The organism is Sulfitobacter marinus (assembly GCF_900116285.1).
GTDB lineage: Bacteria > Pseudomonadota > Alphaproteobacteria > Rhodobacterales > Rhodobacteraceae > Sulfitobacter > Sulfitobacter marinus.
This window is the reverse complement of record NZ_FPAJ01000003.1, coordinates 1-55,961: the sequence shown is the minus strand read 5'-3', so window position 1 is coordinate 55,961 and position 55,961 is coordinate 1. Positions and strand designations below refer to the sequence as shown.

Below are 55,961 nucleotides of genomic sequence, written 5' to 3'. Positions count from 1 at the left end.
GCATGTACCAAGGCAGTGTGCAGCTGAGTGTAGCTTTCGGTCAAGGTTTGCGGCTCTAACTCAGCCTGAAGCCACGCGGGCGCATCTGCGCCGACTGTCACATAAGCATCCTTGGGCGTCGCGATATCTGTCGGGCCGACAAAAACGCGGGCATCCACTTGGGTAAAACCGTCGAGATCAAGGCCGCCGGCATCTGCGGATTTCAGCAATAGCATTTGCCAGTTCTGGCACAGATCATCGGGGGGCGTGTAGATGCGCGCGCTTGCATCATCTGCTTGGGCGCGCCCATCGGGGGTCAGGCTGTGCAGGCTGATGCGCCCTTGTTTTTCGGACGCGATCCAGTTGTCCTTGCGCAGCCGGTGCAGTGCGACGCGCGCGGCCTCGGGCCGGACATCCATCGCCGCCATGATTGTGGATAACACAGGCCCGTCGATCACATCGCCCTCGCGCCGCGCAAGATCGCCGAACAGGCTGATCATCAGGGACCAGACCCGCTGCCCGCCAAGTTTTTTCAGCGCAGAGGCCGCGTGGGCGAAATCATCAGTAAGCATTCATCGTCAGCAGTTCATATTCGGCCACAGCGGCATCATCCTGATTGGCCAGGGTCACGTGCCAGCGTACCTCACCATATTCGTCATTGCGAGGGGTCTTTGCCTTGACGCTAAGCCGGACCTTGATGCTGTCGCCCGCCTGAACAGGGGCCATAAAGCGCAGGTTGTCCAACCCGGTGTTCGCCAAGACCGGACCGGGATCGGGCTGCACGAACAGGCCCGCCGCAAAGCTTAGCAATAGATAGCCATGGGCCACGCGACCCGGAAAGAACGGGTTCGCCTTGGCGGCGTCCTCGTCCATGTGGGCATAAAACGTGTCACCGGTGAAATGCGCAAAGGTTTCAATATCTTCCAGCGTGATCGTGCGGCTGGCGGAATTGAACGTCTCGCCCAGATCAAGATCGCCAAAGACTCGCGTGAACGGGTGATCGCGGTCGGATATCTCGGTGGCACCCGGCACCCATTGCTTGCCAATGGCGGTCAGAATGTCGGGGCTGCCCTGAATGGCGGTGCGCTGCAAGTAATGCATGACGCCACGGATGCCGCCCAATTCTTCGCCACCGCCCGCGCGGCCCGGCCCGCCGTGCACCATATGGGGCAAGGGGGCACCATGGCCTGTCGCCTCGGCCATGGAGGTGCGGTTGTTGAAGTAAAGCCGCCCGTGGAACGCACCCGCACCCATCACCATCTGCCGCGCGATGTCACCGTCGTTGGTGATGACAGAGGCGACCAAGGACCCTTTGCCCTTGTTCAGCAGCTCAATCGAATGGGCGGTGTCGCGGTAGGGCATAATGGTCGAGACAGGGCCAAACGCCTCGGTATCGTGGACGCGGATCGCCGCGTCAGGATCGGCGCAATGAAACAGCATCGGCGGGACAAACGCCCCTTTTTCACGGTCGGCCCCCTCGACGGCAAAGGTATCCGGGTCACCAAACACGCGCTCGGCCTCTGCCCCGATCAAAGCGGCCCTTTTCAGCACATCACGGCGCTGAGATTGTGAGACTAACGCGCCCATTTTCGTGGTTTCCAACCGTGGATCACCGATGGTGACTTTGGCCAGCCGTGCAGAGATCGCGGCGATTGTCGCATCGACATGCGCTTGCGGCACCATGATCCGGCGAATGGCCGTACATTTCTGCCCCGCCTTTGCGGTAATCTCGCGCTGGACCTCTTTCACGAACAGATCAAACTCGGGCGTTCCGGGCACCGCATCAGACCCTAACACGGATGCATTCAGGCTATCTTGCTCGGATGCGAACCTGACAGATCGTTCCAGCAATGCGGGATTACTGCGCAATTTATTCGCTGTTTGGGCCGACCCGGTAAAGCTGACAACATCCTGACACTCCAGATGATCCAGCATATCGCCCAAACCGCCCGTCACCAGCTGGATCGCGCCATCGGGCAGGATACCGGACTGGATCATCAGCCGAAAACACGCCTCGGTCACATAGCAGGTCGCGGTCGCTGGTTTCACGATGGCGGGAACGCCGGCCAGCAGGGTCGGGGCGAGCTTTTCCAGCATCCCCCAGACCGGAAAGTTGAACGCGTTGATATGGACGGCGACGCCTTGCAGCGGCGTACAGATATGCCGACCCATAAACTGACCCGCACGGCCCAATTGTTCGGGTGGACCATCCAGAAACACCTGATCATCAGGCGTCTCGCGGCGGCCCTTGGCGGCGTAAACCTGCATCGTGCCGATACCGCCATCCACATCGATCATGTGATCCGATTGGGTGCCACCAGTGTCGAAACTCAGGTCATATAGGCTCTGTTTATGGTCTTTTAGGTAGCCAGCCAGCGCCTTGAGCATCTTAGCACGGTCGTGAAACGTCAGTTTGCGCAGCGCTGGGCCGCCAACATCGTGGGCGTAGGCCAGCATCGCCTGAATATCCAGCGCATCATTACCTGCCTGCGCGATCACCTCACCGGTAATGGCGCTCGCGATGCTGCGTGAACCGGCCCCGGGATTGATCCACTGACCAGCGGCAAAGCTTTGAATATCGCGCATGATAGGCTCCTTAGTGATGATCGTAATCGATGGAGAGTTTGTCGCTGACCGGATAACTTTGGCAGCTCAACCGATAGCCGCGTTCCACCTCGTAATCCTCCAACGCGTGGTTCGACAGCATCTCAACCTCGCCCTCGATCACCTTGCACATGCAGGTCGAACAGACGCCCGCCTTGCAGGCAAACGGCGCATCAAGGTTGTTCTCCAACGCGGCCTCAAGCACGGATTGGCCTTTGCTCATGGTGAAACTGTGGGCGGCACCGTCGATGGTCACGGTCACTTGGGTAAGCGCCTGATCTTCGCTGCGCTTGGCCATTTCCTGCTTGGCCAGGCGCCCTTGCTGGCTTTCACTGAACAGCTCGAATTTGATTTGATCAGGCTCTAAACCGTGCGATTTCAACGCTTCTGCGATGGCCAGCATCATCGGTTCGGGCCCGCAGATAAATGCGGTATCTATGTTTTTGATGTCGATCCAGGTCTTGAACAAGGCATCGCATTTGGCTTGATCGATGCGGCCAGTGAAAAGGTCAATATCCTGACCGGATTCCAGCATGTGAATGACGCTAAGCCGCCCCATAAAGCGGTTTTTGAGGTCTTCAAGCTCTTCGCGAAACATGATCGTGTTCACAGCGCGGTTCGCATAGACCAGCGTAAAGGTCGATTGCGGCTCGCGGATCAGCACGGTTTTCAGGATCGACAACACCGGCGTGATCCCCGACCCGCCTGCAAAGCCAAGGTAGTTTTTGGCCTTATTAGGCTCTAATTTCGTGAAGAACTTACCCTGTGGCGGCATCGCGTGGAGTGTGTCGCCAACCTTGAGAGTTTCATTGGCAAAGGTCGAAAATGCGCCGCCATTGACGCGTTTGATCCCGACCTGCAACACGCCATCATCTAATCCCGCACAGATGGAGTAGTTGCGGCGCAGTTCGGTGTCGCCGAAATCCTGCTTGAATGTCAGATATTGACCTTGCGTAAAATCAAATGCGCCGGGGTCTTCGGGCCGAAGTGTCAGCACCACGGCATCGCGGATCGTGTGGTGAATATCAGTCACTAATAAAGGGAGAAATTGGTTCATAGGTCAGATGCACTTGAAATAATCAAAGGGTTCCAGACAGTCGGTGCAGCGCCATTGCGCCTTGCAGGGGGTCGATCCGAACTGGCTGATCCTTTCCACATGCGTGGATTTGCAGCGGGGGCAATGTTGCGGACCGCCTGCGGGTTGGGGCGGGGCAATCCCGTAACCTTCAAGCTTGGCGCGGCCGCTGTCCGTCATCCAATCCGACGTCCAAGCGGGCGAAAGTTGCCGCTTTAGAGCCAATTTTTCGATCCCATGCCCACGCAGGGCAGTTTCGATATCAAGGTTGATGATCGTCGTGGCGGGGCAGCCGGAATAGGTGGGCGTTACCGTCACCTCGAGCGTATCATCCTGCCATTGGACATCGCGGATAATCCCCAGATCGGTCAGGGATATAACAGGGATTTCGGGGTCTGGCACAGTGTCTAGCCAACCCCAAACAGTCTCTAACGTGGGCCTTTCGACTACCATGTGGCATCCGGATAGGCGCGTTGCAGCCATTGCATTTGCGCCAGCATATGTCCCAGATGTTCGGAGTGACGCTTGCCTGATTTCCCGCCCTGATGCCCGAAATCATCCTGCGGTTTCGTCAGCGTGGCGGCGGCGAAAACGTCGTCCAGCAGGGCGTCATAGGCCGGGCGCAAAGACGCAGGATCTGGGGCAATACCCGCATCAACCATCGCGGCATCCACATCGTCTAAGGTGAACATTTCCCCGACATATGGCCACAATTTGTCCAATGCGGCCTGCATCCGGTTATGGCTTTCCTCGGTCCCGTCGCCCAGACCGATCACCGTTTCGGTGGCGCGTTCCAGATGATAGGTTACCTCTTTCGCGGATTTTTCAGCGATGGCGGCGATCTGTGTATTGCTGCTGTCCATCAGTGCGTTCAGTTGTGACAGATGCCACGCGTCAAACAGGAACTGTCGCATCATGGTCTGGCCGAAATCACCGTTGGGCTGTTCGACCAGCAACAGATTGCGGAAACCCCAAACGTCGCGGTGAAAGGCCAGCTTGTCGGCATCACGACCTGCGCCTTCGACTTCCCCGGCCAGGTCCAGCCACAGGGTAGTTTGCCCGATCAGATCAAGTGCCGTATTGGCCAGCGCGATATCTTCCTCAAGCACGGGCGCGTGGCCACACCATTCCGACACGCGGTGGCCCAGCACCAAGGTGTTGTCGCCCATCCGGCACAGGAATTCAAAGAGGTTGTCGCTCACATTGCACCCACTTCTTCGGGGATGTCGAAAAACGTCGGGTGGCGATACACTTTGTCGTTGGCAGGCTCGTAGAGCGATCCTTTTTCCTCGGGCGAGGAGGCGGCGATGTCAGAGGCTTGAACGACCCAAATGCTGACGCCTTCGTTGCGGCGGGTATAGACATCGCGGGCGTTCTTGATCGCCATTTCGGCATCAGGTGCGTGCAATGATCCGACATGGCGGTGGCTTAGCCCGTGCTGACCGCGGATGAAAATCTCGAACAGGGGCCATTCTTGTGTGGGGTTGGTCATGTCAAATTACTCCGCTGCCAGTTTCGCTGCGCGCTTTTTCGCTGCGTGCGCCATCAATCCGTCACGGACCCACGCGCCGTCATCCCACGCCTTGTTGCGCGCGGCCAAACGTTCTTTGTTGCACGGGCCATTGCCGCGCAGCACATCGAAAAATTCATCCCAATCGGGCTGGGTGAAGTCGTAATGCCCGCGTTCCTCGTTCCATTTCAGATCGGGGTCGGGGACGGTCAGGCCCAGATATTCGGCCTGCGGGACGCATTCATCGACGAATTTCTGGCGCAGCTCGTCATTGCTGTTCATCTTGATCTTCCACGCCATGGATTGCGCCGAATGGACCGAATTTTCGTCAGACGGGCCGAACATCATCAGTGCGGGGCCCCAGAAACGATTCAACGCGTCCTGCGCCATCTTTTTCTGCGCTTTTGTGCCCTTGGCCATTTTCATCATGATGTCGTAGCCTTGGCGCTGGTGGAAAGATTCCTCTTTGCAGATACGGACCATCGCGCGGGCATAGGGACCATAGGAGGTGCGCTGTAATGGCACCTGATTCATGATCGCGGCACCATCGACCAGCCAGCCCACAGCGCCCATATCTGCCCATGTTAGGGTCGGATAATTGAAGATCGACGAGTATTTCATCTTGCCCGACAACAAGTCGCGGGTCAGCTGATCACGGGTGACGCCAAGGGTCTCGGCGGCACAATAAAGATACAAACCATGGCCTGCCTCGTCCTGCACCTTGGCCAGCAGGATAGCCTTGCGTTCCAGCGTGGGCGCGCGGGTGATCCAGTTGCCCTCGGGCAGTTGGCCGACGATTTCGGAATGGGCATGTTGGCCGATCTGCCGGATCAGGTTCTTGCGATACCCGTCCGGCATCCAGTCTTTCGGCTCTATCTTGCCGCCTGCGTTAATCCGTTCCTGAAAGGCGCGTTCTTGCGGTTCCATTTCGTCGAGGGATTTGACGCCTTCGCCGGTGGATTTGATCATCTGTGCATACATCGTTCAGATCCTTTCAGGTGGGATTAGCAGTTAGCTTGCGCGTTCCAGAATGATGGCGACCCCTTGGCCCACACCAACGCACATGGTGCACAGGGCATAGCGACCGCCCGTGCGTTTCAGTTGAAGCGCGGCGGTCATGACCAACCGTGCGCCGGACATGCCCAGCGGGTGACCGATGGCAATCGCGCCGCCATTTGCGTTCACATGCGGCGCGTCGTCGGCAACCCCAAGGGCGCGCAGCGTGGCGATGCCCTGGCTGGCGAATGCCTCGTTCAGTTCGATCACATCCATCTGATCAATGGTCAGACCGGCGCGGGCCAGAACCTTTTGGCTGGCGGGCACCGGGCCGATACCCATGATGCGCGGTTCGACACCGGCGGCAGAAATGCCAATGACGCGGGCAATCGGCGTCAGGCCGTGCTGGTTGGCAGCAGCCTCGGACGCCATCAGCATCGCAGCTGCACCGTCGTTTACGCCCGACGCATTGCCGGCAGTAACCGTCAGATCAGGGCCATTGATCGGGCGTAGTTTGGTCAGCGCCTCCATCGATGTGCCGGGTCGGGGGTGTTCGTCGCGGTCAAAGATAACCGGATCGCCCTTGCGCTGCGGGATCGACACGGGTGCGATTTCATCGGCGAAAACGCCAGCCTTGTCGGCGGCATCCCAACGATCCTGACTGCGCTTGGCAAATGCGTCCTGATCGGCGCGGCTGACGTCATAGTCGGTCGCCACGTTGTCACCGGTTTCCGGCATCGATTCGACGCCGTATTGCGCCTTCATCTTGGGGTTCACAAACCGCCAGCCGATGGTGGTGTCATAGACGGCATTACTGCGCGAAAACGCGGTTTCGGCCTTGGGCATGACGAATGGCGCGCGTGTCATGCTTTCAACGCCGCCAGCAATCGCCAGATCCATATCACCCGCCTTGATCGCGCGGGCGGCGGCACCGACAGCATCCATGCCCGAGGCGCATAAACGGTTGATTGTGGCACCCGGTACATCCACCGGCAGCCCGGCAAGCAATGCGGCCATACGCGCAACGTTACGGTTATCTTCGCCCGCTTGGTTGGCACAGCCAAAGATCACATCGTCCACCTTTGACCAATCTAGGCCAGGGTGGCGCGCCATCAGCGCAGCGATCGGCACAGCGGCCAGATCATCGGCCCGAACCGATGACAAAGCCCCGCCAAAACGGCTGATGGGTGTGCGCTGTGCGTCACAAATGAAAGCGTCCATGAAAGTCTCCCTTGATTAATGAGCCTAGGGATAGTCGCGATTCGCTGCAACTTAAATGTTACTTAAAGAGTAATTATTGTGATAATATGTAACATGATTAGGGTGCCATTAAACAGCAATATACACGCGGTGTCGGAGGGGTGAGACCACGCGTTCAGGACCGCTGTATGCGGCGTAACTATATGAAAGAAGACAGGATTGAAGCGGCAGCTTAGGGCAGCGGCTTACATCTCCACGCCGTTTTGCGCTTTGATACCATCGCGGAACGGATGTTTGACCAGGTTCATTTCGGTGACCAGATCGGCAGCTTCGATCAGCTCTGGCTTGGCATTGCGGCCGGTCAGGCAAACATGGGTCATCGCCGGTTTCTGGTGCAGCAGGAAATCCACCACCTCGTCGATGTCCAGATAATCATAGCGCAGGGCGATGTTGATCTCGTCCAGCAGAACGAATTGAATTTCGGGGTCGAGGATCTGTTCCTTGGCGATCTTCCAGCCGTTTTGCGCGGCGGCGATGTCACGTTCGCGGTCTTGGGTTTCCCAGGTAAAGCCTTCGCCGGACACGAAGAACCGGCATTCATCGGCAAAACGTTCCGTCAGGAACTTGCGTTCGCCAGTGACCCAATTGCCCTTGATGAACTGCACCACAGCGCAGGGCATACCATGGGCAATGCAGCGCATAATCATACCAAAGCCCGAGGATGATTTACCCTTGCCTGCACCGGTGTGCACGATGATCAGACCCTTTTCGTCGGTCTTGGTCTGCATCATCTTATCACGCGCAGCCTTAATCTTGCGCATCTTTTCGGTGTGGCGGGCGTTGATGTCCTTGGTCATTGGGGTTCCTCGTTCTTGACAAGTCTCATCGATTAGGACCATCTGCCCTTATGCTGGTTCCTGTGTAAACAGGTGAAAAGGGAATGTGTATCCGGTTTTGTACCGGTAAACGCAGCCGCCCCCGCGACCGTGAACGGATTGAGGAGGATCAACGCCACTGGCCAGAGGCTGGGAAGGCAGATCCACCGTGGGCCACCGCCCGACAACCGTGAGCCGGGAGACCTGCCAGCAAGAGATGCCAAGACCGGACGGGGTGTTCCGGTGTCGGGGTTTGTTCCGTGTGCCGGTTCGCCTCGTCATCAGACCCGCGTTCCATTTACCAGATGGGACCGAGGACCATGAAAGATACTGAACAAAACGCCACCGGCGGCGGGCAACCAACACAGCTTTTGGTTTGCGTGAAATGTCGTCGTGGCCAAGAAACGCCCGAAGACGACCGGCGGCCAGGCCAAGCGCTCTATGACCGGATCGTCGCACTTGATCTGCCCGATGGGGTGCAGGTGGCCCCAGTTGAATGCCTGCAAAACTGCGACCACGGGTGCACCGTTGCGCTGCGCGGGGACAGTGACAAATGGACCTATGTTTTCGCCAATGTAGACGAGGGCGACCACCCCGAGATGATCTTGGACGGGGCCGCGCGTTATCATGCGACCCGCGATGGTCTGATCCCTTGGCGCGAACGCCCCGAACACTTCAAACGCAATTGCGTTGCCCGTATTCCCCCTCTTTCTCAACCGCTGGAGTCCTGAGATGACTGATTTCGCAAAATTGCCTGTAACTGTGATCACCGGCTTTCTGGGGTCCGGTAAAACGACGCTGATCCGCAACCTGATGCAGAACCCCGGCGGCAAACGTCTGGCGATTATCGTGAACGAGTTTGGCGATGTGGGGGTTGATGGTGAAATCCTGAAAAGCTGTGCCATCCCCGACTGCCCTGCGGAAAATATTCTGGAGCTGGCGAATGGCTGCATTTGCTGCACGGTTGCCGATGATTTCATTCCCACGATCGAGGCTTTGATGGCGCTTGATCCGCGCCCCGATCACATCTTGATTGAAACCTCTGGTCTGGCGCTGCCCAAGCCGCTGCTCAAGGCGTTTGACTGGCCCGATATCCGGTCAAAAATTACTGTGGATGGCGTTATTGCGCTGGCCGATGCCGAAGCCGTCGCAGCAGGTCGTTTCGCGCCCAATGTTGCAGCCGTTGATGCGCAGCGTCTGGCGGATGAAAGCATTGATCACGAAACGCCATTGTCCGAAGTTTTCGAGGATCAGATTTCCTGCGCCGACATCATTTTGCTGACCAAGCCTGACCTTGCTGGCCCCGAGGGCGTTGCCAAAGCCAAAGCATTGATCAACGCAGAAACGCCGCGCCCCTTGCCCATTATCGAAGTGGCCGAAGGTGTGGTTGATCCACGGATCATTCTGGGGCTTGAGGCCGCCGCCGAAGACGACATGGACGCCCGGCCCAGCCATCACGACGGCCATGATGATCACGAACATGACGATTTTGAATCAATTGTCGTGGATATTCCTGAACAGACTGACCCTGCCGCCTTGGTCACCGCCATCGAAGGGTTGGCACGTGACCACAACATTCTGCGGATCAAAGGCTATGCCGCTGTGACCGGCAAGCCGATGCGCCTTTTGGTGCAAGCCGTTGGTGCGCGTGTGCGGCATCAATATGACCGGCCATGGGGCGCTGATGAGGTCCGCCAAGGGCGTCTGGTCGTGATTGCAGAGCATGATGATATCGCCCCCAATGTGATCCGCGCCGCCTTGGGCGCTGTGCAAAGCCAGGCCGCCGAGTAACCTGATATGCATGTCATATTTCGGGAAAGCCATGGGTTGGAGGAGACCGACACACCAACAGATCTGGGGCAGGACGCCGCAGATTTGGTGGTGCTTTCGCTATCTGATTCCGATCTGGGGGCCTTTGCCGAAGCATGGCATCGGGGCGGCGGGGCCGAGGGGCGTCTGCCGTCTTTGCGATTGGCAAATATCGCTGCATTAAAACATCCGCTGTCCGTCGATACCTATGTGGAAAACACATTGTCCGGTGCGCGTGGCATCTTGATCCGGCTGATTGGCGGCGTGCCCTATTGGCCCTATGGGCTGCAACAAATCCGCGCGCTGGCCCAATCGCGCGGTATCGCGCTGGCGGTTTTGCCTGCCGATGGCCGCCCCGATAGCCGTCTTGATGATATGTCGACATTGCCCGTCTCGACCCTGCGCAGGTTATCGCATCTGTGCACGACGGGCGGGGTGGTGGCGGCGCAGGCCGCGCTGGCACAACTGGCGCTGGCGGCGGGGCTATATGCCGGACCGGTGCAAGGGGCCAAAGGGTTGCCATCAGTAGGTGCATGGACGCCTGAAACCGGGCCGGCCTGTCCCGTCGTTGCAATGGGGCAATCGCCTGCTTTGGCAGGGCGGTCGCGGATCGTGATCGTGTTCTACCGCTCGTATCTGGTGGCCGCTGATCTTGCACCGATCACCGCGCTGTTCGACGCGTTTCGCCAGCGCGGGTGCGACGTGATCGCGTTGTTTGCCCCCTCGCTCAAGGCACCTGATGCGGCGGGTTGGCTGCGCAGGCAAATCGCGCAACTGGCCCCCAGTGCCATCGTCAACGCCACCGCATTTTCTGGCAAGGGTGACGATGGCAGCTCGCCCCTTGATGCCGCTGGTGTGCCGGTGTTTCAGGTGGCCTTGGCCACATCCACCCGCGACGCGTGGCGTGAGGCCGAGCGCGGTTTGTCACCCGCCGACCTTGCGATGCATGTTGTTCTTCCCGAGGTCGACGGCCGTATTCTGGCCGGCGTTGCGTCGTTCAAACAACCGGGATTGCGTGATGATCATCTGCAATTCTCCCGCTATGCCCATCAACCCGACCCCAGTCGGATCACTGCGATTGTCGGGCGCGTTATGGGCTGGCTTGATCTGGCGGCCAAAACCCCACAGGCGCGGCATGTGGCGTTGGTGTTATCGACCTATCCGGGCAAGGATTGGAACATGGGCCATGCGGTTGGTCTGGATGCGCCGCAATCGGCCACCGCTATTCTTGAGGACCTAACCGCCGCCGGATATCAGACCGGATCGCCCGATGATCTACCGCTGCAAGACGCCCTGCTGGCCCGCAGCGCCCGCTGGCCGCTCAGCGCATACAAAGTCGCGTTGGCGCATTTGCCGCAGCAAATGATTGATGATCTTGAGGAAACTTGGGGAAGCCCCGATGCCGACCCTGATGTCGAGGACGGCGCATTTTGCTTTGCCGCCGTTCAGCGCGGGCATGTCTTAACGGCGCTGCAACCCGAACGCGGCGGCACTCAGGGGCGCGAGGATAGCTATCATGATTTGTCACGGGTGCCGCGCCATGCCTATGTCGCCTTTTATCTGTGGCTTCAGCAGGAATGCGATGCGCTGATCCATATCGGTGCCCATGGCACGCTGGAATGGCTGCCGGGTAAATCTGTGGCGTTGTCTGACGCCTGTTGGCCCGAAGCGCTGACCGGAACGCTACCAGTGATCTATCCGTTTATCGTCAATGATCCGGGCGAGGCGGCGCAGGCAAAGCGGCGCATTGGGGCTGTGACGCTGGGCCATATCCCGCCGCCGATGCAAGTCAGCGAAACACCGGATCGTCTGGCTCGGCTCGAAGCGTTGCTGGATGAGTTTTCGAACGCGGACGGGCTGGACCCGCGCCGCCGTGACCGGCTTCAGGGGGATATTCGCGCCGAGGCAAAGGCGCAGGGTGTCGAAGCCGATCTGGGCTTGGATGACGCATCGTGCAGCGCCGAGGCGATTGGCCGGATCGACCGCTTTGTCTGTGATATCAAGGAAAGCCAGTTCGGCGTTGGTCTGCATATCTGGGGTCGACCACCTGCTAGTGATACGGCGTTTGCGACCGAAAGCTCGGTTAAGGGGGAACGCCGCGCGCTTTTGGACGCGCTGGACGGGCGGCGCATTGCCCCCGGCCCGTCAGGATCGCCCTATCGCGGGCGGCGCGATGTATTGCCCACGGGTCGCAATCTGTTCACGACCGATCCGCGCGCGGTGCCCACGCGGGCCGCTTATGCGCAGGGTTTGGTGCTGGCAGAAGAACTGGTGCGGCGGCATTTGCAGGACGAAGGCGACTGGCCGCGCGGCGTGATCGTTGATCTGTGGGGGTCTGCCACCATGCGCACCGCAGGCGAGGAATTCGCCATGGCGCTGGCGCTGCTCGGCGTGCGCCCGGTCTGGGATGCGGGGTCAGAGCGTGTTTCGGGCATCGAGGTTCTGCCCATCGCCGAGTTGGACCGCCCCCGTGTTGACGTGACATTGCGGGTGTCCGGTCTGTTCCGCGATGTGTTTCCGACGTTGTCCGCACTTTATGCGCAAGCGGTGCGCGCCCTTGCTGCGCGCAAGGAGGCACCGGATTGGAACCCGTTTGCCGGACGTGCGGAACTTGCCCGTGTTTATGGGCCTGCGCCGGGTCAGTTCGGGTTTGGCATGGGGGCCGCGCTGGAAATCTATGACGAAGCCAGCAGACGCGCGGCGGGGGAGGCATGGCTAAAGGCGAGCAGTTGGGCGCTGGACGGCGACGCTGCCGTGCAAGACCCCGGCGGGATCGCAAGCCGTGTCGCCAGTGCCGATAGTTTTGTCCATCTACAGGATTTACCGGAAACCGATCTGTTGCTTGCCAGCGATTATGCCACCCACGAGGCAGGCTTTGCCGCCGCACAGCGGGTCACGGGCGGACAGGCCAAGCTGTATCATCTGGACAATACCGACCCCGATCACCCTCGCGCGCGTGGCCTGACCGAGGAAATAGCCCGTGTGGTTCATGCGCGTGCGGCGCATCCGGGCTGGATTGCGGGCATGAAACAGCATGGATTTCGCGGCGCGGCCGAGATGGCGGCGACATTGGATCACATGGCCAGCTTTGCCCATCTGGCAGCGGCGGTGCCGCCGCATTTGTTTGATTTGTACCATGATGCCACCTTGGGTGATCCTGAAACCGATGACTTCTTGCGTGATGCAAACCCGCAGGCCCATGCGGCTATGCAGGCGCGGTTTGCGGCCTTGTTGCAGGCCGGGTTATGGCAAACGCGGCGCAATTCGGTGTTGGCAGGTCTGGAGGCATCGCAGTGACCCAAGCGCCCATGGTCAAAGGTTGGTGCCCCGGTGCCTATCAGCCGATGATGGCCGCCGATGGGTTGGTCATGCGGGTGCGGCCTAAACTGGCGCGGATCACAGCGGATCAGGCTGCCGGACTGTGTGATATCGCCCTGCGTTTCGGGTCGGGCCACATCGATTTGACCAACCGCGCTAACCTGCAAATACGCGGTGTGGCCGAGGCCGATCATGATGCCGTTTTGATGGGGCTGGGCGGGCTTGGCCTGCTGGACGAGGACCCCGCGACCGAGCGGCGGCGAAATATTCTGGTCGCGCCATTCTGGACGACCGGCGATATGACGGCGACCCTGACCGCGCAGCTTTTGGCGCGGCTTGGTGATTTGCCAGACTTGCCAACCAAGGTGGGTTTTGCCGTTGATTGCGACCCCGCTGGCCCGCTACTGACCCATGATCCTGCGGATATCCGGTTGGAGCAGGGCGAGGGCGGCCTGATCCTACGGGCCGATGGCTGTGCCACTGGTCGCCCTGAGACCCTGCACACCGCAATCCCTGCGTTGATCGAAATGGCGGTCTGGTTGGCGGATCACGTCACACCACAGGCGCGGCGCATGGCGGCTGTGGTCGCTGATACCCCCTTACCCAAGGCTTGGACGGCAACGCCACCTTTGCCAACTCAGCACCGCCCGCAATTGGGTAGCAACTTCGGTGGCCCCTTGGTCGGCGCGCCGTTTGGGCAAATTGATGCACGTGCCTTGCTGCGCGCGCTGGCTGATGCGCGTGGGTTGCGGGTCACACCATGGCGGGCCTTTGTGCTTGAGGGGGCCACCGCCCCCAGCGACCCCGCATTTATTACCACCGCAGATGACCCGCTGATGCGTGTCGATGCCTGCCCCGGTGCGCCGCTTTGTGCATCGGCCAGTGTGGAAACCCGCGATATGGCGCGGCGCTTGGCCCCCACGGTCACGGGCAGCTTGCATGTGTCGGGTTGCGCCAAAGGTTGTGCACGGGCGCGGCCGGCTGACCTTACCCTCGTCGGGCGGGACGGGACATTTGATCTTGTGCGGGGGGGCTGTGCAGGTGATACCCCCCTTAAAACAGGGCTGCGCCCTGATGAACTGCTGACCGGAGAACTCTGAACCCTCATGTCTTACAGCTATGAAATGGATGGCGCGGCCATCTACAAACAATCCTTTGCCATGATCCGCGCCGAGGCCGATCTGGACGCGTTTTCACCGCAAGAGGAACCCATCGTCGTGCGCATGATCCATGCCTGCGGGATGGTCGGTCTGGAAAAACACGTGCGCCTGTCGCCGGGTTTCGCCGATGCGGCGCGGGCGGCTTTGGCGAATGGCGCACCGATCCTGTGCGATGCGCGCATGGTGTCCGAAGGGGTGACCCGCACCCGGCTTCCTGCGGATAATCAGGTGATTTGCACGCTGCATGATAGCGCCGTGAAAGATATGGCAGCGCAGATGGGCAACACCCGTTCTGCCGCCGCGCTTGAGCTGTGGCGGCCCCATCTGGAAGGCGCATTGGTGGCGATTGGTAATGCGCCCACCGCGCTGTTTCATTTGCTAAACATGCTCGAAGACCCCGATTGCCCGCGTCCGGCGGCGATCATCGGCTGCCCTGTCGGCTTTGTCGGTGCACGCGAAAGCAAGGATGCGCTGTGGGCGGATCAACCCGTGCCTAGCTGCATTGTCGAAGGGCGTCTTGGTGGCAGTGCCATCACCGTCGCGGCGGTCAATGCCATCGCGAGCTATGCCGAATGACCGTCGGCACGGTTCATGGTGTTGGCCTTGGCCCCGGCGATCCCGATCTGATGAGCCTGCGCGCCCACCGTTTGCTGACCGGCGCGCGTCATGTTGCGTTTTTCCGCAAGGCCGGACGTGATGGTCAGGCCCGCAAGATCATCAACGGGCTGTTGCGCCCTGATGTGGTCGAGTTCGCCATGGAATACCCGGTTACCACGGAAATCCCCCTGACCGACCCGCGCTATAATGAAATCTTGTCCGGCTTTTATGCTGACTGCGCCGCGCATCTGCGCGGGCTGGCAGAGGGCGGCGAAGACGTAGTTGTCCTCAGCGAGGGCGACCCGTTCTTTTATGGATCGTTCATGCATGTCTATACGCGGTTGCGTGATCACGTGCCGGTTCAGGTCGTGCCTGCCATCACCGGCATGTCGGCCGCCTGGACAGCCACCGGTGCGCCGATTACTTGGGGCGATGATATCCTGACCGTGCTCATGGGGACCTTGAACGCGCAAGAGCTGACAGAGCGGATGAAAACCACCGATGCGCTGGTGGTGATGAAAATCGGGCGTAACATCGACAAGGTCCGCGATGCGTTAAAGGCCGCGGGCAAATATGACGATGCGTGGCTGGTCGAATATGCCAGCATGCCGGGTCAGACGGTGCAGCGCCTATCGGAAGCCGAAGACCGCGTGACCCCGTATTTCTCTATCATCGTCGTGCACGGACAGGGGCGGCGACCATGACAGGCTGGGTGAAAATCGTCGGGCTTGGCCCCGGTGCTGAAAATCTGGTCACCCCGCAAGTGGCGGATGCTTTGGCCCAAGCCACTGATGTGATCGGCTATATCCCCTATGTCGCGCGTGTTTCTGCGCGCCCTGGTCTGACCCTGCACCCCAGTGATAACCGGGTCGAGCTCGACAGGGCGGCCCATGCGCTGACCTTGGCAGCGGACGGTCAACGGGTGGTTGTGGTGTCGTCGGGTGATCCAGGCGTTTTCGCCATGGCCTCGGCTGTTTTCGAGGCGCTTGAGGACGGGCCGGCTGAATGGCGCGAGCTGAAAATCGACGTGTTGCCGGGGATCACAGCAATGCTTGCCGCCGCCGCGCGGGCTGGTGCGCCACTGGGGCATGATTTCTGCGCTATCAACCTAAGTGACAACCTTAAGCCATGGGCGTTGATCGAAAAACGTCTGCGTTTAGCAGTCGAAGGCGATTTCGCCATGGCGTTTTATAACCCGCGGTCAAAATCACGGCCCGATGGCTTTGTCCGCACGCTTGAGGTGTTGAACGAGGCTTGCGGCGATGCGCGGCCCATCATCTTTGCGCGGGCGGTGTCGACACCGGACGAGAATATTCGTGTTGTGGCATTGCCCGATGCGCGGCCTGAAATGGCGGATATGCGCACAGTCGTTATCGTCGGTGCGTCAAATACACGGGTGATCGACGGGGCGGATGGCCCCATTGTTTATACCCCCAGATCGGTCTTGTCATGATTGATCCAGTCCAGAACCGCAGCCACATCATGGGCCTCGGGGCGGCTGGGCAATGCGGGTCGGTCGATCATGATCATGGGGATTCCAAGGGTACGGGCGGCCAACAGCTTGGCCTGCGCGCCGGTTCCGCCGGAGTTTTTGGAAACGCCGCGCGTGATCCCGTGGCTGCGCATCAGCGCAAGATCGCCCTCGGCGGTGAACGGGCCGCGATCCAGCACGATTTTATGATCGGGAAAGGGCAACGGTCCATCGGGCGCATCAATCAGACGCAGCAGATAGAAATGCTGCGGGTTCGGCGCGAATTCGGCCAGATGCATCCGGCCGACGGCCAGAAAGATACGCTCGGGCGGCCCATCCAGCGCCGCAACGGCCCCGGCGATGTCGGGCACGTGGGTCCAGTCGTCCTGCGCGGTGGCCTGCCACGGCGCGCGGGTCAGCGCGATCAGCGGCGTGCCGGTTTGCTGGGTGGCGATAACGGCGTTGTGGCTCATCTGCGCGGCAAAGGGATGTGTGGCGTCAATCACATGGGTGATGTCATGGTCGCGGATGTAGCGCGCCAACCCATCGGCCCCGCCAAACCCGCCACTGCTTTGCGGCAGCGGTTGGCGGATCGGTCTGGCCACACGCCCTGCCAGCGACACGGTGCCGGACAGCCCCGCGCGGTGCATTGCGTTGCACAGCGCTGTGGCCTCGGTCGTGCCGCCCAAGATCAGGGGGTTGATGTGCATGGCTGACTCGCTTTGGTTGACCATCATTGGACTGGGCGAAGATGGCGCAGATGGCCTTGGCTCTGCAAGCCTTGCGGCGCTGGCCGAGGCAGAAATCGTCATGGGGGCGGCGCGCCATCTGGATTTGCTGCCTGAAGTGCAAGCCGAACAGATCGTCTGGCCGGTGCCCTTTGCCGATGGGGTTGATCAATTGCTGGCGCTGCGCGGTCGGCAGGTGGTGATGTTGGCCTCGGGTGATCCGTTCTGGTTTGGGGCGGGTAGCAGCATGATGCGCCACCTCGCGCCGGATGAATGGCGTGCATTTCCGGGGGTATCGACGTTTTCGCTCGCGGCCAGCGCGATGGGTTGGCCGCTTGAGGCGACACATTGTTTCGGCCTGCATGCTGCCCCGTTGACCCGGCTGCGTCCGGCCCTTGCCCAAGGGGTGCGTCTGATCGCGCTGCTGCGCGATGGGGCTGCGGTTACGGCGCTGGGCGATTACCTGACAACACAGGGTTGGGGCAGCTCAAAAATTAGCGTTCTTGAGGCGCTGGGCGGACCGCGCGCACGGCGTAGTGATTTGGCGGCTGCCGATCTGGGCGACGCTGAATTCGGGCATCCTGTTTGCGCCGCAGTGCAGGTTGCGGGCGATGGTGTTCCGCTGTCGATGGCAAGCGGTCGCCCCGATGAATTCTTTGACAGCGATGGCACCATGACGAAACGCCCGGTACGCGCGTTGGCTTTGTCGACGCTAGCCCCGCGCCCGTTTCAGCATTTATGGGACATCGGCAGTGGGTCTGGCTCCATCGCGATTGAATGGCTGCTGAGCGATCCAAGCCTAAGCGCCACCGCGATCGAGTTAGACCCCACCCGCGCCGCGCGGATCGTGTCAAACGCCGCCGCCCTTGGGGTGGACCGCCTGACCGTGGTCGAGGGTGCCGCGCCGGATGCATTGGCACCACTTCCGATGCCCGATACGGTTTTCGTGGGCGGTGGTCTGTCGGCGTCACTGCTGGACTGGATCTACGATACCGTACCATCCGGCACGCGGCTGGTGGCAAATGCCGTGACACTGGAAAGCGAAACACTGTTGATGCAGGCCCAATCGGCCCGTGGCGGTGATCTGCTGCGGATTGAGTTGGCCCAAGCCGCACCGCTGGGCACAAGACGCGGCTGGAAATCCAGCTACCCGATTGTGCAATGGAGCGTGACGTTATGATCGTCGCTGGCTTTGGATTTCGCAAATCGGCTGATGTAAGCAGCCTGCGCAGTGCCCTTGCGCTGTATGATGTTGCACCCGACTTGATCACCACAGCTGCGGCGAAAGCAGGTGATAAACCCTTTACCGATCTGGCGCGGGTGCTTGGCGTGCCTATCGATGCCGTGTCGCCTGAACGATTAACTGCGCAACCGGTGCTGACCTGCTCGGACGCATCACAGAAAACCTATGGCACCGGCAGCGTCGCCGAAGCGGCGGCCCTTGCGGCAGCCGGACCGGGCGCACGTTTGCTAGGCCCCCGCATGATTTCACCTGACACCTTGGCGACCTGCGCCATCGCTATTGGAGACCCAATATGACCATTCATTTCATTGGCGCTGGCCCGGGCGCAGCCGACCTGCTGACCCTGCGCGGGCGCGATATCATCGCATCCTGTCCCGTGTGCCTATATGCCGGATCGCTGGTGCCTGAGGCGATTTTGGAGCATTGCCCCGAGGGGGCTACGATCATCAACACCGCATCGTTGGACCTGGATGCGATTGTCGCGCATATGCAAGCGGCCCATGCCGCAGGGCAGGATGTGGCGCGACTGCATTCGGGGGATTTATCGGTCTGGTCTGCCATGGGCGAACAGATGCGCCGTTTGCGCGCGCTGGACATTCCGGTTTCGGTGACGCCGGGTGTGCCGTCCTTTGCCGCTGCTGCGGCGGCCCTTGGCACCGAATTGACCCTGCCGGGTCTGGCGCAATCTGTTGTGCTGACCCGCACACCGGGCCGCGCATCCAGCATGCCCAAGGGCGAGACGCTGACCAGTTTCGCAGCAACAGGTGCTACGCTGGCTATTCATCTGTCGGTGCAAAATATCGCCTCTGTTACCGCAGATCTAACCCCGGCCTATGGCGCTGATTGCCCGGTCGCCGTGGTCTACCGTGCAAGCTGGCCGGATCAACAGATTATCCGCGGTACGCTTGCCGATATCGGGGGACGGCTTGGCGCTGACATTACCCGTACTGCATTGATCCTTGTCGGGCCTGCGCTGGCAGGCGAAGGGTTCGACGAAAGCTGCCTGTACTCGGTGAACTACGACCGGCGCTATCGCCCGCAAACGACAGACAGCCCTTGGGCCGGCTGGAGCGAAGGCGATGACTGATAGCGCAGGTTTCCCGCCCGGTTTGATGATATCTGCCCCGTCTTCTGGGACGGGTAAAACAACAGTGATGCTGGGCCTTTTGCGCGCCTTGTCCGAGGATGGACTAACTGTGCAGCCCTATAAATCGGGCCCTGACTACATCGACCCCGCGTTCCACCGCGCCGCCTGTGGGCGTGCGTCGTTCAATATGGACACATGGGCGATGGGGCCGAATTTGCTGGGGGCCGTTGCGGCGCAAGCCGAAGGTGCGGATATCTGCGTCGCGGAAGGGTCCATGGGCCTCTATGACGGTGTCGCAACACGCGGGCAGATCGGATTTGGCAGCAGTTCCGAAACCGCCGCGCGCATGGGCTGGCCGGTTATTCTGGTGGTCGACGTCAGCGGGCAGGCGCAATCGGCTGCGGCAACGGCATTGGGGTTCAAGGCGTATATGCCGGATCTGCCCTTTGCTGGCGTGATTTTGAACAGGGTTGCATCGCCGCGCCACGAACGCTTGGCCCGTTTGGGAATGGAGAAAGCAGGCCTCACGGTGTTGGGGTCTTTGCCCCGGCGTGGTGACCTGGCCCTGCCCGAACGCCATCTGGGTCTGATCCAAGCGGTCGAACATCCTGACCTTGAGGAAGCGATCAAAGGCTACGCCAATTTCCTGCGCGAGCATATCGATCTTGCGGCGATCCGCGCGGCGGCCGCTGGTAAACCGGGGCAGGCAGGCAGGTTCAACCTGCCCAAGCCGCCTGCGCAACGCATTGCCTTGGCCCAAGACGCGGCGTTTTCATTCACCTATCCGCATCTGCTGGAAGGTTGGCGCGCAGCGGGTGCTGAGATATTACCCTTCTCGCCCTTGGCGGACGAAGCGCCTGATGCCAGTGCCGATCTGGCCTGGCTGCCGGGCGGATACCCCGAATTGCACGCCGGACGTCTGGCCAGCGCCGACCGTTTTCGCGCGGGGCTGGTAAAGCACGCGCAAGACCGCCCCATTCATGGGGAATGCGGTGGCTATATGGCGCTTGGCGCTGCGTTGATCGACAAGGACGGGACATCGCACCAGATGGCCGGGCTTTTGGGGCTGGTGACCAGCTATGAAAAGCGCAAGTTCCACCTGGGCTACCGGCGCGTTGAGCTTGTCGCGGGGATGCCGGGCTTTGACACAGGTGACAAGCTATTCGGGCATGAATTCCACTATTCGACGATCCTTGAACAGCCTGACGCACCATTGGCCAAAGTGTCGGATGCCGATGGCAATCCTGTACCGGAAACCGGATCGCAAAACGGGCATGTGACGGGCACGTTCTTCCACCTGATTACGCCACAAGAGGCGCGGAAATGACGGGTTTCGTCAGCTTTGTCGGATCGGGCCCGGGTGACCCTGAGCTGTTGACGTTAAAGGCCGTCGACCGGTTGAAACGCGCTGACGCGGTTTTGTTTGATGATCTCAGCGCCGGGCCGATCCTTGAATATGCGCGCAACGGTGCGGATCTGATTGGCGTGGGCAAACGTGCCGGACGGGCCTCGCCCAAGCAGGATCACGTGAGCCGTCTTTTGGTGGACTACGCGCAAATCGACCAACGGGTGGTGCGGCTGAAATCCGGTGATGGCGGGCTGTTTGGCCGTCTTGAGGAAGAATTGGTCGCCTTGAAAGCCGCTGGTATCCCATACGAGATTATCCCCGGTATTCCATCGGCGGTCGCGGCTGCGGCTGCGATCGGTATTCCACTGACCCGTCGGTTAACGGCGCGGCGCGTGCAGTTCGTGACGGGGCATGACGTGACGGGGAAATTGCCGGGAGATGTAAACCTGCAAGCGCTTGCAGATCCGGCGGCGTCCACGGTTGTATTTATGGGCAAACGCACATTTCCGGCGCTGCTGGAAAAGCTGCTGGCCCATGGCTTGCCCGCCGACACCCCAGCCATTCTGGCCGAAGACGTCAGCCGCCCCGAGCAGCGCATCACGCGGGCGACAGTCAGCGATCTGGCCGAGCAACTGGCGCTTGAGGTCGGCAATAGCGCGGCATTGATCCTATACGGCCCCTTGGCACAGGAAATGCCATGAGCGCCGCCCCTGCCCATATCATTGAAGACCTTTGGCTGATCGGTATTGGCACCGGCAGCCCGGCCCATGTCACGGGTGAAGGCATGCAGGCGTTGCGCGATGCGGCGGTGATCCTTGTACCCGACAAAGGCGATGACAAGGGTGATCTGCTGGCCCTGCGCCATGCTATCTTGACGCAAAGCGGCACGGCGGCGCAGGTCATCCGGTTTGAGTATCCAGTGCGCGATCCGGCGTTACCCTATCAGGATCGCGTCGCGCAGTGGCATGATGAAATCGCGCGCCGCTGGCAGGCCGCCATGGCCGAGGCGGACCGCGCAGGGCCGGTCGCACTTTTGGTATGGGGCGATCCGTCGCTGTACGACAGCACCCTGCGTATTGCGGGGCGGCTTGCCCCGTCGCCGCGTTTGCGCGTCGTGCCCGGGATCACCGCCATTCAGGCGCTGACAGCGGCGCATGCCTTGCCTCTGAACACGGTCAACGGTCCGGTCACGATCACCACAGGCCGCCGTCTGCGCGATCATGGATGGCCGCAAGGGGCCGAAACAGTGGTGGTGATGCTGGACGGCGAATGCGCCTTTCGGGATTTGCCAGCGGATACATTGATCTGGTGGGGCGCTTTTCTGGGTATGCCAGAACAGATTCTGGTTCACGGCAGTGTTGGCGATGTGGCGGACCGGATCGTTCAGACGCGGGCCGACGCCCGGACGCAGCATGGCTGGATCATGGATACCTATCTTTTGCGCAAGGGTGCTGACGGTTCTGGCGAATAGGCGGCCTGAAGGTTTCAGCGCCGCATTAGTGATTGACCTTGCCCGTACCGATCTGCCAAGACTGAGCTATGACCGGTCCCGATCTTTTCGGGCGAAAGAGGGAATGTAGTGCGGCGCATATGTGTCAAATCTACAGCTGCCCCCGCAACTGTCAGCGGTGAGCAGGGCCAAATACGTCACTGGAGCAATCCGGGAAGGCTGGCCCAACGCATTGACCCGCAAGCCAGGAGACCTGCCGGACACGTGCCCTATGGTAAACGGGGTGCATCCACTGGGCGCCGGGGTGTGCGTTTGGCCGTGGCATCCGCGCGCCGATTGAGTGTGTCGTCCCGGTCCAACCCTATCCTTGGCGGTCGAATGTATACGCGCCGGGTGTGGCGCCAAGATGAGACGACTGATGAAAAAACTACTGCTCTCCAGCGCTGTTGCGCTGACACTGCCTGCGATGGCTTCCGCGCATTTCTTGCTGGAATATACCACCGATACCATGATCGACAGACCCGGTGATGTGCCGGTCAAGCTGATCTTTTGGCATCCGATGGAAAATAGCCATGTGATGAACCTGGAACGCCCGCAAGAATTTTACATGATTCACAATGGCGACAAGACCGATCTGATGGATAGTTTAGAGCCTGTGCAATTCACCGGCGGTCAAAACACCGGTGCCGCGTTCAAAGGCCATGTACCTGTGAAACGGTCGGGCGATTACGTTTTGGTCACAGTACCCACGCCGTATTACGAAGAGGCCGAGGATATTTATATCCAGCAGATCGCCAAGGCATTCCTGAACCGTAACCAATTGCCGACGGATTGGATGAACCCGGTTGGCCTGCCCACGGAAATTGTGCCCCTGAACAAACCTTATAACATCATCGCCGGATCGACCTTTACCGGTCAGGTGTTGGCTGATGGCCAGCCCGTCGCCGGGGCAGAGATCGAGATCGAGTATATGGCGGCGGAGCCGGACATGAACAGCGCATCGTCCAGTATGCCCGTCGTCAGCGCCATGCCGGGGGGCGCGATTGTCGCCATATCGGACATGAACGGGTATTTCACCTTTGGCGTGCCACGGGCGGGCTATTGGGGCTTTGCCGCACTTGGGTCTGGACCCGTTACGGAACATGAAGGTAAGGAATTAAGCCAAGACGCCGTGATCTGGATCCGCGCGTGGGACATGGAGTGATACGCGCATGCATATCGTAGACGGAGCGCTGTCCAATACCGTTGTGATCGTCGGGGCGGTTGCTGCGGCGGGCGGCATCGCGATGGGTCTGCGCAGCCTGACGTTGGAGCGTATTCCAACGGCGGGCGTGCTGTCGGCCAGCTTTTTCGTGGCGTCGTTGATCTATGTGCCTGTGGGCCCGTCTTCTGTGCATCTGATTATGAATGGTCTGGCCGGGATACTGCTTGGCTGGGCCGCCTTTCCTGCGTTGTTTGTCGGTCTTTTGCTTCAGGCGATATTCTTTGGATTTGGCGGTTTGACGGTTCTGGGTGTCAATACCGTCAACATTGCCCTTCCTGCGGTTGTGGTTGGGTTGATCTTGCGCAGGCTTGTGGCGTCGGGAACCCCGGTGGCGGGGGCAATCTGGGCCGGGATTGGCGGCGCGTTGGCAATTGCGCTGACAACCGGTGTCGTGGCCATTTCACTGGCGGCTTCGGGGGATGAATTCATTCCGGCGGCCAAGCTGGTGTTCTTTGCCCATATTCCTGTCATGGTCATCGAAGGGCTGTTGACCGGCTTTGCCATTCTGCTGGCCCGCAAGGTGAAACCGGAATTGTTTGAGACCGTGAAGGGGGTACATGCATGAAACGTTTTGCCCTGCTCTTAATGCTCTGCGCGGCCCCGATCCCTGCGTTGGCGCATAAAGTTCTGCTGTCGGTCTTTCCCTCCGGTGACGTGATTGAGGGCGAGGTTGGTTTTTCAAACGGCACCATGGCGGTTGATCAGTTGATTACCGTGAGGGGCCCCGATGGCACCGTGCTGGGTGAAACAACAACTGATTCCGACGGCTTTTTCCTGTTCAAGCCGGTATTGCCCGTCGCCCACATCTTTCGCGGTAATCTGGGGGCGGGGCACGTGGCCGAAGTGAAGATGCCCGCCCAAGAGGTCGCCGCGATTTTGGGGAAACCTGTGTCAGCCGCTGATACGGCCGCTGGCGTTGGTGACGCTGTTGTGGGCACCGTAACCAATGCGCCGCTATCAGCGGAGGAACGCGCAGCAATTGCCGAGGCGGTGCGCGATGAAATCCGCCCGCTGCGCCGCGAGATGGTTGCGACCCGCGAACACCAGAACTTGCAGTCTATTCTGGGCGGGATCGGGTATATATTGGGTCTTTTCGGACTTGGGTTTTATCTGGCGGCGCGCCGCAAACTGGCGGCTTAGACCTTGGCGCATGTGCTAGAGCAAGGGGATACCACGCTGACCGAAACCGGGGCCGCGCAGGTGTCCGGCCTGATCGGCAGCTTGGATCCACGGATCCGCATTTTGGCGGCCATCGGGTTCGGGATCGTGGTGGTTGGCTTGTCGTCGTTGAACGCGCTATGTGCGGCAATGCTGCTTTCGGCGGCTTTGCTTTGGGCGTCGCGCCTGCCCTTGGGGCCGACCCTGAAACGCATGGCAATGATGGATGGCTTTATCATCTTTATGTTGGTGCTGTTGCCGTTCTCCATCCCCGGGGATCCGATCTTTACCCTCTGGGGTTTCGCCGCCAGTTGGCAGGGACTTTGGCGCGCCGTGGAAATTGCCCTGACGGCCAATGCCGTGATCCTTGCGCTGATGACGCTGGTCGGCACGATGGAGCCTGTGACCCTTGGCCATGCGCTGTATAAGATGCGGGTGCCTGAAATTTTGGTGCACCTGTTGATGTTCACAATCCGTTATATCGAGGTGCTGCGCGAAGAATACCTGCGGCTGCGCAGCGCGATGAAGGTGCGCGGCTTTCGCCCCGGCACCAATTGGCACACCTATCGCAGTTTCGGATATCTGGTGGGCATGATGCTGGTGCGCGCCATCGAACGATCCGAACGTATTCTGGGCGCGATGAAATGCCGTGGCTTTTCGGGGCGCATTTATCTTCTAAAGGATTTTGCGCTGACGGCGGCAGACAGGCGCTTTTCGTTAATATTCGTGATAGCGATGGCGCTCCTGATTTGTCTGGAGCTGGCATGGCGCTGATCGAGCTTGATGATATCCATTTTTCCTACCACGGGCAGCCGCCAATCCTGTCGGGCGCGTCTTTGCGGCTGATGCCGGGGCAACGTTTGTCGCTGACCGGCCCGAACGGCTCCGGGAAATCCACGCTTTTGCGGGTGATTCTTGGCCTGCAGACGCCGCAACAAGGGACAGTGCGCGCCTTTGGGGTAGACCGCAGCCAAGAGGCCGATTTTCACGAGGTCCGGCGCCGCATCGGGTTGGTCTTTCAGGATGCCGACGACCAGCTGTTTTGCCCCACCGTCGCCGAAGATATTGCTTTTGGTCCGCTGAACCTTGGCAAGTCCAAGGAAGAGGCGATTGAAATCGTGGACCGTCTGTTAGAGCAATTGCGTCTCATGCATCTGCGCGACCGGATTACGCACAAGCTGTCGGGGGGTGAAAAACGTCTTGTGACCTTGGCGACGGTCCTTGCGATGGAGCCTGAGGTGCTGCTGCTGGACGAGCCAACAAACGCGCTGGATACCCAAAATGAGGCCCGGCTGGTCGAGATTTTGCAAGATTTGCCACAGGCGATTTTGCTGGTGAGCCATTCCGCTGAATTCCGCAGCCAGATCACGCAGGAGAAGGTCGAAATTCGCGCAGGGCAAATTTACGCGGCCTGAGCTAGCGCCGCGGTGCTAATAAAGCAGACGATCAACTGGCAAGCATTGCAAGCGTTGCCCACGCGCTGGTTTCACATATGAACTGCACCGCTCCCAATACGTCACCGGTTTGCCCACCGATGCGGCGGCGGGCAATAGTGGCTACGAGGGTCGCAACCAAGGCGATCATGATCAACACAATCACCCCCTGCCAGCCAAGCAAAAGGACGGCGACAAACGCCAACCCCGCCCAAAGCATCCATTTTGTATCGGTGCCGCTGGAGAGCACACCCAGCCCGTCCGTTCTGGCCAAGGGCAACGTGACCGAGCAAACCGTCATCGCAATCCGGCTGAGCATGCCGATGGCCAAAAAGCTGAAGAGACCGGCCTGTCCGCCAAGCTGCGTCAGGGCAGAAACCCAAACCGCGCAGCACAGGATAAGCGCCAGCACGCCATAGCTGCCGATTGCGCTGTCCCGCATTATTTCAAGCCGTCGCGCCTTATCATGGCCGCCCCAGATGCCATCGGCAAAATCGGCTAACCCGTCCTGATGCATCGCACCGGTGGTCAGTATCATCGACCCCAGCGTCAGCACCGCGGCAAGGGTAGGGCTGGCCCCGAACCACAGGCTTAGGCCGTGAATGGCCCATGCTATTAAACCCACGATCAGGCCCACCAGCGGATAGGCCCACCGTGCCTCGGCTAGTGAGGGTGCGGGGTCTTGCAGATCGCCGACGGGCAGACGCGTAAGCATCATCACTGCCAGTCGTATCTCGGCAAGTCGCCCCGCGAAATCGGTCATCCGCCGGAAACCCCGGCCTGCGCAAAGGTGGCCATACCATTGTGGCACTCCAACGCAGCGCGTAACACGCCAAGCGCCAAGGCGGCACCGGAACCTTCGCCAAGCGCCATATTCATCGACAGGATTGGTGCCTTTTGCATCGCGTCCACCATCAGCTTGTGACCGGGTTCGGCGCTGGCATGGCCAACGAGGCAGTGATCCAGCAGCGCAGGCGCGGTATCGTAAAGCGGGGCAACCGCTGCGGTGCAGATATACCCATCCAGAATGACCGGGATCGAATGCGCCCGTGCAGCTAGGACCGCCCCGCAAATGGCTGCCTGTTCACGCCCGCCCAATGCGGCCAGCATTGCCATGCCGCGCGCCGCGCTGTGCAATGTAACGCCTGTTTCGACGACCCGCGCCTTGAGCGCCTGACCATCGCTGTCTGACCCTGTTCCGCGACCGACCCATTGCGCTGCCCCCCCGCCGAATGTGGCGCAGGCCAGGGCGGCGGCGACTGTCGAATTGCCAATTCCCATCTCGCCGAGGATCAACACCGATGCGTCGGGGTCAACGGCCGCTGCGCCGCTTTGCAATGCTTTGATGGTTTCAGCCTCGGTCATGGCAGGGCCTTGGGTGAAATCCTGCGTGGGCTGATCCAGATCCAATGCGACGACCGACAAATCGGCCCCATTGGCACGGCACAGCTGGTTGATCGCAGCGCCCCCGGCTTTGAAATTCGCGACCATCTGCACGGTTACTTCTTGGGGAAACGGGTTGACCCCTTGGGCGCAAATGCCGTGGTTGCCAGCAAAGACCAAGGCCTGCGCCTTTTTGATCACGGGCATTTCGCTGCGCTGCCATCCCGCCATAAACATCGCCAGTTCCTCAAGCCGGCCCAGTGACCCGGGCGGCTTGGTCAGGCTGTTTTGACGCTCAGATGCGGCGGCTGCGGAGGCCTGATCGGTTTCAGGAAGAACCAGCTTGGCAATATCATCAAGGGACGTCAGATCAGACAGGATGGTCATTAGATTTCACTTTCATTGGATAGCCCGCAACACAGAGCACCACAGAGCCGCACGTCCGTGCAATAGTTTGATTGACCCAGCCAGCGGCATCACGGAAATCGCGGGCCAGTTTGTTTTCAGGTACGATCCCGCCGCCGACCTCGTTCGTGACGAGGATCACGGGGGCAGTTTGGGTCGCGATTGTGTGTACAAGGGTTTCAGTCTGCGCGCGCCAGTCTGCGTCCGATAGCATAAGATTGGTAAGCCACAATGTCAGGCAGTCAACCATACGCGGGTCGCCGCCATCCGATTGTACCAGCGCGTCAGCCAGATCAAAGGGCGCTTGAACGGTCGTCCATTCAGGGCCACGCCGTTTTTGATGTTCGGCGATACGCGCTTCCATTTCGGCATCATGTGCTTGGGCGGTTGCGATATAGATCGCCTTGCCTGTCGTTTCCAAGGCGTAGCTTTCTGCCAGTGCAGATTTGCCTGATCGCGCCCCACCTGTGATCAATAATGATTGTCCCATAGCTATGTGGAAAAGCAGGTTTCGACGTGAAAGGGAAGCCGAAAGGCAGGGGAAATCACGTCAAAAGACTATTCGGTTTCAAGCGTCATCCTTGTTGCCACTTGCATCAAGCGCCCCCTTGATGGCGGCAAGCAAATCGCGGCGCATCACCGGCTTCATCAGCCGGACATCTTCGGGGCGTAGGCCGTTTCCGTGCACCGTCGCCTCTGATGCGTAGCCAGACATAAAGACAACCGGGAGTGTATCTTTCATTTCACGCAGTTCTTTGGCAAGGCCCGTGCCCTGAAGCCGCCCGGGCATGACAATATCGGTAAGCAGCAAGTCAAATTCCGGGTCCGCGTCAAAGATTTCTTTGGCCAGATCGCCAGACCCGGCAGGCTGAACCGCATATCCAGACGCCTGAAGCATGGCGGTTAGAACTAAGCGTACCTCTTCCTCGTCCTCGGCCAGCAAAATCCGTTTGCCTTGCGGCTTTGACTTCTGATCCTGGGGGACGTCCAACGCAGCCTCTGGCGGGGCGGATGTTTCCGCTGGGAAATACAGCTTGAACGTCGTCCCAATGCCGACCTCTGAGTAAACCTGGACCGTGCCGCCCGATTGCCCCATGAAGCCCATCACCATCGGAAGGCCCAAGCCTGACCCATGGCTGACAGATTTTGTACTGAAAAACGGTGTGAAAATATGCTCCAGGTCGTCGTCGGCGATCCCATGCCCGGTATCGGACACAGCAACCAAGACGTATCTTCCGGCCTCTAATTTTTCATCCCGACCATCAATATAACCCGCTTCGACCCTGACATTTGAGGTTTCAATTGTGAGCTTGCCGCCATCCGGCATGGCATCACGGGCGTTCAGAATAAGATTCAACAGCGCACTTTCCGCAGCGACGGAGTCGGCTTTGACCTTCCACAATCTCGCAAGAAGGGATGTCTCGATCTCGACATTTGAAGGGAGCGTGCGACCGGCCCAATTTTTGGTGTCGCGTACCAGCTTGTTCATGTCCATGATTTTGGGATGCAACGGGGCGCGGCGCGAATAGCTAAGCATATTCCGGGTCAACTCAGCCCCGCGCAGGGTTGCGTCGATGCAGGGCTGGATCATCTGCCGTTGCTCCTCGTCCGTGCATTCTTCCTGCATCAGTTCCAGATTACCCAGAATCACGGCCAGCAAGTTGTTGAAGTCATGAGCGACGCCACCCGTCAGCTGTCCGATTGTCTCAAGCCTTTGCGAGGCGGCCAGTTGCGATTGCAGATCCTCGCGGTGCTTTTGATCGGCCAACCGTTTGGTGATGTCGGTAATGTTCGCGCGGATCAGGGTCTTGTTATAGGGCGGCACGCGCAGCAGGGACACTTCACACTTGAACTCTTTCTTGTTCACATCCGTATGGGTCCAGTCGTATGTGGGGTGCCCGCCTCCAATCGCTTCTTGCAGATATTTCGTTGCTAACTCGTCGCTGCGTGCGCCAGATGGCTGAAATTCCGGGGTAAAATCTGCCATCGTAGGGCCGTATAGCAGCTCTTCCCGCGCCACCCCGAACATGCGTTCTGTTTGGGCGTTCACAGAAACCAGATACCCTTTGTCCACATCAAGGGTCATAATCCCGCTGGGCGCATACTCGACAAGTGTTTCAAATCTTCTGTGGTTCTCTTCGACCTCCTCCGAAGTCGTTTCCCAAAACTCACTAATGTTGCGAATGAGAATGATCATCAGAGCACCGGCCAAACAGATACTGGCTATGGCCACGATCCAATTTCGTGGGTTTTGGTTCCACTCGGTAACCGCAGGGTTGGGATGCTCTAAGGCCCCTGAAACAAACAGATAGGCAAGCACGATAAGAAGAGCGGCCAAAACGGCCAAGGCAAAATAGGCGAACCGCCGGGAATAGAATGTCGCCAGCACGGCTAAAATACAGGGAAAACCATATAATGCCGCAGCAGCAAGGCCCAGATTGGCGACGGCTGAAAACATGGCTAGGCTTATACCTGTTACGGCTAGTAAACCTCTGGCTTTTAGATGTTTTTCTGCCCTTAGAAATAGCATTGGAAAGACGCTAAAGATAAACAGGACAACTACCATCGGGAGAAACATATTCCCGAACTGAGAGATCCGAAGCAGCGAGAGCAAAAGCGCAACGACGACGACCAGTGAAACGAAATCAAGTATCCCGCGGAGCGCTTTTTGTAATCCTGCATCGAATACTTTTGTGGATTGGATTTCGTCTCTTTTAGGCATCAAGTTTCCATATTTCCTCGCGATTTTCACTTGCTATCACAATGTTTGATCAAAACTGTACTCTTTTTTTGGTGCAGGTTTTGCACTCCGTTTGGGCGACCCACAAAACGAAGCGCAACCACAGCCAGAGGTTATTGCACGAGGAACCATCAAAGGGGTACCCGATGTCATTGGGTTCTGTGGTCGGCTTAAATCGACGCGCCGGTAATAACTCGGTGGACAGACGGCGTTATTCAGCAGGCTCAGAGGTTTTTGCGGGTGCATCGCGGTAGATAAGCGGGGCATCATCGCGTCCCGAAAATACATCCGCTTGGGTTTGCAGGTCCTTGTGGTGGGGCGACTTGATGCACACCGGATCGGTTGCCGAAGGGTCGCCAACCACAGCCATCGCCTGACAGCGGCAGCCTCCGAAATCGATGGTCTTGCGGTCGCAATCAATGCACGGGTCCTGCATCCAATCGGTGCCCCGATACGTATTAAAAGCCGCACCGTTATGCCAAATATCGGCAAGCGGTTTGTCTTGGACACGGTCAAATGTCAGCTGCGGAATGGTTTGCGCGGCATGGCAGGGCAGCACCAATCCATTCGGCGTAACGTTCAGACCCGTGGTCCCCCAGCCACCCATACAGCGTTTGGGATAGCTTTCGTGATAATCCGCGGGCACATAGTCGATCACCAGCCGCCCCTTGAGCCGGGTGCGGGCAGCGATAACGATTTGCGTCGCTTCTTGGGCCTGTTCGCGTGTCGGCATCAGGGCATCGCGGTTTTTCAGCGCCCAACCGTGGAATTGCACGGTTGCGACCTCAATCCGGCGGGCACCCATTTCCTCGGCCATCTCGATCGCGCGGGGCAACTGATGCAGGTTGCGCCGGTGCAAAACCGCATTCAGGGTCAGGGGGAAACCGATTTTACCAATCCATTCGGCCACCTGCATTTTACGGGCAAAACCGCCGCGATATCCTCCGATGTCATCCGCCATTTCAGGGCTGCTGCCTTGTAGGGACAGCTGCACATGATCAAGCCCCGCCTCATCAAGCTGCATCAAACGCTTTTCCGTCAGGCCAATGCCCGACGTGATCAGGTTGGTATACAGGCCGGCCTCGCGGGCGGCGGTTACAAGTTCTGTCAGATCGCGCCGGGATGCGGGTTCGCCGCCGGACAGATGCAATTGCAGCACGCCCATGTCTGCCGCCTCGCGGAACACACGTGACCAGGTTTCCGTGTCCAACTCGCTGTCTATGGCGGCCATTTGAACGGGGTTCGAACAATAAGGACATGCCAGCGGGCAGCGATAGGTCAGCTCAGCCAGCATCGCGATGGGGGCGGGCGCAGTCATTGTGAGACATCCAGAAATCGGCGGCTGCGCAATGCATCCAGAAAGCCGGAACTGTCCTTGCGGATTTCATCGACAGGCGCGCTATAGCGTTCGGCCAGTGCGCCGGTGATTTCGCCAAAGCTGCGGGTACCGTCGACCTCGTTCAAAATAGCATGGCCCACCGCATCTAGTGTGATCGCCCGTTCCGGGGCCAGCAGCACCCAAGTATCACGAACCTTGTCGTGATGCAGCCTTACGCCGCGGGGCAGGGTGGGGATATCAGCAGCCTGCACGGGTCAGGACGCCTTTTGCAGCAACAGACCCTGATCGGGCTGCCACGCGCCCGGGGGAATGCGGGCGGGGGTGACATAGGCGGCCGACAGCGCATCAAGCTGCGACCACAAAACATCGGTCTTAAAGATCAACGCGGCGGCGGCGGCGTCTTGTTTCTCAGCGGTGTCCGCATTGTCCAACACCCAAGCAAGGCCAAAGGCGACGTCTTTGGGGGCTTCTTTCAGGCGGTTCTTGAAATACGACAGCGAACTGTCATCGGCAAAATCATAGTTCTTCAGCAGCCCTTCGATCCGATTTGCATGGATTTTAGGGGCGAAAAGTTCGGTTAGGGATGCGGCGACAGCTTCCAGCAGGGTTTTCTCGCGCACAAACCGAACATAGGCGTCCACGGCAAATCTGGTCGCGGGCAGAACGCCACGGCACGACGCCACATAGTCGGGATCAAGGCCAACAGCCTCGGCCAGACGCAGCCAACGGCGAATGCCGCCTTCGTTGGTGTCGGTGCCGTCGTGGTCTTCGATACGGGACCGCCATTGCCGCCGCAGCGCGGGATCCTCGACCCGGGACATAAACGCGGCATCCTTCATCGGGATCGAATGTTGATAATAATATCGGTTGATGACCCATGCACGGACCTGATCAGCATTGCACGCGCCGCCATGCAGCATGTCGTGAAACGGGTGCAGATCGTGGTACCGTTCGGCGCCGATCTGGCGCAGGCGGGCCTCAAATTCACTGCGGGTCTGGGTCATGTCAGGTGATCTCCATTCCGTCTTGCCCGATGGTCCAACCAGCGGCCTCTGCCGTGGTTTTTTCAGCCGAATCCGGGCGCAAAACCGGGTTGGTGTTGTTCATATGAACATAGACTTTTTGTGCGATTTCCAGCGCTTCAAAGGCCGCCAATGACCCGTCCGGCCCGTCCATCGACATGTGGCCCATCCGCTTGCCGGTTTTCTGGCTTAGCCCCGCGCGGACCATTTCATCATCCTGCCAAAGCGTCCCGTCGAAAAACAGCAGATCGGCCCCGTATAGCCGCGCGCGCAAATCGTCGTTCAGCAATGCACAGCCGGGGATATAGAATACCGTCTTGTCGGTGGTTTCCAGTTTGACGCCAACAGTTTGATCCCCCATCAGATCGGTCTGGACCTCGTCCCCCTCAAGGTACAACGGCACCTTGCCGGGCACAGCAAACAGCTTAGCGGTCATGCCGGGCAGTAATGCAAATGGGGTATCAAGCGCGATGGTCTGGCGTGTCACCACATTGCCGTTCAGCGCATCAAACATTGGATTTTGGGCCAAGACATCATGAATGCCCGCTGTAGCGAACAGGGTGAATGGCTGCATTTCGCGCAGGGTAAGCAAGCCCGCCACATGATCAATATCACCATTTGTCACCAGAACTGCCTTTAACGGCAAGCGTCGCAGTCCTGTGGGGTGAAGTGGCGGGGCGGCTGCAAACTGTTGCCGAATGTCGGGAGACGCATTCAGCACAGCCCATGAGGTTTCATCCGCCGAAACGGCAAGTGAAGACTGGGTTTGAGATGGGATTGCGCCGTCCCGCGCAAGGTTGCAGTTTTCACAACCGCAATTCCATTGGGGCAGACCGCCACCCGCGGCTGCCCCAAGGATATGTGCGCGGAAAGTCATAGCTGCCACCGCGCGCTGTCTGTCTTAGAACAATACGCCGCCAGCGTCTTCGCCGTCGCCATCTGGTCCGTACATGTTGATTTCCATACCGCATTCAATTTCGCGGATGATTGGTTTGGTCCATGCCATATCGTGTCCTCCTCCTGACTGAAATATACCCCCACGCTGACAGAGAGATGCTGTTCAGGCGACTCTTATTTACTAAGAGGACCTTAGACTTTGGTGGGTGTCAGGTGTCGTTGAAAATCGGAACCTGACCGGAAAGAATAAAGCCCTGATTTCTTAGTGTTTTGATTTCAAATGGAAAATCATCAGATGAGAGCTTTTTACGCAAATAACCGATGTAGACATCAACGACGTTTTCGTTGCCTGATCCATCGCTGGCCCAGAGCGTGTCAAACAAAGATGCGCGCGAAATTGTCGTGCCAGCGTGCTGTATCAACAGCTCCAAAAGCTCGAATTCGCGCTCTGTCAGGGGGGTCTCGGACACCCCGTTATGTAAAATACGGGTCTGGCGTGACAGTTTGCACGGGGCGGGGCGTTCGGTGCTGACCCGGTGTTCCTGTACCCGCAACCGCGCCACCAATTCTTCAAAGTCAAACGGTTTGACGACATAATCATCGGCCCCCGCTTCCAGCCCTGCGGTGCGATGTTCCACGTCAGATAGGGCCGATAGCATCAGGATGGGCAGGGTGGCCCCGCTGGCACGGATGGTGCGCACAAGATCGATGCCGCTGTCTGCACCCAGCATAACATCGACAATTGCGCTAGAATATCGACCTGTCTGTAGCCGTTCCAATGCGCGGTCGGCACGGTTTTCCGTCTCGGCGGCATAGCCATGCAGCGCCAGCCCCCGCGCGAGGGCAGAGGTGATTTCGGGATCATCATCAATGATAAGTAAACGGCCGGGCATGGGTATATTCTAATCCTTGGCGATCGGCAGGCGAACCGAGATTTTAGTACCGGCTGCGGGGCCGAGTGCATCGGAGCGGGGCAGCGGGCTGGTCAGGCTGATTTCGCCCGCCTGTTCTGTGATCACCCAGCGGGCAAGGGCCAGACCAACGCCGAAACCCTGTTTGCCGGTTTTCGAAGACCCTTGCACAAAGCGGTCAAAGACGCGCGACTGGTCCTGTGGGTCAATGCCGGGGCCATTGTCGGTCACGGACAGCCCTGCCATCGTTGGGGTGATTTCCGGTGCCAGCCGCACGGTGACGCCATCGCGCGCATAGCGGATGGCGTTCCGGATCAGGCTCACGGTCACTTGGCGGATCCAGTTCGGATCAGTGCGCAGCGCAATATCGGGCATCTCCGCCACCTCAAGCGTCATGCCGGCGTTATCGATTTCGGCCTGTATTTCAGTCTGCACCTCGGCCACCAGTTCGGGCAGGTTTACGGGCTGTGGTTCCAACGCCAGCTGTCCGGTATCCGACCGCGCCAGCCGCAGCAGATCGTCAATGCGCCGGTTCAGCCGCCGCGCCTGATTTTCGATGGTCGAAAACGCGGTGTGGGTATCATCGGGACCTTTCTTGCCAATCTGTGCCTCCATCAGCATGACGGTCAGCGGGGTGCGCAATTCGTGGCTGACATCCGCAAAAAACCGACGTCTATTGCTGTCGATTTCTTCCAATGCGGCATTTGCAGCGCGTAGCGCTTCGGTGCGGTCGGCAATGGTTTCATTCAATCGCGCCCCTTCTGCGGCAACCTGCTGTTGGCGGTCATGCAATGCGGCAGCCATCCGGTTTGTTTCGGCAGCCAGCAACCCGATTTCATCCTGCCGCGTTACAGGAAGCGCGACGGCAAAATCCCCCGCGCCAATTTGCTGGGCCGCGGCGCGCAGTTGATCCAGCCGCCTGAACTGGGGTCGGATCAGGCCAAAGTAAAAGGCCGCGACCAACACAACCGCAGCAGCCGCGATCAGCACAGCAAAAAGCGCCAGCCGCTGCCGCAACGCGTCGATCCCGGCCAAAATGGTATTGCGGAACATGACTTCGGTGTTGATGGCCTGGCCCAGCAGCGGATCAAAGCCCGAGGCAAAGCCGTCGATATAGGCGCGTAGATGCGATGCGTCGGTTGTGTCGGTCTCCAACCCTTTCAACGTCCTGTCCAGCAAGGCCTGCATCCGTGCCAAGCCAAGCGACTGGGTGCCATATCGTGATTGTTCATCAAGGCCGAGCGTTTCGGCAGCGGCGACCGCTTGGGCAACATCGTCATGCAGTTGCACAAAGGTGCGGCTGATCTGGTCGGCTACCGGGGTAATACGCTCCGTCCGGGTGGTCAGCGGCAGGCCGGTTTGCACGGCTTCGGTTGCGACCACCAAAAAGGTAGCCGCCTGCGTCGACAACCCCGCATAGCGCGACATCCGCGTTTCCGAGGCAAGGGCCGTATCCAGTCTACGCCCAACCTCGCCCAGCCCCAGATACAGCATCAAGGCTATCAGGATCGTCGCTAGCCCCAGCAATGCAGCCCCAATCGCCAGGCGGAGCTTTAGGGACATTGCGGGTTTGAGCATGATACCTGATTGCACCGGATCAGCCCTTGCGTTTGATCAGACCGCGCGCGGGATCATAGCCCCAGACGGCGATCAGGCTTAGCACAAAAGTACTGACAATCACCCAAGCCAAGGCATGTAGGTTCAGTTGCAGATACAGTAGAAACCGGATCAGTTCGACCACATGGGTAAAGGGATTGAACGTGCAGATATCGCGCAGCAGCGGGGAGCTTTCGGCCATTTTCCAAAGCGGATAAAGCGCGGAAGACAGGAAAAACATCGGGAAGATGACAAAATTCATGACGCCCGCAAAGTTTTCAAGCTGCGAAATAAAGCTGGACAGAACCAACCCAAGCGCCCCCAGCATCAGCCCGCCAAGGATCAAGCCGAGCAGCACCGCGACATAGCCCCATGGCGGCATGGTGATGCCAAAAAGCGCAGCAATGCCAAGGAAGGCATAGACCTGCAAAACCGATATGGTGGTGGACCCGAACAGCCTGCAAAACAACAGCCACCATCTGGGATAGGGGCTGGTCAGCAGCAGGCGCATGGATCCCATCTCGCGGTCATAAACCAGACTAAGCGAGCTTTGCATGCTGTTGAAAAGCAGCACCATCGCGCAGAGGCCGGGCACGATATAGGTCTCGTAGGTGATGTAAGTATCGTAGGGCGGAATGATCGACAGGCCGAGGGCCGCGCGAAATCCCGCGGCAAAGATGAACAACCAGACCAGCGGGCGCACCAGCGCTGCGACGAACCGTTCCCGTTGATGCACAAACCGCAAGAATTCACGGATGACAATTGCGCGGGTAACGCCCCAATAGCCTATCATATTCATGTCGGAGCCACGGTGCGGACCAAAAACCAATCGGGCAAAGGGGTATCACCGCGCAATGCGCCCGCTTGCCCCGCATCGATGATCTGCCCTTGGTGCAGGACCAACAGCGCGTCGGTGTCGCGGACTTCGTCGGTTAAGTGGGTCGTCCACAAAACGCTTAGGCCTTGGTTAGCCAGATCATGTACATGATCGGTGATCGACTGACGTGCGGCAGCGTCCAGACCTACGGTGGGCTCGTCCAGCAAAAGCACCTTGGGATCGTGCAGCAAGGCGCGTGCCAGTTCGGTCCGCCTGCGGTGCCCGCCATTTAGATCACGCGCCTTTTCGTCGATACGTTCGCGCATGCCCAATTGCTCTAGCGCGGTATCAATGCGACCGGGGACTTCGCCCCGTGGCAATCCGTGCAGGGCAGCGAAATACGACAGGTTTTGACGCACGGTCAGGCTTAGATCGAGGGTGGATTGCTGGAAAACCACGCCCAGTTCAGCCATCGCGCTGCGCGGCGCGTTGCGCAAATTATGCCCGGCGATTTCAATGTCACCGGCGGGTGCCACCAGCAGACGCGTCAGCAGCGATATCAGCGTGGATTTGCCCGCCCCGTTCGGGCCCAACAGCGCGCAGAACTGCCCCGGTGCCACGGAGAATGACACATCTTGCAGCGCTTGTTTTGCGCCGTAGTTAAAGCTGAGCCGCTGAACCGATAGACCTGTTGTCATTGTATTTCATACACAAAATAGATCGTTGCCATACTGCGCCTTTGGTTTTTGTGTCCTTGCAGATACTGTGCCCCGAAAGCATTCGCACGACAAGCCACGTCGCGGGGCCGGGATTTAACGCCTGTTTTGCAACGCGGCTGATCCGAACTGAACGGGCGGGCGATCTAGGCTTCGACCGCCGTTCTGAGGTCTTCATAACTTTTTACCTCTCGCAGGCCACTGACACCCGCCGCCAAAAAGGACAGCGCGAAGGCCATGAACACCAGCACCAGACCCGCCTGCGGTGACGATGCGCCGACAAATGCACCTGCGAGTACCGCAGCCAGAGGACGGACACCGTAGATGGCTGTTTGGATAACGGCGTTGACTCGCCCAAGCATATGGCCCGGCGACACGATCTGCCGAACCGAATTTTGCGCGATCAGCCACATGGACGGGCCAAATCCGATGATAAAGAAGGCGGCACAGATTGGCGGAAGCGACCCTTGTGCTGGTGCCATATACAGGATTACCGGAGCCAACAGAGAAATGCCTGGCCCGAACAGCAACACCATATTTGGCTGGATGCGCGCGCCGTATCTACGGTTGATCCACGACCCCATGATTGCGCCCGCGCCAAACGCGGCAAGCGCTATTCCGAAACTTCCGGCCCCGATCAAATAGACGTCACGGATCAAAGGCACTATCGTCACCAGCAGCGCAGAAAATGCAAAATTCCAGAAAATCGCGCAAAGCAGGATGGCCCGCAAAAGGCCATGCCTGACCACGTATTTTCCACCTTCCAGAACCCTGCCAAAGACCGTTTCTGTCACGGTGGTTGGCGTGATCTCAAACCGAGGGAGCTGCATAGCAAAGATGCAGGCAACGGTCGCCCCCACAGCGGCAAGAGGGAACAACCAGCCCGCAGAGAGGTATGAAACCGCAACTCCGACAGAAAGCGGCACGGCAAAGGACGCCAGTGCACGGGGCAATTCTATACCTGCGTTGGCTGCCCCAAAGTCCTTTGGGGCGACGGTTTTTGGGATGATGGAAAGCGTCGTGAGCGTAAATAGAACGATGCCAAACCCCGCCAGAATAACGAAAAGGCCGAACCAGAACAGACTGCCAATAGCCACAGCCGTTGCGGCACCGCCAAACCCCGCAAGCGACAGCAATGTCGCGGCAATAGCCAAGGTTCTTTGCTGATAGGTATCGACCAAAATCCCAAACGGAATGGACCCCAGAAGATGCGCCATCGACTGACATGCGACAAGCAATCCGATCGTCTCTGCCGATGCATCGAAGATCAGGGCCGCAACCAGCGGCACCGACACCAGCGCGATCTGGTCCGCAATGTGGATGCCATAAGCTGCGCGCGTTAAGTGTCGTATCGGTGTCATGTCTGCTCTCCTGATTTTGTTAGGGACAGCAATACAATCAGTTGTTCTGCAATCGACCCGAAACATGCGGTAAAGGCGGCGCGATAAAAGCCCCTTGTTTGCGAAGCAGCGCCCAGCATCACGAAATATCAACATCCCCTCATAATAATGGACGCAACCGGCCATGTGACCTACGCTTGGTCAAACCTACAGGACATGATTATGCACCGATTGATAATCTCCCTGCTGCTCGTTTTGGGCATCGCTGCGGAAGCCAGCGCAAATCGGGCGCGGTATCTCGAACTTGCCCGCCGCGGCTGGGGGTACGAGCTGCGCACGGCACTGCCTGGCCGCGCATTTCCTGCGCCGGTCCATATCAACGGGCGCGATCTGGCGGGCTCCAGCCTATGTGTGGTGGGCGATCTGCCCCATCCCAGCTCGCTTAGAACCCTCAACGCGTTTCGCGCGCTGATCGAACATACCTTCGGCAAACCGTTGACCATGCGCCATGCGGGCAGGTCGGCTGAACAATGTGGGTTTGGCCGGACGGTTATCCTAAGGCTGTATTCAGGGCTGCCGCCCAATCGCGCGCTGACGGCTGACCTTGACTGGATGAACCGCGTGCATGAGTTGGGCCTGCCGAAAGGCAGCTATTACACCGCGACGTCGCCCGCCATGGCGCAAACCTTTTTTGGCAAACGCGGGCAGGGAACACATATCATGGTCAAGCAACCTGCGTTCCCCCGTCCGGATGCATTGGCAACTGCGTTTTATAAATCCATTCTGATCGAAGAGCTGTTCCAGTCTTTTACCTTTGGGATGGACATCATGCTGTTTGACAGATCGGCAGCATTTGAAACCAAGCTGCAAGAGACACCCGTTAATCTGCACAGGCTTTCGTGGGAATCGCGGGATTTCATGCGCGCGCTTGTGAACTCAAACCCGGATGGCTTGTGCTTTTTTGACGTTTTCATGCTGCACGCGGTTGCCCAAGCCCCCGTTGATCAGACCGTCGATCCGGAGTTTATCTCATTTATTGATCGCGCTTATGACACCCTTTTGACCCGAACGCAGGGCACCGTGGCTGACCCCAGATTTGCCGATCTCCTTGCGCCGGGCTGCGCCCGTTTAACCCCATGAAACACGCATGACATCCGCCCGATACTTTCGGGGGTGTATGCGCAGGCTGTTGTTCTGGCTATTTTGAGGGGGCCGAAATACCGGCTGGGGGGACGCATGAAAAGAGGATCGGATAATCCACAAGCGGGTGTGGCGGGGCTTGCGGCACATCTTGGGCAGGGGCTTGTGGGCCACGACGCCCTGATCGAGCGGCTGTTGGTGGCGTTGCTAGCAGGCGGGCATCTGCTGGTCGAAGGGCCGCCCGGTCTGGCCAAAACCCGTGCGGTGAAATGGTTGTCAGAGGCGGTCGAAGGGTCCTTTGCCCGGATTCAATGCACCCCCGATCTGATGCCGTCTGATCTGACCGGTACGCCGGTTTATCACCCCCAAGACGGCACATTTGAATTTGTGCCCGGTCCGGTTTTCAACAATCTCGTGCTGGTGGACGAAATCAATCGCGCACCGCCTAAGGTACAGTCCGCCCTGCTTGAGGCGATGGCCGAGCGGCAGGTCACGGCCGGCAATGATACCCATTCGCTGCCTGATCCGTTTCTGGTGGTGGCGACGCAAAACCCGATCGAACATGACGGGACCTTTCCCTTGCCCGAGGCGCAGCTGGACCGGTTCTTGCTGCATATCATATTGGAACTGCCGGGGATCGAAACGGAACGTCAGATCCTTGATCTGGTCGAGGCCGAAGCCCAAGGTGCCCCGTCGCCTGCGCCGTCCCTGTCCCTGACCGATCTGGCGAAGGCCCGCGCGCAGGTGCAGCAGGTCCATCTGGCACCGGAGCTGCGCGATTATATCGTTCGGTTGGTGATGGCGACGCGTGAAGGGCCGCTGGCGCAGGATATCGAACATGCCGTTTCGCCGCGTGGCTCGCTCTCCCTTGCTGCCGCCAGTAAGGCGCGTGCATTTTTGCACGGTCGCGATTTCGCCCTGCCCGAGGACGTCGCGGCCTTGGCAGGTGATGCGCTTGCCCACCGCATGGTACTAAGCTGGCGCGCCGTCGCGGATGGTCGCCGCGCCCGCGATATCGTGGCGGATATTGTCACCGCGATCGAACCGCTGTGACGGCTGCGCTGGAGGCCCCCGGCGTTGCCCTTACGTCTGCGGCGCTGATCGCTTTGCGCGGGGTGGCGTTGAATGCAAATGCGGCCCCTGTATTGGCGGCTTTGCCCGGCGGGTTTGCCACGCGGCGCAAGGGCCACGGGCTAGAGGTCGCATCGACGCGGGAATATGCGGTGGGTGATGATCTGCGGCATTTGGATTGCGGTACAACGGCACGGACGGGCCGGTTGCATGTGCGCCAATTCCAAGAAGAACGTGATCGCGTCACCTTGCTGATCGCTGATTTTCGTCCGGCGATGTTCTGGGGGGTCCGGCGGGCGTTCCGCTCTGTCGCCGGGGCCGAGGCATTGGCGTTAGTTGGTTGGAACGTGGTCGAAAGCGGCGGTCGCGTGGGGCTGTTGGCCCTGACGGCAGCGGGCCCTGTCATTGCCATGCCACGCGGGCGCACCCGTGGCATGTTGGATGTTATCGGGGGAATGGTGCAGGCCCATACCGATGGGTTGGCTGCGATGATCAACGGGCAGGTTGACGATACCCCGCTGGATCAGGGCCTTGCTCGCGCCGACCGTCTGGCCCCGCCGGGGTCTGAATTGGTGATTGCGTCGGGGTTTGATGCACCGGGGGCCGGGTTGGCAGATCGCCTGAATGCCTTGTCCCGAAGGCGGTCCCCGCGGTTATTGCTGATCACAGATGCGGAGGCGGCTGATCTGCCGCGCGGGCGCTATCCGATCCGGTTGCCCGATGGTCGCCGGATCAGGGTGCATCTGGGTGGGCAGGATCATCGTCAGGCTGACCCAATGCGTCAGATCGCTGGGCGTACTGCGCTGGTGCTGGATGCTGGCGAAGCGGTCGAGCAAACGGCCCGTCGGCTTGCGGCCGTCTTTATGGCGGAGCGGGCGGCATGACCGATCAAGCGATGAGCGAAGCCGCGATGCTGATCAGTCTGCGCGATATTACCCTACCCGTTGAAGCAGCGGGCCGTTCTGTCGCGGATATCGTTGTCACGGTGGGGCTTGCCGGCGTCTTGGCCTTGATCATTGCAGGGGTATTGCGGCTGTTTTCCATGCGGCGACCGGCGGCGGGATCAGACCTACGGGCGCAGATATTGGCAATTGCCGACATGCCGGATGACGCCCGCCGCGTCGCGTTGCTGCACCTGTTCCGTGAGGCACAGCCCGAGCGGTACGCTGCCATCAAAGGTGCGCTTTATCAGCCGGAGGGCGGCGTGGATATCGCCACGCTGGAGGCGGAGGTCGCGCGCCTTGTTTGAGCTTGCCGATCCATGGTTCCTGGTGCTGCTGCCGCTGCCCTTGTTGGTGATGTGGCTCTTTGGCGCGGCACCGATGGCTGGGGGCGCGATCAGGGTGCCGGGTAGGATCGGCGAGGCGTTGATCGCGGCGCAGCAGCGCCGGACGCTGGACGGCGGTTTGCGCCTGCGCTTTGGTATTTTATGGGTCATTTGGGGGCTGTTGATCCTTGCGATTTCCGGCCCGCGTGACCTTGCACCTGTGTCAGCGCTCAAGGTCACGGGGCGCGATCTGGCGATTGTTCTGGATCTGTCAGGGTCGATGGTGCGCGATGATTTTCATCTAGGGGGCGAGCCGCTGACCCGGCTTGAGGCGGTCACCACCGTTGGCGCTGATTTTGCCAGACGGCGCGGGGGTGACCGTGTTGCGCTGATCGTATTCGGGTCAGAGGCCTATTACGCCGCGCCGTTTTCCTTTGACGTCGAAGCAGTCGCGCGCCGGATTGAAGAGGCGCAAATCGGCATATCAGGTCGCGCGACCAACATCTCCGATGGGCTGGGCCTTGCGCTCAAGCGGATGGCGCAAAGCGATGCGGCGTCACGGGTCGTGATCCTGTTGTCGGACGGGGTGAACAATGCGGGGGCGACCAACCCGCGCGGTGTGGCCGAGCTGGCTGCGCAAATGGGGGTGCGGGTCCATACGATTGCCCTTGGCCCCAAGGATCTGACGACGGCAGAGGCAGGCGAGCGCGGCGTTGTGGATGCGGCCACCTTGCGAGCGATTTCCGAGATTTCGGGCGGTGAGAGTTTTCGCGTCAAAACCACAAAAGATTTGGCGCAGGTGGCCGATGCGTTGGACCGTTTGGAATCCACCGACAGCGACGGATTGGCCGCAGAGGTGTTTCGCGATTATTGGCCGTGGCCTGCCAGTTTTGCCGCGTTGCTGGGGCTTTGGCTCGCGTGGAGGGAGCTGTCGTGAGCGGCATAGACATCATCCTTTTGCGGCCTTGGTGGTTGCTTGGGTTGCCGGTGTTGGCGCTGGTGGGTTGGTGGCTTTTGACGCGGCGGGGCGGGCTGGGCGATTGGCAAAAGGCCAGCGATCCCGCGTTGCTGCGAGCCATGGCTGCGTTGGGGCGAATCGACACATCGTCAAGCCGCGTACCGGTGTTGGCGATGCTGGCCGTGGTGGCGATTGCATTGCTGGCCCTGTCCGGCCCCGCGATTGAACGGCGCGATACGGTGTCGTTTCGAAATCTCGACGGGGTTTTGTTTGTGATCGACACATCCGCCAGCGTGACAGACGACGTGCGCTGGCCGCAGATGCAGGCGATGGCACGGTTCGGGTCGGCGTCGCTGGGCACCCGCCCCGGCGGGCTGATCGTCTATGCCGGCGATGCCTATGCTGCCGTGGATATGACGCTGGATCACTTGCAGTTGGGCCAGACGTTGTCGTTGCTTGATGCCAAGACCGTGCCAGATGTTGGCACCCGCCCTGAACGGGCGTTAATGCTGGCCCGCGATCTGCTGCGCGAGGCGCAAGTGATCGCGGGCGACGTGATCCTTTTTACGGACGGCGATGGGTTGGGCGCGGCATCATTGCGCCAAGCGGCCACTATCGCGGGGCAGGGTGCGCGGCTATCAGTTGTATCCCTGAACGCGCCGTCTGCGGCGATAGATACCCATGCGGCAGCGGGCGCTGGCAGGGTATTCACACTGGATCAAAGCGACGTATTTGCGGCGTGGATCAATGAAACGGCCCGCACGCGGCTGGAGGCTCAAGACTACCCGCTGATATTTTGGAAAGACATGGGCCGTTACCTGTTGTTGCTGGCACTGTTCCCGTTGCTGCTGCTGTTTCGCAGGCAAATTGCATGAGGGCGCTTGCTATTATATCCGCGCTGGCCTTGGCCCTTGGTCTGATAACGGGAGGCACTGCGCCTTTCGGGCGCGTGTTTTTGGCAATGGGGCTACCGAGCGTCGCGGCACCGCTATTTTATGATCCGACATGGCATGGGGTCGCGTTGTTTCGTGCGGGGGATTTCGATGCGGCGGCAGATCGGTTCGCGCAGGCAGGTGCCTTCTATAATCTGGGCAATGCAGAGGCCCATGCAGGCAATTACGCCGCTGCCCTAGAGGCATTTGATATGGCCCATGCACGTGGACATCCGGACGCGCAGGCCAATTTCGATGTGGTGGCGGCATTTTACGCGGGTCTTGGCATCGATCCAGAGGCGCTTGCCCTGTTTGAAACGCGAAAAGACGGGGCCGAAGCGGACAGCTTTGTCGCGCGGGGCAATGCGCGTGCAGCGGGGACGGGCAGCGACGTGACCAACAACAACACGATGCTGGGTTTGGCGCAACTGGACAGTCGGGGCCGCCAAGGCGTGCGGCGGATATTTGATGACAAGTTCATGCTGGCAGATACCCGTTGGCTTGCCCAACTGGCTGATGTGCCCGGTGACTATCTGGCGGCTCGGATTTTGCAAGAACACAAGCGGCGCAGAAAGCTGGGCCTGTCACCGCCCAAAGCGGAGGATCCGCGATGAGATGGCTGATGGTTTTGATCCTGACGGCCTTGCCGGGGCTGGCGATGGCGCAATCAAAAACGGTGCTGCCGCAAGATCTGGAATTGTCGGTGGAGGTGACCGAAACGGGGTATACGCCGTTTGTGGGTGAAATGGTGCTAATTACGATCAAGGGGATATATCGGCGTCACATCACCCGCGAAAAACTGGTTCAACCGGACTTTGAAGGGTTCAGCTGGAGCCAGTTGGGCGATGACACGTGGCGAGATGAGCGGATCAATGGCGAGCTGGTCAAAACGTTCCGGCGGCGCATGGCCATCTATCCGTCCAAACCCGGTGCGCTGACCGTCGGGGCATTCACACACAATCTGACCCTGACCGACGACAGCGACGATTGGTTTGACCATCAGATTATGTCGGCACCGGTCACGATTGATGTTGTCGCGGCACCGACAAACGAGGATTGGTGGTTCCCAACCCACTCCCTGAAGGTGTCGGACCAGTGGTCGAATGCGCCTGATCAGTTGGTGCCGGGCGAGGGCGTCTTGCGGGTCGTGCGGATTGAGGCCTTGGGTGCCACCGCTGAAATGATCCCGCCGATGCCAACCCTGCATTCGCCGTCTGCAATGATCTTTCCACACCCGGAAAAACGCTTTGTCGAACTGTCGCCGCAGGGGCCGAAAGCATTCGCCTATTGGCGCTGGACGATCCGGCCCAGCAACGACACATCGACCATCGTTGAACCGCTAAGCTTTACCTATTTCGACACGATAAACCGCGTGGACCGGCAGGTTACGATTTCCGCGCAAAGGGTCGCATACGGATCGGTAACGCCTGATCAGGATGACACGGCGACGGGTAAGATGCGTGGGGCTTCAGCGCAATTGCCGGGCTGGCCGATGGCAACCTTAGCCGCCTTGATTTGCGCCGGAGGGGTGTTTGTTGCCCAAAGGGGGCACCGGATTTCCGGTTCGCCCGCCCTCAGGCGGTTTTGGTGGGCCGATCCGCTGGCCCTTCAGCTGCGCCGGGCGGCACGGGCAGGCCACGCGGCAGAAATGCGGAGCTACGCGGCTGCGATGCTTCGGCGCGATGGAATAACCGCGCGCCGCCAAGCCCTGTTACACCAGCTAGATCTGGTGCTGTTTGACCCGAAAGGCCAGCCCGATTCTATAAAAGATTTCGCCCGCGATTTCCTGCGGGCATCTGGCGCGGGCACCAAGGATCAACAGCCGATTTCGTGATTTACGATAAAACAAGTGCGATTGGCAACTTCCCGCATAAATTGAGTTTATTTTGCGGAATCTGTTGAAAAGTTTGTTGTTCTCCGTAGCATCGTGTTTGGGAGGACTAGTTTCATGGAACATTTCGGTGTGCCAATACAGCAGGATTTTGTGTCGTCCATGCTGATTGTTGATGACCATCCACTATACAGCGACGCCTTGGAATCCGCGTTGGAACTGGTGTTTGAGGATTGCGATATTCGCAAGGCAAGCACCCTGAAAGGCGCTTTGGAAATGGCAAAGGGCGGTTTTGAGCCGGACCTTGTTATGTTCGATCTAAAACTGCCGGATGTCACGGGGATTTCCGGTTTTCGTACCCTGCGAAAACATTTTCCAGACTCGCGTGTACTGGTGATTTCTTCGCTGGCATCGTTTGAGCTGGTGCATTCGTTGCTGCGCGATGGGGCGTCGGGGTTTCTGCCCAAAGACACATCCGCGCAGGCCCTGCGTGGTGCCCTGGCTGAGATTATGGCGGGCGGCGTTTATGTGCCCAAGGGGTTTCAGCAACCCAGCGAAGGGGACCGCGATGGGATATGGTCTAAGTTTGACCACCCCAAACTGGCAGAGATGACACCGCAGCAAAAGCGGATCATGCGGCTGATCTGCCGGGGCAAAGCCAACAAGCAAATCGCCTATGAACTGTCGCTGGCCGAAGCAACGGTCAAGGCGCATATCACGGCGTTGCTGCGCCGACTGGGTGTTCGTAACCGCACGCAGGCCGTTGTAATGGTCGAAGGCGCAATCGCGCAGCAGTTCGGGGATGAGCCGGAAGCGCGCGCCTTTCTTAGGCATTAACCATGCTGCACACACCCCCTGGGCAGACCGGCCCGACCTGTGTTCGGGTGGCGGTTTCGCGGGCACCTGATGCAGAGCAAGCGGCACGCGAGGCGGCGGCGCAGATCCAAAACGCCGCCACCTGTTTTGTCTTGTGCTTTGTGCCGGGCCATTTGGATTGTCAGGTCGTTGCATCCGTCTTGGATGATACGCTGCATGGTTTACCGGTTTTTGGTTGTTCGACAGCGGGGCAGATCACAACCCAAGGCTATGAGGTCAATGCGCTGTTATTGATCGCCTTTCCCAAAAGCCATTTTCGCTGTTCTTCGGTCCTGTTTGAACCAATGAACCCGTTGTCATCCACCGATGTTGCCGCCCAGGCGCAGCGCGCGGATCAACGCTTTCAGCACACGGCAGGCTGGCATCGATTGGGGCTGATTTTCGCGGACGGACTGTCCAAGCAGGAAGACATTCTCATTTCAACACTAGAAGCCGTGCTCACCGATCTGCCTATTTTTGGCGGATCTGCGGGCGATGGGCTTTTGTTTGAAAAGACCTTTGTGCTGCACAAAGGCAACGCACTTAGTGACGCGGCGGTGTTGTTGTTGGTGGAAACCGACCTGCCTTTCCAAGGGGTCGGCTTTGATCATTTCCTGCCTGCAGGATTGGACATTGTTGTTACAGATGCCGACCCTGAGCAACGCAAAGTATTCGAGATTAACGGTGCCCCTGCGGCGCAGGAATATGCCCGTTTGGTGGGCAGTTCGGTCGAGGATCTGTCGCCCGAGATTTTTGCCGAGAACCCGTTGTTGATCCAATACAATGGCAATCACTATGTGCGCGCCATTTCCGACGCAGACGAGGATGGGGCGTTGTCTTTTCTGGCGGCCATTGATGATGGGTTGATCATGACGCTGGGGTTAGGACAAGAGATCACCAAGACGCTTAAAACCGGTTTGGACATTCGCGACAGGCGTGGCCAGCGCCCGGATTTCATCCTTGGCTTCGACTGCGTCCTGCGCAAGCTTGAAATCGAACAAAAGCAACTTGGCGGGGCCGTGTCGGAAATATTAGCCGACGCGCGGCTGTTCGGGTTCAACACCTACGGAGAGCAGCATTGCGGCGTGCATATGAACCAAACCCTTGTTGGCGTGGCCTTTTTCGTGCCGGATGAGAGGACATTCTTTTGACGATGATTGATCCTCGAGCACCGCTGCCGGAGCAGGTGGAAAGGCAGTCAAAAATCATCGATGCGTTGGTGCGCCGTGCCAGCCAGCAAAAAGATGTAGGTCCCTCGGCCTATCGCGCATTTCAGTCGGCGATTGATCTGCAACAGCAGGTCGCGGCACAGACCTTGGAACTGGAAAGCGCCCGATATGAACGCGAGCGCACGCGCAAAGCGCTGGTCGAAGCGTTGGCCTCGATGGAGGAAGGTTTTGCGCTGTTCACCGATGGCCGATTGAACATCTGCAATGAACTATTCCAAGAGCTATTGCCCGACATTTCAACTAAGGTTGTGCCGCAGCTTGAGCTGAAGCTGTACTTTGAACTGATGGCGACCAGCCGGTTTTTGGTGTCAACCAACCGCAAGCTGTTGAATGTGTCCGACGAACTGGAAGCGGCGGGCGCATCTGATCCGGCAATGTCCATCGTGGCCGAGCTGCTGCGCGACCGCTGGTATCAGCTGAGCGTGCAGAAAACCTCGCCTGAGAACACGGTGTTGTTGCTGACGGAAATTACCACACTGGTGCAGCATAACAGGCGCGAAAAGGAACACCTGATAGACCAGCAGGAGGACTATCTTCAGGCGGTTTTCCAAAATATGAGCGCAGGCGTCTGCACCTTTTCTGCCGAAGGACAGGTGATGATGCATAACGGGCGCTTTGGTGCCATTCTGGGTGTGCCATTATCCGCCTTTCAACCGGGAACCCCGGTGCAATCACTGATGGGGTACATGACGCATCGCAATCTGATCGAGGATAGCGTGCTGGCGCAGATGGAAGCGTGGCGGCAAGAGATGGTGAACAAAGGGTCACTAAGCCGCCGCGTGCTGCATGGTGCAGATAGGGTATTGGACGTTTATGCCAACGTTTTACCAGACGGCCATTTTCTGGTGGAACTCAAGGACGTGACCCTTGAGGCACGCTCGACCGAGCTGTTGGAAAACCGGGTGATGGAGCGCACGGCGGAGTTGACCCACGCCAATGAACAATTGACTGCGCAATACGAAGAAAAAGCGCGGGTAGAAGAGGAATTGCGCATCTCCAAGGAGCGCGCAGAAGCTGCGGTGTCCTCCAAAACACGGTTTCTGGCGGCGGCGAGCCATGATTTGCTTCAGCCGATCAATGCCGCGAAATTGCTGATCTCTACGTTAGAGGAAACAACCCGTGAGACCCGGTTCTTGCCCATGGTCGAACGGTTGGGCGGGGCATTTGCATCAGCTGAATACTTGTTGCATTCCTTGCTGGATATATCGCGGCTTGAAAGCGCGGACCCCGACATGGTGTCGCCCAGTGATGTGAACCTTGGGACCATTATGATGGGCGTTAAATCAGACCAGATGCTGCTGGCAGAACAAAAATCAGTACAGCTGGATGTGGTGCCAAGTTCGGTATTTGTGCGCTCTGATCCGGTGTATTTGCTGCGGTCGGTGCAGAACCTTGTGGTCAACGCGATACAATACACCAATGTTGGCGGTCGGGTTTTATTCGGGTGTCGGCGCAAGGGCGACAAAATCGTTCTTGAGGTGTGGGATACCGGGATCGGTATCCGCCGCAAGGATCAAGCGCGTATTTTTGATGAATTCACCCGTGCCGAAAACGTACCGATCGGGTCGGGCGTCGGGTTGGGGCTGTCGGTTGTCGACCGCGCGTGCCGATTGCTGGGCCACCGTCTAAGCGTGCGATCCAAGCCCGGCCTTGGGTCCGTTTTCAGTATCGAAATGGACATCGTGCATGACGCAGCGCCTGTCGCGGCGCAGCATATCCCTGTTCGCGAGCTTGAGGCGGACTCAGTGGATCATATTGTGGTGGTCATCGAGAATGACGCGGATGTGCTATATGGCACCACGCAGTGGCTTCAACAGTGGGGGGCGAGCGTCTTGTCCGCCAGTTCCACCCATCAAGCGGTGGAGTTTGTAAAAGACATGGGGATGGCCCCGGATATCATTCTGGCGGATTACCAGTTGGATGGTGCGGATACGGGCATTAGGGCGATATCGGAAATTCGCGCGATGACCGGTGCTCAGGTTCCTGCGATCTTGGTGACTGCAGACCGTAGCGAAACGGTCAGACGTACAGGCGAGCAAAACAACATATCTGTGATGACAAAACCCGCGGATTTGCTGCGCCTTCGTGGCTTGATCGAATGGAAAATCAGCTCAAATAAGCCGCCGGCGAATCCGTCAGGGCAGATCAAACAGGAAGTATAGACAAAAGTCGACGGTGACAGTGATGCGCAAGGTCCGCACAATTGACCACGAGAGGATATAACAATGATCACCAAAACCTTGGCTGCTGTCGTCTTTGCGATCACACTCGCGGGGGGCGGCATGGCTGCCCCGCTGGGGGGCGATCAAACCTATGACATGCTGTTCCGCAATGGGACGCTGGATGATGTCAATCGGGACACGGCACTGGTATATCGACGCGTTGTCGTGAATGCGTTGAACCCCGAAGCTGGCACACGCGACACCGGCCATGTCGCGCTTAGCTTTCGCAAGGGGGATCCTTCGATGGCGATACTGGAATTCCAGCAAGACGGCAAACATCGTGTGATGGGGACGTTTCCAGCCAATGTAGGCAACCCGATGATCATGTATTTCTACGAAGCCGCTGTGCGGGATATGGCGGAATCGGCGGGCGGCAGCCCTTTCTATATTCGCAACCGCGTCAAAGAGGCGCTGATTAATCCGTCTGATATTGAGGTCGGCGAGGCGCAGTTTGAGGGCCGCGTTGTCAAAACCCAGACGATCCGGCTTTATCCGTTTGCGGGCGATAAGAACCAGAACAGGATGAAGGGTTTTGGCGATCTTGAGCTGCGCGTTACAATGTCCGAAGAGGTGCCCGGCTGGTATCTAAGCCTCGTGGCCGAGGCCGCTGGCGGCGACGTGTATCGGTCAGAGCTGTCGTTCGACCACCTAGAGGATACGAAATGAAGCGGCTGGTCAGCGCTATTACAGTGATCGTTATCACCGCGGGGGGGGCTTTTGCACAATCTGTGGCGGACAGATTGAACGACTATCCGACGGCCGCGCGTGCGGATTATGTGTTCGCCTGTATGGTCACGAACGGGCAAACCCGCGAAATGTTGGATCGCTGCGCCTGTTCAATCGACGAGATCGCATCGATCCTGCCCTATGCGCAATATCTGCAGGCCGAGACCGTGTTATCCATGCGCCGTGTCGGCGGTGAACGGATGTCGATTTTCAAAAACGCCTCAATCGCGGAGCATCTGGTCGCCGATATGCGGCGTGCACAAGCCGAAGCCGAGATTGTCTGTTTTTAACGTGACCGCAGGTGCCCTATGCGCGGTTCATCCGTTGACAGATTTGGGCAATACGGTCTCGAATTCATTCCCTTCGGTATCGGTGGCTTTGATCACAAGCACCGCCGCGCCGTTGTCGTTATAGGCGAAGCGGAACACTGGGTTTTCAGAGATTGAAATGCCGCCATCCATGGTGAACAGCAACGCGTCGCCCTGCCAGACTTCCATGTGGTCGATGAAATGTGCGGGAATGAACAGCTGTGTGATCTGATCGCGCTGCAACCCCGAATAATTGGGGTGGCGGATCATAATTTGCGCTTCGCGGCGCGGGATCGACATCTGAACGCTATCGCCGGCGAACTGCCGCAGCTTCATCGCGCCCATACCCGCAAGAGCGGCCTCAGGGTCTTTGGTGGCGGGTGCTGAACAGCCACCCGACGCTTTGACATAGCGGCCCGTCATAAAAAGACCGTCCTGCGTTTCAGCGATAACCCGGATGTTGGAATATTGGTTGACCCGCACCCGCATTTCAAAATCCAGCACGCCCATATCCTTGCCGAAACCGAACACGGCAGCGACGGGCGCGGGGTTGTCGTCAATCACCACCGTGGCGGCGGAAATGGTCGCGGTATCATCTAGTTGTTTCAGGACAATGGGTACCGTCGCGGCATCATGCGCGCGGTAGGGGGCGTCAATACTCAGCAGGTCATCCGCACTTGCCAGTTGCGCATCGCCGACCACATCCCCCCTAAGATCATCCCACGTCGCGCTGGATTGAAGCGGGTTTTGCGCCGTCTCGGTCGCCCAAACAGGGCCCGCGCACAGCGTGGCCAGAATAGCGGTAATTGTCAGTTTAAAGAGCATTGCAGTCTCCTTGGGCATCCAATCACCGGGTTTATCGCATAGTAATCACGAAAAATACATTGATACCTATGGCTGATTGGGCGTCACGATTTCGTGTGAAACGATAGTCCCGGCGTTTTGGGTGGTATGCTGCGGACGCTGTGCCGGGATTATTTCGAGGGGACTACATGTGTTTGAAGCCGTCGTATCACTGTGCCTGACGCTAAGCGACGGGCCGTGCCGCGACCAGTTGCTGTCAGGTCACGAGGCCATGACCCGCGAGGCCTGCATTGCGTCGCTTGCCGCATCCGCGCCGTCCTTGGGCAGCTTCGATGGTCTTGGCGTTCTGGGCGACCCGACCTGTAAACCCATGGCAGAGCCGCTGGAAGTCGCCGAGGTCGCCGCGGGCGTCTTTGTCCATATGGGCCTGATCGAGGAGCCAAGTAAAACCAACCGCGGGGACGTCTCAAATCTGGGCTTCATCATTGGCACGCATGGCGTTGCGGTAATTGACACGGGCGCAGCCCGCTGGACGGGAGAGGCATTGTGGCGGGCGATACGGTTGCGTACAGATCGTCCAGTAACTCATGTTGTGTTGACCCACATGCACCCGGATCACGCGCTGGGCGCGGCCCCTTTTTCGGAGGCTGGCGCGCAGATCATTGGCCATGCTAACCTGCCGCGGGCGCTGTCGGACAGACAAGCCAATTATCTTGAAAGTCTGGAGCGTTTGATCGGGTCTGAGCAGTTTCTGGGAACGCAAGCCGTACCAATAGACCAGGTGGTTCAGGATAGGCTGGACATTGATTTGGGCGGGCGCGTTTTGGAACTTCGGGCTTGGCCCGTGGCCCATACCGCTGCCGACTTCACGGTGCTGGACCAGAACACCAAAACGCTGTTTGCGGGCGACCTGATATTTCACCGCCACATACCCGCGCTGGACGGCAGCCTGAACGGATGGCAGGCGGTGCTGGCAGAGCTGCAAAAGATGGAACTGACCCGGCTGATCCCCGGGCATGGCGGGCCTGCGCTGGATTGGCCAGGCGGTTTGGCTGGAATGAAAAGCTACCTGAACGCGCTGGAAACAGACACGCGTGCCGCGATTTCGGAAGGTGCCAGATTGGGGGAGGCGGTTGAGATAATCGCGCAATCACAGGCCGCCCATTGGGAGCTGTTCGACGCCTATAATCCGCGCAATGCAACAGCTGCCTTTACCGAGCTGGAATGGGAGGACTGACCGCGCCGGATTAACCTTTATCCACCACGACCTGTTGCAGCATCTGCGCGATTCCGAACAGGCGGCGTTCAAGCAGAACCGGTGTCTCGCAAATATACTGAATGCTGCGCTGCCGATCAGTGTAAATGATCTGGTCCCAATCCAGCTGTTCTTCCAACGCGTCTACCCGATCATAATCCGGCTTGGCCTTGGCCATGATCGCATCCATCTCGGAACGGGCGGTGTCGATCTGTTTGGCCAGCGCAATCTGGCTTAGGGAAAAGTCGCCAATGCCGCCAATGATTCGTGTTCTACGCTCCGAAAGCGTCTCGAACGCGCGGGAAAACACCAAACCAAGCAGCTTGGGATCGCCTTCATATGCCTTGGCAAATCCTTCTACCTGCGGCCGAACCGCGTCCAGATTGACCCGCCGCAAGGACAAATGGCTTGCCAGATCGTCGATCTCGGCGCGGGTTTTGGCGTCTTCGGGCATGGCGTCAGGGTCAACCGGAAAGGGCCACATCAACCCCAAGGATAGCGTTTCGACCTTGCGCTGCACACAAGGCCATGTCGGATCCGAAAAATCAGCGGCCTGACCGGGAAGGGCCAGCCCCATCAGAAGAACCGATAGCGAGAGATGCTTGGACAAGGTCATTATGGCCCCCGAATTTGTACCGCAACTATGGCCAAGCATCGCGCGCAAGTCCATTGCACCCAATACCCACCATTGTCCTAGTTGATTTGCAAATCGGGCGGTTACCATACTGATCCAAACGTAAATCTGGCAGCCAATGCCATGAATGCTGGGGGGATTCTGTATGAGAACACGGGCGGCAGTAGCTGTTGAGGCGGGTAAACCGCTTGAGGTCATGGAGGTGAACCTTGAGGGTCCCAAGCGGGGCGAGGTTTTGGTTGAGATGAAGGCCACGGGCCTGTGTCACACCGATGAATTCACCCGTTCGGGCGATGATCCCGAAGGGATTTTTCCCGCCATTCTGGGCCACGAGGGCGCAGGCATCGTGATGGAGGTCGGCGAGGGTGTGACCACGCTTGAGGTCGGCGATCACGTGATCCCGCTCTACACCCCTGAATGCCGCGAATGCGAATATTGCCTGTCAGGCAAAACCAACCTGTGCCAGGCCATTCGCGTCACCCAAGGCCAGGGCCTGCTGCCCGACGGCACCACGCGATTTTCGATGCTCGATGGCACGCCGATCCACCACTACATGGGGTGCTCGACCTTTGCCAATCACACGGTTGTCCCCGAAATCGCGCTGGCTAAAGTCCGCAAGGACGCGCCGTTCGATAAAATCTGCTATATCGGCTGCGGCGTTACCACGGGCATTGGCGCGGTTATCAACACCGCCAAAGTCGAGATCGGCGCGCGCTGCGTTGTCTTCGGGTTGGGCGGCATTGGCCTGAACGTAATCCAAGGGCTGCGTCTGGCCGGCGCGGATCAAATCGTGGGCGTCGATCTGAACGACGACAAGGAAGAAACCGGCCGCTATTTCGGCATGACCGATTTCGTGAACCCGACCAAGGTTGACGGCGACATGGTGGCCCATCTGGTTGAGCTGACCAAGGGCGGTGCCGATTACACCTTCGACGCCACCGGCAACACCAAAGTCATGCGCCAGGCGCTTGAGGCGGCGCATAAGGGCTGGGGTGAAAGCATCATCATCGGGGTCGCCCCCGCAGGTGCCGAAATCTCGACCCGGCCGTTTCAACTGGTCACAGGTCGTGTCTGGCGCGGGACCGCATTTGGCGGGGCCAAGGGCCGCACCGATGTTCCCAAAATCGTGGACTGGTACATGAACGGCAAGATCGAGATCGACCCGATGATCACCCACAAACTGACGCTGGACGACATCAACCACGGCTTCGACCTGATGCACCAAGGCAAATCAATCCGCGCCGTCGTGGAGTTTTGA

Annotated in this window: 59 protein-coding genes and 2 riboswitches (1 of these 61 running past the window's edge); of the genes, 33 read left to right on the top strand and 26 right to left on the bottom strand. The window is 59.1% G+C overall.

Features of this window, described 5'->3' with window-relative positions; translation table 11 throughout:
• From BM347_RS09160 to cobO, 9 genes are all read right to left on the bottom strand, one after another.
• Window positions 1–551: the 5' portion of a PaaX family transcriptional regulator C-terminal domain-containing protein gene (locus BM347_RS09160; RefSeq protein WP_093916180.1), read on the bottom strand. It extends 220 nt beyond the left edge of the window; the window shows 551 of its 771 coding nt (coding positions 1–551); its start codon is at window positions 549–551; its stop codon lies off the left edge, out of view.
• Window positions 541–2,565, bottom strand: a complete 2,025-nt coding sequence (paaZ, locus tag BM347_RS09155) for a phenylacetic acid degradation bifunctional protein PaaZ (protein ID WP_093916179.1) — start codon at window positions 2,563–2,565, stop codon at window positions 541–543. The genes BM347_RS09160 and paaZ overlap by 11 nt, the downstream gene beginning before the upstream one ends.
• A 10-nt stretch (window positions 2,566–2,575) precedes the next feature.
• Complete coding sequence (locus tag BM347_RS09150) at window positions 2,576–3,640, bottom strand: ferredoxin--NADP reductase (protein ID WP_093916178.1); 1,065 nt, start codon at window positions 3,638–3,640, stop codon at window positions 2,576–2,578.
• Window positions 3,641–3,643: 3 nt separating this feature from the next.
• Window positions 3,644–4,111, bottom strand: a complete 468-nt coding sequence (gene paaD, locus BM347_RS09145; RefSeq protein ID WP_093916177.1) for a 1,2-phenylacetyl-CoA epoxidase subunit PaaD — start codon at window positions 4,109–4,111, stop codon at window positions 3,644–3,646.
• A complete protein-coding gene (gene paaC, locus BM347_RS09140) occupies window positions 4,105–4,827 on the bottom strand; it encodes a 1,2-phenylacetyl-CoA epoxidase subunit PaaC (RefSeq protein ID WP_217644020.1) in 723 nt (240 codons plus the stop codon). The genes paaD and paaC overlap by 7 nt, the downstream gene beginning before the upstream one ends.
• 29 nt (window positions 4,828–4,856) lie before the next feature.
• Window positions 4,857–5,150 carry a 1,2-phenylacetyl-CoA epoxidase subunit PaaB gene (paaB, locus tag BM347_RS09135; protein WP_093916175.1) on the bottom strand — a complete coding sequence of 98 codons (294 nt, stop codon included), beginning with the start codon at window positions 5,148–5,150 and terminating at the stop codon, window positions 4,857–4,859.
• A 6-nt stretch (window positions 5,151–5,156) separates the two neighbouring features.
• Window positions 5,157–6,149 (bottom strand): 1,2-phenylacetyl-CoA epoxidase subunit PaaA, encoded by a 993-nt coding sequence (gene paaA, locus BM347_RS09130; RefSeq protein ID WP_093916174.1) that lies wholly within the window; start codon window positions 6,147–6,149, stop codon window positions 5,157–5,159.
• A gap of 30 nt (window positions 6,150–6,179) precedes the next feature.
• Entirely contained in the window at window positions 6,180–7,385 is a 1,206-nt protein-coding gene (gene pcaF / locus BM347_RS09125) for a 3-oxoadipyl-CoA thiolase (protein WP_093916173.1), read from the bottom strand.
• A 224-nt stretch (window positions 7,386–7,609) separates the two neighbouring features.
• Entirely contained in the window at window positions 7,610–8,221 is a 612-nt protein-coding gene (gene cobO / locus BM347_RS09120; protein ID WP_093916172.1) for a cob(I)yrinic acid a,c-diamide adenosyltransferase, read from the bottom strand.
• A gap of 37 nt (window positions 8,222–8,258) precedes the next feature.
• A riboswitch (cobalamin riboswitch) is annotated at window positions 8,259–8,465 on the top strand.
• Window positions 8,466–8,559: 94 nt separating this feature from the next.
• Between cobO and BM347_RS09115 the strand changes: the two genes are divergently transcribed.
• From BM347_RS09115 to cobJ, 7 genes are read left to right on the top strand one after another with little or no spacing between them, the layout of a single operon-like run.
• On the top strand, window positions 8,560–8,970 hold the full coding sequence (locus BM347_RS09115) for a DUF1636 family protein (RefSeq protein WP_245764234.1): 411 nt from the start codon (window positions 8,560–8,562) through the stop codon (window positions 8,968–8,970).
• Window position 8,971: 1 nt separating this feature from the next.
• A complete protein-coding gene (cobW, locus tag BM347_RS09110) occupies window positions 8,972–10,030 on the top strand; it encodes a cobalamin biosynthesis protein CobW (RefSeq protein WP_093916170.1) in 1,059 nt (352 codons plus the stop codon).
• A 6-nt stretch (window positions 10,031–10,036) separates the two neighbouring features.
• Entirely contained in the window at window positions 10,037–13,345 is a 3,309-nt protein-coding gene (cobN, locus tag BM347_RS09105; RefSeq protein WP_093916169.1) for a cobaltochelatase subunit CobN, read from the top strand.
• Complete coding sequence (locus BM347_RS09100) at window positions 13,342–14,466, top strand: cobalamin biosynthesis protein CobG (protein ID WP_245764233.1); 1,125 nt, start codon at window positions 13,342–13,344, stop codon at window positions 14,464–14,466. The genes cobN and BM347_RS09100 overlap by 4 nt, the downstream gene beginning before the upstream one ends.
• A gap of 6 nt (window positions 14,467–14,472) precedes the next feature.
• Window positions 14,473–15,102 (top strand): precorrin-8X methylmutase, encoded by a 630-nt coding sequence (locus tag BM347_RS09095; protein WP_093916168.1) that lies wholly within the window; start codon window positions 14,473–14,475, stop codon window positions 15,100–15,102.
• Entirely contained in the window at window positions 15,099–15,827 is a 729-nt protein-coding gene (cobI, locus tag BM347_RS09090) for a precorrin-2 C(20)-methyltransferase (RefSeq protein WP_093916167.1), read from the top strand. Before BM347_RS09095 ends, cobI begins: the two co-directional genes overlap by 4 nt.
• Complete coding sequence (gene cobJ / locus BM347_RS09085) at window positions 15,824–16,576, top strand: precorrin-3B C(17)-methyltransferase (protein WP_093916166.1); 753 nt, start codon at window positions 15,824–15,826, stop codon at window positions 16,574–16,576. Before cobI ends, cobJ begins: the two co-directional genes overlap by 4 nt.
• Here cobJ and BM347_RS09080 read toward each other — a convergent pair.
• Window positions 16,549–17,304 (bottom strand): cobalt-precorrin-6A reductase, encoded by a 756-nt coding sequence (locus tag BM347_RS09080; protein ID WP_093916165.1) that lies wholly within the window; start codon window positions 17,302–17,304, stop codon window positions 16,549–16,551. The two genes, cobJ and BM347_RS09080, sit on opposite strands and share 28 nt — an antisense overlap.
• Between BM347_RS09080 and cbiE the strand changes: the two genes are divergently transcribed.
• The 11 genes from cbiE (at window position 17,303) to BM347_RS09025 (ending at window position 26,287) form a co-directional block, all read left to right on the top strand.
• Window positions 17,303–18,502 carry a precorrin-6y C5,15-methyltransferase (decarboxylating) subunit CbiE gene (cbiE, locus tag BM347_RS09075; RefSeq protein ID WP_093916164.1) on the top strand — a complete coding sequence of 400 codons (1,200 nt, stop codon included), beginning with the start codon at window positions 17,303–17,305 and terminating at the stop codon, window positions 18,500–18,502. The genes BM347_RS09080 and cbiE overlap by 2 nt on opposite strands.
• Window positions 18,484–18,861 carry a cobalamin biosynthesis protein gene (locus BM347_RS09070; RefSeq protein ID WP_342742181.1) on the top strand — a complete coding sequence of 126 codons (378 nt, stop codon included), beginning with the start codon at window positions 18,484–18,486 and terminating at the stop codon, window positions 18,859–18,861. The genes cbiE and BM347_RS09070 overlap by 19 nt, the downstream gene beginning before the upstream one ends.
• Window positions 18,858–19,652: a precorrin-4 C(11)-methyltransferase gene (cobM, locus tag BM347_RS09065; protein WP_093916162.1), complete on the top strand. Its 795-nt coding sequence runs from the start codon at window positions 18,858–18,860 to the stop codon at window positions 19,650–19,652. The genes BM347_RS09070 and cobM overlap by 4 nt, the downstream gene beginning before the upstream one ends.
• Entirely contained in the window at window positions 19,645–20,979 is a 1,335-nt protein-coding gene (locus tag BM347_RS09060) for a cobyrinic acid a,c-diamide synthase CobB (RefSeq protein ID WP_093916161.1), read from the top strand. Before cobM ends, BM347_RS09060 begins: the two co-directional genes overlap by 8 nt.
• Window positions 20,976–21,701, top strand: a complete 726-nt coding sequence (gene cobA / locus BM347_RS09055; protein WP_093916160.1) for a uroporphyrinogen-III C-methyltransferase — start codon at window positions 20,976–20,978, stop codon at window positions 21,699–21,701. The genes BM347_RS09060 and cobA overlap by 4 nt, the downstream gene beginning before the upstream one ends.
• Window positions 21,698–22,471: a precorrin-6A synthase (deacetylating) gene (gene cobF / locus BM347_RS09050; protein ID WP_093916159.1), complete on the top strand. Its 774-nt coding sequence runs from the start codon at window positions 21,698–21,700 to the stop codon at window positions 22,469–22,471. The genes cobA and cobF overlap by 4 nt, the downstream gene beginning before the upstream one ends.
• 56 nt (window positions 22,472–22,527) lie before the next feature.
• A riboswitch (cobalamin riboswitch) is annotated at window positions 22,528–22,725 on the top strand.
• A 143-nt stretch (window positions 22,726–22,868) separates the two neighbouring features.
• Complete coding sequence (locus tag BM347_RS09045) at window positions 22,869–23,654, top strand: DUF4198 domain-containing protein (protein ID WP_093916158.1); 786 nt, start codon at window positions 22,869–22,871, stop codon at window positions 23,652–23,654.
• Window positions 23,655–23,661: 7 nt separating this feature from the next.
• Window positions 23,662–24,279, top strand: a complete 618-nt coding sequence (gene cbiM, locus BM347_RS09040) for a cobalt transporter CbiM (RefSeq protein WP_093916157.1) — start codon at window positions 23,662–23,664, stop codon at window positions 24,277–24,279.
• The gene (locus BM347_RS09035; RefSeq protein WP_093916156.1) at window positions 24,276–24,854 is read left to right on the top strand and encodes a cobalt ABC transporter permease; all 579 of its coding nucleotides are present in this window, start codon (window positions 24,276–24,278) and stop codon (window positions 24,852–24,854) included. Before cbiM ends, BM347_RS09035 begins: the two co-directional genes overlap by 4 nt.
• 3 nt (window positions 24,855–24,857) lie before the next feature.
• On the top strand, window positions 24,858–25,646 hold the full coding sequence (gene cbiQ, locus BM347_RS09030) for a cobalt ECF transporter T component CbiQ (RefSeq protein WP_093916155.1): 789 nt from the start codon (window positions 24,858–24,860) through the stop codon (window positions 25,644–25,646).
• Window positions 25,637–26,287 (top strand): energy-coupling factor ABC transporter ATP-binding protein, encoded by a 651-nt coding sequence (locus BM347_RS09025; protein ID WP_093916154.1) that lies wholly within the window; start codon window positions 25,637–25,639, stop codon window positions 26,285–26,287. Before cbiQ ends, BM347_RS09025 begins: the two co-directional genes overlap by 10 nt.
• 31 nt (window positions 26,288–26,318) lie before the next feature.
• Here the strand turns inward: BM347_RS09025 and cobS are convergent, their stop codons facing one another.
• From cobS to BM347_RS08955, 14 genes are all read right to left on the bottom strand, one after another.
• The gene (cobS, locus tag BM347_RS09020; protein ID WP_093916153.1) at window positions 26,319–27,068 is read right to left on the bottom strand and encodes an adenosylcobinamide-GDP ribazoletransferase; all 750 of its coding nucleotides are present in this window, start codon (window positions 27,066–27,068) and stop codon (window positions 26,319–26,321) included.
• Window positions 27,065–28,075 carry a nicotinate-nucleotide--dimethylbenzimidazole phosphoribosyltransferase gene (gene cobT / locus BM347_RS09015; RefSeq protein WP_093916152.1) on the bottom strand — a complete coding sequence of 337 codons (1,011 nt, stop codon included), beginning with the start codon at window positions 28,073–28,075 and terminating at the stop codon, window positions 27,065–27,067. The genes cobS and cobT overlap by 4 nt, the downstream gene beginning before the upstream one ends.
• Window positions 28,059–28,583 carry a bifunctional adenosylcobinamide kinase/adenosylcobinamide-phosphate guanylyltransferase gene (cobU, locus tag BM347_RS09010; protein ID WP_093916151.1) on the bottom strand — a complete coding sequence of 175 codons (525 nt, stop codon included), beginning with the start codon at window positions 28,581–28,583 and terminating at the stop codon, window positions 28,059–28,061. The genes cobT and cobU overlap by 17 nt, the downstream gene beginning before the upstream one ends.
• Window positions 28,584–28,661: 78 nt before the next feature.
• Entirely contained in the window at window positions 28,662–30,551 is a 1,890-nt protein-coding gene (locus BM347_RS09005) for an ATP-binding protein (RefSeq protein WP_175498542.1), read from the bottom strand.
• A gap of 493 nt (window positions 30,552–31,044) precedes the next feature.
• Window positions 31,045–32,151 carry a pyrroloquinoline quinone biosynthesis protein PqqE gene (gene pqqE, locus BM347_RS09000; protein WP_093916149.1) on the bottom strand — a complete coding sequence of 369 codons (1,107 nt, stop codon included), beginning with the start codon at window positions 32,149–32,151 and terminating at the stop codon, window positions 31,045–31,047.
• Window positions 32,148–32,423 carry a pyrroloquinoline quinone biosynthesis peptide chaperone PqqD gene (gene pqqD / locus BM347_RS08995; RefSeq protein WP_093916148.1) on the bottom strand — a complete coding sequence of 92 codons (276 nt, stop codon included), beginning with the start codon at window positions 32,421–32,423 and terminating at the stop codon, window positions 32,148–32,150. The genes pqqE and pqqD overlap by 4 nt, the downstream gene beginning before the upstream one ends.
• A 3-nt stretch (window positions 32,424–32,426) precedes the next feature.
• Window positions 32,427–33,176, bottom strand: a complete 750-nt coding sequence (pqqC, locus tag BM347_RS08990) for a pyrroloquinoline-quinone synthase PqqC (protein ID WP_093916147.1) — start codon at window positions 33,174–33,176, stop codon at window positions 32,427–32,429.
• Between the two features lies 1 nt (window position 33,177).
• The gene (pqqB, locus tag BM347_RS08985; protein WP_093916146.1) at window positions 33,178–34,071 is read right to left on the bottom strand and encodes a pyrroloquinoline quinone biosynthesis protein PqqB; all 894 of its coding nucleotides are present in this window, start codon (window positions 34,069–34,071) and stop codon (window positions 33,178–33,180) included.
• Window positions 34,072–34,095: 24 nt separating this feature from the next.
• Window positions 34,096–34,200, bottom strand: coding sequence for a pyrroloquinoline quinone precursor peptide PqqA (gene pqqA / locus BM347_RS08980; protein ID WP_093916145.1), 105 nt, complete (start codon window positions 34,198–34,200; stop codon window positions 34,096–34,098).
• A 100-nt stretch (window positions 34,201–34,300) separates the two neighbouring features.
• Window positions 34,301–34,984 (bottom strand): response regulator transcription factor, encoded by a 684-nt coding sequence (locus tag BM347_RS08975; RefSeq protein ID WP_093916144.1) that lies wholly within the window; start codon window positions 34,982–34,984, stop codon window positions 34,301–34,303.
• 9 nt (window positions 34,985–34,993) lie between these two features.
• Window positions 34,994–36,580, bottom strand: a complete 1,587-nt coding sequence (locus BM347_RS08970; protein WP_093916143.1) for a sensor histidine kinase — start codon at window positions 36,578–36,580, stop codon at window positions 34,994–34,996.
• Between the two features lie 19 nt (window positions 36,581–36,599).
• Window positions 36,600–37,391, bottom strand: a complete 792-nt coding sequence (locus BM347_RS08965) for an ABC transporter permease (protein WP_093916587.1) — start codon at window positions 37,389–37,391, stop codon at window positions 36,600–36,602.
• A 2-nt stretch (window positions 37,392–37,393) separates the two neighbouring features.
• Entirely contained in the window at window positions 37,394–38,113 is a 720-nt protein-coding gene (locus tag BM347_RS08960; RefSeq protein ID WP_093916142.1) for an ABC transporter ATP-binding protein, read from the bottom strand.
• A 164-nt stretch (window positions 38,114–38,277) separates the two neighbouring features.
• The gene (locus BM347_RS08955; protein WP_175498541.1) at window positions 38,278–39,492 is read right to left on the bottom strand and encodes an MFS transporter; all 1,215 of its coding nucleotides are present in this window, start codon (window positions 39,490–39,492) and stop codon (window positions 38,278–38,280) included.
• Between the two features lie 201 nt (window positions 39,493–39,693).
• Between BM347_RS08955 and BM347_RS08950 the strand changes: the two genes are divergently transcribed.
• From BM347_RS08950 to BM347_RS08890, 13 genes are all read left to right on the top strand, one after another.
• Window positions 39,694–40,611: a hypothetical protein gene (locus BM347_RS08950; protein ID WP_093916586.1), complete on the top strand. Its 918-nt coding sequence runs from the start codon at window positions 39,694–39,696 to the stop codon at window positions 40,609–40,611.
• 96 nt (window positions 40,612–40,707) lie between these two features.
• The gene (locus BM347_RS08945) at window positions 40,708–41,664 is read left to right on the top strand and encodes an AAA family ATPase (protein ID WP_093916140.1); all 957 of its coding nucleotides are present in this window, start codon (window positions 40,708–40,710) and stop codon (window positions 41,662–41,664) included.
• Window positions 41,661–42,566, top strand: coding sequence for a DUF58 domain-containing protein (locus tag BM347_RS08940; RefSeq protein WP_093916139.1), 906 nt, complete (start codon window positions 41,661–41,663; stop codon window positions 42,564–42,566). The genes BM347_RS08945 and BM347_RS08940 overlap by 4 nt, the downstream gene beginning before the upstream one ends.
• Entirely contained in the window at window positions 42,563–42,931 is a 369-nt protein-coding gene (locus BM347_RS08935; RefSeq protein ID WP_093916138.1) for a hypothetical protein, read from the top strand. The genes BM347_RS08940 and BM347_RS08935 overlap by 4 nt, the downstream gene beginning before the upstream one ends.
• Complete coding sequence (locus BM347_RS08930; protein ID WP_093916137.1) at window positions 42,924–43,886, top strand: VWA domain-containing protein; 963 nt, start codon at window positions 42,924–42,926, stop codon at window positions 43,884–43,886. The genes BM347_RS08935 and BM347_RS08930 overlap by 8 nt, the downstream gene beginning before the upstream one ends.
• Entirely contained in the window at window positions 43,883–44,782 is a 900-nt protein-coding gene (locus tag BM347_RS08925) for a VWA domain-containing protein (protein WP_093916136.1), read from the top strand. Before BM347_RS08930 ends, BM347_RS08925 begins: the two co-directional genes overlap by 4 nt.
• Window positions 44,779–45,453 (top strand): tetratricopeptide repeat protein, encoded by a 675-nt coding sequence (locus BM347_RS08920; RefSeq protein WP_093916135.1) that lies wholly within the window; start codon window positions 44,779–44,781, stop codon window positions 45,451–45,453. The genes BM347_RS08925 and BM347_RS08920 overlap by 4 nt, the downstream gene beginning before the upstream one ends.
• Window positions 45,450–46,673 (top strand): BatD family protein, encoded by a 1,224-nt coding sequence (locus BM347_RS08915; RefSeq protein ID WP_093916134.1) that lies wholly within the window; start codon window positions 45,450–45,452, stop codon window positions 46,671–46,673. The genes BM347_RS08920 and BM347_RS08915 overlap by 4 nt, the downstream gene beginning before the upstream one ends.
• A gap of 114 nt (window positions 46,674–46,787) precedes the next feature.
• Window positions 46,788–47,507, top strand: a complete 720-nt coding sequence (locus tag BM347_RS08910) for a LuxR C-terminal-related transcriptional regulator (protein WP_093916133.1) — start codon at window positions 46,788–46,790, stop codon at window positions 47,505–47,507.
• Window positions 47,508–47,509: 2 nt separating this feature from the next.
• Complete coding sequence (locus BM347_RS08905; RefSeq protein WP_093916132.1) at window positions 47,510–48,676, top strand: FIST N-terminal domain-containing protein; 1,167 nt, start codon at window positions 47,510–47,512, stop codon at window positions 48,674–48,676.
• A 2-nt stretch (window positions 48,677–48,678) separates the two neighbouring features.
• Window positions 48,679–50,916 carry a PAS domain-containing hybrid sensor histidine kinase/response regulator gene (locus BM347_RS08900; protein WP_093916131.1) on the top strand — a complete coding sequence of 746 codons (2,238 nt, stop codon included), beginning with the start codon at window positions 48,679–48,681 and terminating at the stop codon, window positions 50,914–50,916.
• Between the two features lie 63 nt (window positions 50,917–50,979).
• The gene (locus BM347_RS08895) at window positions 50,980–51,642 is read left to right on the top strand and encodes a hypothetical protein (protein WP_093916130.1); all 663 of its coding nucleotides are present in this window, start codon (window positions 50,980–50,982) and stop codon (window positions 51,640–51,642) included.
• Window positions 51,639–51,992: a hypothetical protein gene (locus tag BM347_RS08890; RefSeq protein ID WP_093916129.1), complete on the top strand. Its 354-nt coding sequence runs from the start codon at window positions 51,639–51,641 to the stop codon at window positions 51,990–51,992. Before BM347_RS08895 ends, BM347_RS08890 begins: the two co-directional genes overlap by 4 nt.
• A 27-nt stretch (window positions 51,993–52,019) precedes the next feature.
• Here the strand turns inward: BM347_RS08890 and BM347_RS08885 are convergent, their stop codons facing one another.
• The gene (locus BM347_RS08885; RefSeq protein ID WP_093916585.1) at window positions 52,020–52,835 is read right to left on the bottom strand and encodes a quinoprotein dehydrogenase-associated SoxYZ-like carrier; all 816 of its coding nucleotides are present in this window, start codon (window positions 52,833–52,835) and stop codon (window positions 52,020–52,022) included.
• 169 nt (window positions 52,836–53,004) lie between these two features.
• On the opposite strand from BM347_RS08885, the gene BM347_RS08880 reads away from it, so the two are divergent.
• Window positions 53,005–54,051, top strand: coding sequence for a quinoprotein relay system zinc metallohydrolase 2 (locus tag BM347_RS08880; protein ID WP_093916128.1), 1,047 nt, complete (start codon window positions 53,005–53,007; stop codon window positions 54,049–54,051).
• Between the two features lie 10 nt (window positions 54,052–54,061).
• Here the strand turns inward: BM347_RS08880 and BM347_RS08875 are convergent, their stop codons facing one another.
• Window positions 54,062–54,685, bottom strand: a complete 624-nt coding sequence (locus BM347_RS08875) for a hypothetical protein (RefSeq protein WP_093916584.1) — start codon at window positions 54,683–54,685, stop codon at window positions 54,062–54,064.
• 163 nt (window positions 54,686–54,848) lie between these two features.
• On the opposite strand from BM347_RS08875, the gene BM347_RS08870 reads away from it, so the two are divergent.
• The gene (locus tag BM347_RS08870) at window positions 54,849–55,961 is read left to right on the top strand and encodes an S-(hydroxymethyl)glutathione dehydrogenase/class III alcohol dehydrogenase (protein WP_093914399.1); all 1,113 of its coding nucleotides are present in this window, start codon (window positions 54,849–54,851) and stop codon (window positions 55,959–55,961) included.

Excerpts from the sequence above, each read along its gene's own strand:
- BM347_RS08885 (WP_093916585.1), bottom strand. The coding sequence starts at position 52,835 with ATGCTCTTTAAACTGACAATTACCGCTATTCTGGCCACGCTGTGCGCG.
- BM347_RS08970 (WP_093916143.1), bottom strand. The coding sequence starts at position 36,580 with ATGCTCAAACCCGCAATGTCCCTAAAGCTCCGCCTGGCGATTGGGGCT.
- cobO (WP_093916172.1), bottom strand. The coding sequence starts at position 8,221 with ATGACCAAGGACATCAACGCCCGCCACACCGAAAAGATGCGCAAGATT.
- BM347_RS09150 (WP_093916178.1), bottom strand. The coding sequence starts at position 3,640 with ATGAACCAATTTCTCCCTTTATTAGTGACTGATATTCACCACACGATC.
- BM347_RS09060 (WP_093916161.1), top strand. The coding sequence starts at position 19,645 with ATGACTGATAGCGCAGGTTTCCCGCCCGGTTTGATGATATCTGCCCCG.
- BM347_RS09095 (WP_093916168.1), top strand. The coding sequence starts at position 14,473 with ATGTCTTACAGCTATGAAATGGATGGCGCGGCCATCTACAAACAATCC.
- paaB (WP_093916175.1), bottom strand. The coding sequence starts at position 5,150 with ATGACCAACCCCACACAAGAATGGCCCCTGTTCGAGATTTTCATCCGC.
- BM347_RS08920 (WP_093916135.1), top strand. The coding sequence starts at position 44,779 with ATGAGGGCGCTTGCTATTATATCCGCGCTGGCCTTGGCCCTTGGTCTG.
- BM347_RS09115 (WP_245764234.1), top strand. The coding sequence starts at position 8,560 with ATGAAAGATACTGAACAAAACGCCACCGGCGGCGGGCAACCAACACAG.
- BM347_RS09025 (WP_093916154.1), top strand. The coding sequence starts at position 25,637 with ATGGCGCTGATCGAGCTTGATGATATCCATTTTTCCTACCACGGGCAG.
- cbiE (WP_093916164.1), top strand. The coding sequence starts at position 17,303 with ATGGCTGACTCGCTTTGGTTGACCATCATTGGACTGGGCGAAGATGGC.
- BM347_RS08935 (WP_093916138.1), top strand. The coding sequence starts at position 42,563 with ATGACCGATCAAGCGATGAGCGAAGCCGCGATGCTGATCAGTCTGCGC.
- cobI (WP_093916167.1), top strand. The coding sequence starts at position 15,099 with ATGACCGTCGGCACGGTTCATGGTGTTGGCCTTGGCCCCGGCGATCCC.
- pqqB (WP_093916146.1), bottom strand. The coding sequence starts at position 34,071 with ATGACTTTCCGCGCACATATCCTTGGGGCAGCCGCGGGTGGCGGTCTG.
- cobN (WP_093916169.1), top strand. The coding sequence starts at position 10,037 with ATGCATGTCATATTTCGGGAAAGCCATGGGTTGGAGGAGACCGACACA.
- cobM (WP_093916162.1), top strand. The coding sequence starts at position 18,858 with ATGACCATTCATTTCATTGGCGCTGGCCCGGGCGCAGCCGACCTGCTG.
- cobJ (WP_093916166.1), top strand. The coding sequence starts at position 15,824 with ATGACAGGCTGGGTGAAAATCGTCGGGCTTGGCCCCGGTGCTGAAAAT.
- BM347_RS09035 (WP_093916156.1), top strand. The coding sequence starts at position 24,276 with ATGAAACGTTTTGCCCTGCTCTTAATGCTCTGCGCGGCCCCGATCCCT.
- cobT (WP_093916152.1), bottom strand. The coding sequence starts at position 28,075 with ATGACCATCCTGTCTGATCTGACGTCCCTTGATGATATTGCCAAGCTG.
- cbiM (WP_093916157.1), top strand. The coding sequence starts at position 23,662 with ATGCATATCGTAGACGGAGCGCTGTCCAATACCGTTGTGATCGTCGGG.
- cobF (WP_093916159.1), top strand. The coding sequence starts at position 21,698 with ATGAGCGCCGCCCCTGCCCATATCATTGAAGACCTTTGGCTGATCGGT.
- BM347_RS08910 (WP_093916133.1), top strand. The coding sequence starts at position 46,788 with ATGGAACATTTCGGTGTGCCAATACAGCAGGATTTTGTGTCGTCCATG.
- BM347_RS08915 (WP_093916134.1), top strand. The coding sequence starts at position 45,450 with ATGAGATGGCTGATGGTTTTGATCCTGACGGCCTTGCCGGGGCTGGCG.
- paaD (WP_093916177.1), bottom strand. The coding sequence starts at position 4,111 with ATGGTAGTCGAAAGGCCCACGTTAGAGACTGTTTGGGGTTGGCTAGAC.
- BM347_RS08950 (WP_093916586.1), top strand. The coding sequence starts at position 39,694 with ATGCACCGATTGATAATCTCCCTGCTGCTCGTTTTGGGCATCGCTGCG.
- cobW (WP_093916170.1), top strand. The coding sequence starts at position 8,972 with ATGACTGATTTCGCAAAATTGCCTGTAACTGTGATCACCGGCTTTCTG.
- pqqA (WP_093916145.1), bottom strand. The coding sequence starts at position 34,200 with ATGGCATGGACCAAACCAATCATCCGCGAAATTGAATGCGGTATGGAA.
- pqqE (WP_093916149.1), bottom strand. The coding sequence starts at position 32,151 with ATGACTGCGCCCGCCCCCATCGCGATGCTGGCTGAGCTGACCTATCGC.
- BM347_RS08965 (WP_093916587.1), bottom strand. The coding sequence starts at position 37,391 with ATGATAGGCTATTGGGGCGTTACCCGCGCAATTGTCATCCGTGAATTC.
- BM347_RS08905 (WP_093916132.1), top strand. The coding sequence starts at position 47,510 with ATGCTGCACACACCCCCTGGGCAGACCGGCCCGACCTGTGTTCGGGTG.
- pqqC (WP_093916147.1), bottom strand. The coding sequence starts at position 33,176 with ATGACCCAGACCCGCAGTGAATTTGAGGCCCGCCTGCGCCAGATCGGC.
- paaZ (WP_093916179.1), bottom strand. The coding sequence starts at position 2,565 with ATGCGCGATATTCAAAGCTTTGCCGCTGGTCAGTGGATCAATCCCGGG.
- pcaF (WP_093916173.1), bottom strand. The coding sequence starts at position 7,385 with ATGGACGCTTTCATTTGTGACGCACAGCGCACACCCATCAGCCGTTTT.
- BM347_RS08895 (WP_093916130.1), top strand. The coding sequence starts at position 50,980 with ATGATCACCAAAACCTTGGCTGCTGTCGTCTTTGCGATCACACTCGCG.
- paaC (WP_217644020.1), bottom strand. The coding sequence starts at position 4,827 with ATGGGCGACAACACCTTGGTGCTGGGCCACCGCGTGTCGGAATGGTGT.
- BM347_RS08875 (WP_093916584.1), bottom strand. The coding sequence starts at position 54,685 with ATGACCTTGTCCAAGCATCTCTCGCTATCGGTTCTTCTGATGGGGCTG.
- BM347_RS08975 (WP_093916144.1), bottom strand. The coding sequence starts at position 34,984 with ATGCCCGGCCGTTTACTTATCATTGATGATGATCCCGAAATCACCTCT.
- BM347_RS08870 (WP_093914399.1), top strand. The coding sequence starts at position 54,849 with ATGAGAACACGGGCGGCAGTAGCTGTTGAGGCGGGTAAACCGCTTGAG.
- BM347_RS08890 (WP_093916129.1), top strand. The coding sequence starts at position 51,639 with ATGAAGCGGCTGGTCAGCGCTATTACAGTGATCGTTATCACCGCGGGG.
- BM347_RS09080 (WP_093916165.1), bottom strand. The coding sequence starts at position 17,304 with ATGCACATCAACCCCCTGATCTTGGGCGGCACGACCGAGGCCACAGCG.
- BM347_RS08955 (WP_175498541.1), bottom strand. The coding sequence starts at position 39,492 with ATGACACCGATACGACACTTAACGCGCGCAGCTTATGGCATCCACATT.
- cobA (WP_093916160.1), top strand. The coding sequence starts at position 20,976 with ATGACGGGTTTCGTCAGCTTTGTCGGATCGGGCCCGGGTGACCCTGAG.
- BM347_RS09045 (WP_093916158.1), top strand. The coding sequence starts at position 22,869 with ATGAAAAAACTACTGCTCTCCAGCGCTGTTGCGCTGACACTGCCTGCG.
- BM347_RS08945 (WP_093916140.1), top strand. The coding sequence starts at position 40,708 with ATGAAAAGAGGATCGGATAATCCACAAGCGGGTGTGGCGGGGCTTGCG.
- paaA (WP_093916174.1), bottom strand. The coding sequence starts at position 6,149 with ATGTATGCACAGATGATCAAATCCACCGGCGAAGGCGTCAAATCCCTC.
- BM347_RS09070 (WP_342742181.1), top strand. The coding sequence starts at position 18,484 with ATGGAGCGTGACGTTATGATCGTCGCTGGCTTTGGATTTCGCAAATCG.
- cobU (WP_093916151.1), bottom strand. The coding sequence starts at position 28,583 with ATGGGACAATCATTATTGATCACAGGTGGGGCGCGATCAGGCAAATCT.
- BM347_RS08960 (WP_093916142.1), bottom strand. The coding sequence starts at position 38,113 with ATGACAACAGGTCTATCGGTTCAGCGGCTCAGCTTTAACTACGGCGCA.
- cobS (WP_093916153.1), bottom strand. The coding sequence starts at position 27,068 with ATGACCGATTTCGCGGGGCGACTTGCCGAGATACGACTGGCAGTGATG.
- BM347_RS08900 (WP_093916131.1), top strand. The coding sequence starts at position 48,679 with ATGATTGATCCTCGAGCACCGCTGCCGGAGCAGGTGGAAAGGCAGTCA.
- BM347_RS09005 (WP_175498542.1), bottom strand. The coding sequence starts at position 30,551 with ATGTTTTCAGCCGTCGCCAATCTGGGCCTTGCTGCTGCGGCATTATAT.